56 protein-coding genes, 1 tRNA gene and 1 pseudogene (1 of these 58 running past the window's edge) are annotated in these 54,473 nt (G+C 66.0%); 31 read left to right on the top strand and 27 right to left on the bottom strand.

Annotated features, from left to right (window positions below):
* Positions 1-110, bottom strand: the 5' end (the start) of a protein-coding gene (locus KCN53_RS00285; RefSeq protein WP_088711984.1) for an MBL fold metallo-hydrolase. Its footprint begins 553 nt before the window's first position; 110 of the gene's 663 nt are visible here — the first part of the coding sequence; its start codon is at positions 108-110; its stop codon lies beyond the left edge, outside the window.
* 111 nt (positions 111-221) lie between these two features.
* Between KCN53_RS00285 and pabB the strand changes: the two genes are divergently transcribed.
* The gene (gene pabB, locus KCN53_RS00280; protein ID WP_088711985.1) at positions 222-2,015 is read left to right on the top strand and encodes an aminodeoxychorismate synthase component I; all 1,794 of its coding nucleotides are present in this window, start codon (positions 222-224) and stop codon (positions 2,013-2,015) included.
* Positions 2,016-2,054: 39 nt separating this feature from the next.
* Positions 2,055-3,257 (top strand): pyridoxal phosphate-dependent aminotransferase, encoded by a 1,203-nt coding sequence (locus tag KCN53_RS00275; RefSeq protein ID WP_088711986.1) that lies wholly within the window; start codon positions 2,055-2,057, stop codon positions 3,255-3,257.
* Between the two features lie 40 nt (positions 3,258-3,297).
* Here the strand turns inward: KCN53_RS00275 and KCN53_RS00270 are convergent, their stop codons facing one another.
* The 3 genes from KCN53_RS00270 to KCN53_RS00260 form a co-directional block, all read right to left on the bottom strand.
* A complete protein-coding gene (locus tag KCN53_RS00270; RefSeq protein ID WP_224199255.1) occupies positions 3,298-4,554 on the bottom strand; it encodes a DUF445 domain-containing protein in 1,257 nt (418 codons plus the stop codon).
* A 71-nt stretch (positions 4,555-4,625) separates the two neighbouring features.
* The gene (locus KCN53_RS00265) at positions 4,626-7,793 is read right to left on the bottom strand and encodes an efflux RND transporter permease subunit (RefSeq protein WP_088711988.1); all 3,168 of its coding nucleotides are present in this window, start codon (positions 7,791-7,793) and stop codon (positions 4,626-4,628) included.
* A 3-nt stretch (positions 7,794-7,796) separates the two neighbouring features.
* Positions 7,797-8,990: an efflux RND transporter periplasmic adaptor subunit gene (locus KCN53_RS00260; RefSeq protein ID WP_088711989.1), complete on the bottom strand. Its 1,194-nt coding sequence runs from the start codon at positions 8,988-8,990 to the stop codon at positions 7,797-7,799.
* Positions 8,991-9,240: 250 nt separating this feature from the next.
* Between KCN53_RS00260 and KCN53_RS00255 the strand changes: the two genes are divergently transcribed.
* The 3 genes from KCN53_RS00255 to KCN53_RS00245 all read left to right on the top strand — a co-directional run bounded on the left by KCN53_RS00255 (position 9,241) and on the right by KCN53_RS00245 (position 11,217).
* Positions 9,241-9,498: a GlsB/YeaQ/YmgE family stress response membrane protein gene (locus tag KCN53_RS00255; protein ID WP_088713377.1), complete on the top strand. Its 258-nt coding sequence runs from the start codon at positions 9,241-9,243 to the stop codon at positions 9,496-9,498.
* 97 nt (positions 9,499-9,595) lie between these two features.
* Positions 9,596-10,318 (top strand): SIMPL domain-containing protein, encoded by a 723-nt coding sequence (locus KCN53_RS00250; RefSeq protein WP_088711990.1) that lies wholly within the window; start codon positions 9,596-9,598, stop codon positions 10,316-10,318.
* A gap of 209 nt (positions 10,319-10,527) precedes the next feature.
* On the top strand, positions 10,528-11,217 hold the full coding sequence (locus KCN53_RS00245; protein WP_224199253.1) for a L,D-transpeptidase family protein: 690 nt from the start codon (positions 10,528-10,530) through the stop codon (positions 11,215-11,217).
* Between the two features lie 110 nt (positions 11,218-11,327).
* Here KCN53_RS00245 and KCN53_RS00240 read toward each other — a convergent pair whose 3' ends face one another.
* Positions 11,328-12,209, bottom strand: a complete 882-nt coding sequence (locus KCN53_RS00240; RefSeq protein WP_088711991.1) for a class I SAM-dependent methyltransferase — start codon at positions 12,207-12,209, stop codon at positions 11,328-11,330.
* A 150-nt stretch (positions 12,210-12,359) separates the two neighbouring features.
* Between KCN53_RS00240 and KCN53_RS00235 the strand changes: the two genes are divergently transcribed.
* Positions 12,360-13,364: a zinc-dependent alcohol dehydrogenase family protein gene (locus tag KCN53_RS00235; RefSeq protein ID WP_088711992.1), complete on the top strand. Its 1,005-nt coding sequence runs from the start codon at positions 12,360-12,362 to the stop codon at positions 13,362-13,364.
* A 38-nt stretch (positions 13,365-13,402) separates the two neighbouring features.
* Here the strand turns inward: KCN53_RS00235 and KCN53_RS00230 are convergent, their stop codons facing one another.
* From KCN53_RS00230 to KCN53_RS00215, 4 genes are all read right to left on the bottom strand, one after another.
* Entirely contained in the window at positions 13,403-13,666 is a 264-nt protein-coding gene (locus KCN53_RS00230) for a DksA/TraR family C4-type zinc finger protein (RefSeq protein ID WP_088711993.1), read from the bottom strand.
* Positions 13,667-13,748: 82 nt separating this feature from the next.
* A complete protein-coding gene (locus tag KCN53_RS00225; RefSeq protein WP_088711994.1) occupies positions 13,749-15,266 on the bottom strand; it encodes a CpaF family protein in 1,518 nt (505 codons plus the stop codon).
* Between the two features lie 134 nt (positions 15,267-15,400).
* Entirely contained in the window at positions 15,401-15,835 is a 435-nt protein-coding gene (locus tag KCN53_RS00220; RefSeq protein WP_088711995.1) for an acyl-CoA thioesterase, read from the bottom strand.
* Entirely contained in the window at positions 15,832-17,985 is a 2,154-nt protein-coding gene (locus KCN53_RS00215) for a S9 family peptidase (protein WP_088713379.1), read from the bottom strand. The genes KCN53_RS00220 and KCN53_RS00215 overlap by 4 nt, the downstream gene beginning before the upstream one ends.
* Positions 17,986-18,116: 131 nt before the next feature.
* Here KCN53_RS00215 and KCN53_RS00210 point away from each other — a divergent pair, with 131 nt between their 5' ends.
* Positions 18,117-19,913, top strand: coding sequence for an aminopeptidase P family protein (locus KCN53_RS00210; RefSeq protein ID WP_088713380.1), 1,797 nt, complete (start codon positions 18,117-18,119; stop codon positions 19,911-19,913).
* Positions 19,914-19,936: 23 nt separating this feature from the next.
* On the opposite strand, the gene KCN53_RS00205 is transcribed toward KCN53_RS00210, so the two are convergent.
* On the bottom strand, positions 19,937-20,080 hold the full coding sequence (locus KCN53_RS00205) for a hypothetical protein (protein WP_172406202.1): 144 nt from the start codon (positions 20,078-20,080) through the stop codon (positions 19,937-19,939).
* A 92-nt stretch (positions 20,081-20,172) separates the two neighbouring features.
* Here KCN53_RS00205 and KCN53_RS00200 point away from each other — a divergent pair.
* Positions 20,173-20,247: transfer RNA gene (locus KCN53_RS00200), tRNA-Thr, on the top strand.
* On the opposite strand, the gene KCN53_RS00195 is transcribed toward KCN53_RS00200, so the two are convergent.
* Positions 20,226-21,542, bottom strand: coding sequence for a spinster family MFS transporter (locus KCN53_RS00195; RefSeq protein WP_088711996.1), 1,317 nt, complete (start codon positions 21,540-21,542; stop codon positions 20,226-20,228). The genes KCN53_RS00200 and KCN53_RS00195 overlap by 22 nt on opposite strands.
* Between KCN53_RS00195 and KCN53_RS00190 the strand changes: the two genes are divergently transcribed.
* The gene (locus KCN53_RS00190; RefSeq protein ID WP_143712203.1) at positions 21,541-22,428 is read left to right on the top strand and encodes a hypothetical protein; all 888 of its coding nucleotides are present in this window, start codon (positions 21,541-21,543) and stop codon (positions 22,426-22,428) included. The two genes, KCN53_RS00195 and KCN53_RS00190, sit on opposite strands and share 2 nt — an antisense overlap.
* Here the strand turns inward: KCN53_RS00190 and KCN53_RS00185 are convergent.
* Both KCN53_RS00185 and KCN53_RS00180 read right to left on the bottom strand, forming a co-directional pair.
* On the bottom strand, positions 22,412-23,692 hold the full coding sequence (locus KCN53_RS00185) for a TCR/Tet family MFS transporter (protein ID WP_088711998.1): 1,281 nt from the start codon (positions 23,690-23,692) through the stop codon (positions 22,412-22,414). The genes KCN53_RS00190 and KCN53_RS00185 overlap by 17 nt on opposite strands.
* 42 nt (positions 23,693-23,734) lie before the next feature.
* Positions 23,735-24,634 carry an SDR family oxidoreductase gene (locus tag KCN53_RS00180; protein WP_207790598.1) on the bottom strand — a complete coding sequence of 300 codons (900 nt, stop codon included), beginning with the start codon at positions 24,632-24,634 and terminating at the stop codon, positions 23,735-23,737.
* Positions 24,635-24,677: 43 nt separating this feature from the next.
* On the opposite strand from KCN53_RS00180, the gene KCN53_RS00175 reads away from it, so the two are divergent.
* Positions 24,678-24,932, top strand: a complete 255-nt coding sequence (locus tag KCN53_RS00175) for a sulfurtransferase TusA family protein (protein ID WP_088711999.1) — start codon at positions 24,678-24,680, stop codon at positions 24,930-24,932.
* A 79-nt stretch (positions 24,933-25,011) separates the two neighbouring features.
* Positions 25,012-25,410, top strand: a complete 399-nt coding sequence (locus KCN53_RS00170; protein WP_224199251.1) for an Hpt domain-containing protein — start codon at positions 25,012-25,014, stop codon at positions 25,408-25,410.
* 51 nt (positions 25,411-25,461) lie between these two features.
* On the opposite strand, the gene bfr is transcribed toward KCN53_RS00170, so the two are convergent.
* The 4 genes from bfr to purL all read right to left on the bottom strand — a co-directional run bounded on the left by bfr (position 25,462) and on the right by purL (position 29,259).
* Entirely contained in the window at positions 25,462-25,950 is a 489-nt protein-coding gene (gene bfr, locus KCN53_RS00165; protein ID WP_088712001.1) for a bacterioferritin, read from the bottom strand.
* 135 nt (positions 25,951-26,085) lie between these two features.
* A complete protein-coding gene (locus tag KCN53_RS00160; protein ID WP_088712002.1) occupies positions 26,086-26,256 on the bottom strand; it encodes a (2Fe-2S)-binding protein in 171 nt (56 codons plus the stop codon).
* A 77-nt stretch (positions 26,257-26,333) separates the two neighbouring features.
* Positions 26,334-27,005, bottom strand: coding sequence for a nitroreductase family protein (locus KCN53_RS00155; RefSeq protein ID WP_088712003.1), 672 nt, complete (start codon positions 27,003-27,005; stop codon positions 26,334-26,336).
* Positions 27,006-27,045: 40 nt separating this feature from the next.
* Entirely contained in the window at positions 27,046-29,259 is a 2,214-nt protein-coding gene (purL, locus tag KCN53_RS00150; RefSeq protein ID WP_088712004.1) for a phosphoribosylformylglycinamidine synthase subunit PurL, read from the bottom strand.
* A 230-nt stretch (positions 29,260-29,489) separates the two neighbouring features.
* Between purL and KCN53_RS00145 the strand changes: the two genes are divergently transcribed.
* The 4 genes from KCN53_RS00145 (at position 29,490) to KCN53_RS00130 (ending at position 34,052) form a co-directional block, all read left to right on the top strand.
* Positions 29,490-30,197 (top strand): PEP-CTERM sorting domain-containing protein, encoded by a 708-nt coding sequence (locus tag KCN53_RS00145; protein WP_088712005.1) that lies wholly within the window; start codon positions 29,490-29,492, stop codon positions 30,195-30,197.
* A gap of 45 nt (positions 30,198-30,242) precedes the next feature.
* Positions 30,243-30,971, top strand: a complete 729-nt coding sequence (locus KCN53_RS00140) for a queuosine precursor transporter (protein ID WP_088712006.1) — start codon at positions 30,243-30,245, stop codon at positions 30,969-30,971.
* Between the two features lie 188 nt (positions 30,972-31,159).
* Positions 31,160-31,750, top strand: coding sequence for an HD domain-containing protein (locus tag KCN53_RS00135; protein WP_088712007.1), 591 nt, complete (start codon positions 31,160-31,162; stop codon positions 31,748-31,750).
* Positions 31,751-31,799: 49 nt separating this feature from the next.
* Positions 31,800-34,052, top strand: coding sequence for a xanthine dehydrogenase family protein molybdopterin-binding subunit (locus tag KCN53_RS00130; RefSeq protein ID WP_143712204.1), 2,253 nt, complete (start codon positions 31,800-31,802; stop codon positions 34,050-34,052).
* An 82-nt stretch (positions 34,053-34,134) separates the two neighbouring features.
* Here the strand turns inward: KCN53_RS00130 and KCN53_RS00125 are convergent, their stop codons facing one another.
* From KCN53_RS00125 to hflK, 4 genes are all read right to left on the bottom strand, one after another.
* A complete protein-coding gene (locus tag KCN53_RS00125; protein WP_088712009.1) occupies positions 34,135-35,709 on the bottom strand; it encodes a Do family serine endopeptidase in 1,575 nt (524 codons plus the stop codon).
* Between the two features lie 62 nt (positions 35,710-35,771).
* Positions 35,772-35,960: a DUF2065 domain-containing protein gene (locus KCN53_RS00120; protein ID WP_088712010.1), complete on the bottom strand. Its 189-nt coding sequence runs from the start codon at positions 35,958-35,960 to the stop codon at positions 35,772-35,774.
* Between the two features lie 12 nt (positions 35,961-35,972).
* Positions 35,973-36,812 (bottom strand): protease modulator HflC, encoded by an 840-nt coding sequence (gene hflC, locus KCN53_RS00115; RefSeq protein ID WP_088712011.1) that lies wholly within the window; start codon positions 36,810-36,812, stop codon positions 35,973-35,975.
* Positions 36,809-37,876, bottom strand: a complete 1,068-nt coding sequence (hflK, locus tag KCN53_RS00110; RefSeq protein ID WP_088712012.1) for an FtsH protease activity modulator HflK — start codon at positions 37,874-37,876, stop codon at positions 36,809-36,811. The genes hflC and hflK overlap by 4 nt, the downstream gene beginning before the upstream one ends.
* Before the next feature lie 196 nt (positions 37,877-38,072).
* Between hflK and KCN53_RS00105 the strand changes: the two genes are divergently transcribed.
* On the top strand, positions 38,073-39,044 hold the full coding sequence (locus tag KCN53_RS00105; protein ID WP_224199249.1) for an Mrp/NBP35 family ATP-binding protein: 972 nt from the start codon (positions 38,073-38,075) through the stop codon (positions 39,042-39,044).
* Positions 39,045-39,048: 4 nt separating this feature from the next.
* On the top strand, positions 39,049-39,474 hold the full coding sequence (locus KCN53_RS00100; protein WP_088712013.1) for a CoA-binding protein: 426 nt from the start codon (positions 39,049-39,051) through the stop codon (positions 39,472-39,474).
* A 21-nt stretch (positions 39,475-39,495) separates the two neighbouring features.
* Here KCN53_RS00100 and KCN53_RS00095 read toward each other — a convergent pair whose 3' ends face one another.
* Genes KCN53_RS00095 through ubiA form a run of 3 tightly spaced genes read right to left on the bottom strand, consistent with a single transcriptional unit; the run spans position 39,496 to position 42,644 of the window.
* Entirely contained in the window at positions 39,496-40,311 is an 816-nt protein-coding gene (locus tag KCN53_RS00095) for an inositol monophosphatase family protein (RefSeq protein ID WP_088712014.1), read from the bottom strand.
* Positions 40,298-41,647 (bottom strand): TldD/PmbA family protein, encoded by a 1,350-nt coding sequence (locus KCN53_RS00090; protein WP_088712015.1) that lies wholly within the window; start codon positions 41,645-41,647, stop codon positions 40,298-40,300. Before KCN53_RS00090 ends, KCN53_RS00095 begins: the two co-directional genes overlap by 14 nt.
* 34 nt (positions 41,648-41,681) lie before the next feature.
* A complete protein-coding gene (gene ubiA / locus KCN53_RS00085; protein ID WP_088712016.1) occupies positions 41,682-42,644 on the bottom strand; it encodes a 4-hydroxybenzoate octaprenyltransferase in 963 nt (320 codons plus the stop codon).
* 29 nt (positions 42,645-42,673) lie between these two features.
* Between ubiA and KCN53_RS00080 the strand changes: the two genes are divergently transcribed.
* Both KCN53_RS00080 and KCN53_RS00075 read left to right on the top strand, forming a co-directional pair.
* Complete coding sequence (locus KCN53_RS00080) at positions 42,674-43,435, top strand: 16S rRNA (uracil(1498)-N(3))-methyltransferase (protein ID WP_088712017.1); 762 nt, start codon at positions 42,674-42,676, stop codon at positions 43,433-43,435.
* Between the two features lie 32 nt (positions 43,436-43,467).
* Complete coding sequence (locus tag KCN53_RS00075) at positions 43,468-44,838, top strand: glutamate--cysteine ligase (RefSeq protein WP_088712018.1); 1,371 nt, start codon at positions 43,468-43,470, stop codon at positions 44,836-44,838.
* A gap of 28 nt (positions 44,839-44,866) precedes the next feature.
* Here the strand turns inward: KCN53_RS00075 and KCN53_RS00070 are convergent, their stop codons facing one another.
* The gene (locus KCN53_RS00070; RefSeq protein ID WP_088712019.1) at positions 44,867-45,430 is read right to left on the bottom strand and encodes a helix-turn-helix domain-containing protein; all 564 of its coding nucleotides are present in this window, start codon (positions 45,428-45,430) and stop codon (positions 44,867-44,869) included.
* A gap of 108 nt (positions 45,431-45,538) precedes the next feature.
* Between KCN53_RS00070 and KCN53_RS00065 the strand changes: the two genes are divergently transcribed.
* The 3 genes from KCN53_RS00065 to KCN53_RS00055 all read left to right on the top strand — a co-directional run bounded on the left by KCN53_RS00065 (position 45,539) and on the right by KCN53_RS00055 (position 48,290).
* Complete coding sequence (locus tag KCN53_RS00065; RefSeq protein WP_224199247.1) at positions 45,539-46,225, top strand: DUF6456 domain-containing protein; 687 nt, start codon at positions 45,539-45,541, stop codon at positions 46,223-46,225.
* A 135-nt stretch (positions 46,226-46,360) separates the two neighbouring features.
* Positions 46,361-46,966 (top strand): hypothetical protein, encoded by a 606-nt coding sequence (locus KCN53_RS00060; protein ID WP_088712020.1) that lies wholly within the window; start codon positions 46,361-46,363, stop codon positions 46,964-46,966.
* Positions 46,950-48,290: a DNA-packaging protein gene (locus KCN53_RS00055; RefSeq protein ID WP_088712021.1), complete on the top strand. Its 1,341-nt coding sequence runs from the start codon at positions 46,950-46,952 to the stop codon at positions 48,288-48,290. Before KCN53_RS00060 ends, KCN53_RS00055 begins: the two co-directional genes overlap by 17 nt.
* A 6-nt stretch (positions 48,291-48,296) precedes the next feature.
* On the opposite strand, the gene KCN53_RS00050 is transcribed toward KCN53_RS00055, so the two are convergent.
* Positions 48,297-48,956, bottom strand: a complete 660-nt coding sequence (locus KCN53_RS00050; protein ID WP_088712022.1) for a PEP-CTERM sorting domain-containing protein — start codon at positions 48,954-48,956, stop codon at positions 48,297-48,299.
* Positions 48,957-49,108: 152 nt separating this feature from the next.
* Positions 49,109-49,711, bottom strand: coding sequence for a PEP-CTERM sorting domain-containing protein (locus tag KCN53_RS00045; RefSeq protein WP_207790599.1), 603 nt, complete (start codon positions 49,709-49,711; stop codon positions 49,109-49,111).
* A gap of 129 nt (positions 49,712-49,840) precedes the next feature.
* Here KCN53_RS00045 and KCN53_RS16105 point away from each other — a divergent pair, with 129 nt between their 5' ends.
* From KCN53_RS16105 to KCN53_RS00005, 9 genes and pseudogenes are all read left to right on the top strand, one after another.
* On the top strand, positions 49,841-50,227 hold the full coding sequence (locus tag KCN53_RS16105) for a phage portal protein (RefSeq protein ID WP_317988398.1): 387 nt from the start codon (positions 49,841-49,843) through the stop codon (positions 50,225-50,227).
* A 17-nt stretch (positions 50,228-50,244) separates the two neighbouring features.
* A complete protein-coding gene (locus KCN53_RS16100) occupies positions 50,245-50,607 on the top strand; it encodes a phage portal protein (protein WP_317988397.1) in 363 nt (120 codons plus the stop codon).
* The gene (locus KCN53_RS00035) at positions 50,604-50,915 is read left to right on the top strand and encodes a DUF6127 family protein (RefSeq protein WP_172406203.1); all 312 of its coding nucleotides are present in this window, start codon (positions 50,604-50,606) and stop codon (positions 50,913-50,915) included. The genes KCN53_RS16100 and KCN53_RS00035 overlap by 4 nt, the downstream gene beginning before the upstream one ends.
* A gap of 44 nt (positions 50,916-50,959) precedes the next feature.
* Positions 50,960-51,403, top strand: a complete 444-nt coding sequence (locus KCN53_RS00030; protein ID WP_088712024.1) for an HK97 family phage prohead protease — start codon at positions 50,960-50,962, stop codon at positions 51,401-51,403.
* Positions 51,400-51,759, top strand: a complete 360-nt coding sequence (locus tag KCN53_RS00025) for a DUF2460 domain-containing protein (RefSeq protein ID WP_088712025.1) — start codon at positions 51,400-51,402, stop codon at positions 51,757-51,759. Before KCN53_RS00030 ends, KCN53_RS00025 begins: the two co-directional genes overlap by 4 nt.
* Positions 51,760-51,876 (top strand): annotated as a pseudogene (locus KCN53_RS16215) (hypothetical protein); the annotation flags it as partial. It lies immediately after the preceding gene.
* A gap of 29 nt (positions 51,877-51,905) precedes the next feature.
* Entirely contained in the window at positions 51,906-53,075 is a 1,170-nt protein-coding gene (locus KCN53_RS00015) for a GTA baseplate fiber-binding domain-containing protein (protein ID WP_224199472.1), read from the top strand.
* Positions 53,076-53,094: 19 nt separating this feature from the next.
* Positions 53,095-53,586 (top strand): DUF2793 domain-containing protein, encoded by a 492-nt coding sequence (locus KCN53_RS00010; protein ID WP_224199410.1) that lies wholly within the window; start codon positions 53,095-53,097, stop codon positions 53,584-53,586.
* A gap of 131 nt (positions 53,587-53,717) precedes the next feature.
* The coding region (locus KCN53_RS00005) for an outer membrane protein (protein ID WP_224199245.1) at positions 53,718-54,473 on the top strand (756 nt) is incomplete at its 3' end.

The raw sequence follows: 54,473 nt of genomic DNA, 5'->3' as shown, positions 1-54,473 counted from the left end.
ACCAGCGCGCCCTTCATCGTCTTCGTGCACCAGAACAGCGTGCAATTCTGCTGCAGCGGCGTGACGGGGACGATGCAGGCGGCGAGCGGAGCGGTTTCGGGCTGTGTCATGGTCTTTGAGATGGTCTCTCGGTGCCGCGCGGTCAATTGGCACCGGGCGGGAGATGCTTCGGGGAGGGGCGCTTCTGGCCGTGACGTAGGGCGCGGGGTAAGCCGCCCCCGATGACATTCGATCCCGCCCGCCCCTTCCTGTTTTTCGACGACGCCCGTCTGTCGGCGGCGCGGCGACCGGGGCTGCTGTTCTCATCTCCGCAGCGCTGGATCGAAGCCAGGAGCGCCGACGCGGTTCCCGGCGCGCTCGAGGAGGTCGAGGCGGCGGTGGCAGGCGGATGGTGGGCCGCCGGGTATCTGGCCTATGAGGCCGCTGCGGCCTTCGAACCGCGTATGAGGGGCGAGACCGGCGCGGCGAGAAAGGCAGGGGTTGCGCCTCTTCTTCGTTTCGGTCTGTTCCGCCAGCCGCTGGAAACGGACTGGGAAAGGCTTTCCGCGTCTTGGCTTACCGGGCGCCGCGCCGGTGTGAGCGCTCTGTCGCAGGACCTGGACAGGAGCCGCTACCTCTCCGCGATCGGCCGGATCCTCGACTATATCCACGCGGGCGACATCTATCAGGCGAACTTCACCTACGCGGTCCAGGGCAGGCTCCAGGGTCATCCCATGGCGCTCTATGATCGGCTGAGACGCGTCCAGCGGATGGGCGAAGGGGCGCTGCTGCACGAGCCTGCCGGAGACTGGATTCTCTCCGCATCGCCGGAGCTGTTCTTTGCGCTTACCGAGGGGCGCCTCCTCGCCCGGCCGATGAAGGGAACGGCGCGCAGGGCGGCGGTAACGGATGAAGACCTGGCGGTTCGGCGCGAACTGATGGACGATCCGAAGAACCGCGCCGAAAACCTCATGATCACCGACCTCATTCGAAATGACCTGTCGCGCATCGCGAAGCCGGGTTCGGTCGAGGTCCGCGACCCCTTCTCTATCGAGACCTATCCGACGGTTCACCAGATGGTTACCGGCGTTGAGGCTGAGCTGCGCGGGGACGCGTCCGCCGTCGACGTTTTGCGCGCGATGTTTCCCTGCGGTTCGATCACCGGGGCCCCCAAGGTAAGGGCGGGCCAGATCATCGCCGAGACCGAAGCTGCCCGGCGCGGCATCTATACCGGCAGCATCGGGTGGATATCTCCCCAGGGGCATGCCCGCTTCAACGTCGCCATACGGACTGTGGAAGTTGCGGGTTCTGGCCTGCGCCTCGGCGTCGGCGGGGGCATCGTCGCCGATTCCGATCCGGAAGCCGAGTGGCAGGAAACGCGAACCAAGGCCGCCTTCCTCAGTGCGTCCGGGCGGCCCTTCCATCTGATCGAGACGATGCGCTGCGAGGAGGGGGAGGTGGCGCACCTCGATCTGCATCTCGACAGGCTTGCTTCGTCGGCAGCGTATTTCGGCTTTCCCCGGCCTGACTTTGAAGAGCTGACCGAACGCCTGCGAGGTCTCTGCCGTGCGGGGGAGGCCGCAAAGATCCGCCTGCTCTACGGCAGCGCCGGATCGGTCTCTGTGTCCTCCTCTCACTGCCCTGCGCCGAAGGATGAGCTCACCGCGGCGATCGTCCCGCTGCCGGTATCCGCCGATGACGTGCGCCTGTTTCACAAGACGAGCGACCGCGCCTTCTACGACGACGCTCGGCGCGCCGCGGGTACCGACGAGGTGATCTTCATCCGTCCGGACGGTCTGCTGACGGAGGGCAGCTTCACCAACCTTTTCGTTGCACGCGGCGAAAGCTATGCGACGCCGCCGTCGCGCCGGGGCCTTCTACCGGGCATTCTGCGTGCCGCGATGCTGCGCGAGCACAGGGCGCAGGAGGCCGACCTGACCGCCGCCGATCTGGAAGAGGGGCGGGTCTATCTCGGCAATGCGCTAAGGGGACTGCTCCCGGTACGGCTTGTTGCACTGCCGCAGGGCGAGTTCTAAGGCCGGTCTCCGCACGGATACCAGAAGGACCAACGACCCATGGCGCGACTGTCGCAGGCGATCGGACGCATCGCTCCCTCCCCCACGGTGGCAGTGACAACGCGGGCGAACGAGCTGAAAGCCGAGGGCCGCGACGTGCTGGGCCTGGGCGCCGGAGAGCCCGACTTTCCCGTGCCCGAACATGCCCGCGAAGCCGCCATTCAGGCCATTCGCGACGGCAAGTCCAAATATACCGCGCCCGACGGAACGCCCGAGCTGAAGGATGCCGTGCGCGAGAAGTTCGCGCGTGACAACGGACTGGAATTCACCCGCGACGAAATTTCCGTGAATGTTGGCGGCAAGCACACGATCTTCAACGCGCTGATGGCGACGCTCGATGCCGGCGACGAGGTCATCATCCCCGCGCCCTACTGGGTCAGCTATCCCGACATCGTCAGCTTTGCGGGTGCCACGCCCGTGATCGTGTCGGGCGGCGCGGACCAGGGCTTCAAGATCACGCCCGAGCAGCTCGAGGAGGCGATCGGGCCGCAGACCAAGTGGTTCATCTTCAACTCGCCGTCCAACCCCACCGGAGCCGCCTATACGAAGGTGGAGATCGAGGGACTGATCGAGGTGCTGCGCCGCCATCCGCACGTCTGGATCATGGCGGACGATATCTACGAGCATATCGTCTACGAGGATTTCGCCTTTCATACGGTCGCCGAGCTTGCGCCCGACCTTCGCGAGCGCACCCTGACGATCAACGGCGCGTCGAAGGCCTATTCGATGACCGGCTGGCGCATCGGCTTTGCCGGCGGGCCGAAGCCGCTGATCGCCGCGATGCGCAAGCTGCAGTCGCAGTCCACCACAAACCCCTGCGCCATCGCGCAGGAGGCGGCACGCGCAGCGCTGACGGGGCCGCAGGACTTTCTGAAGGAGCGCGCTGCGGTCTTTCAGAAGCGCCGCGACCTCGTCCTGTCGATGCTGGGCCAGGCCGACGGCCTCACACTCGTGAAGCCGCAGGGCGCCTTCTACGTCTACCCGGACTGCGGCGGCATGATCGGCAAGCGAACGCCCGGCGGGTCCGTTCTGAACTCGGACGAGGACGTCGCCACCTACCTGCTCGAAGCGGAGGGCTGCGCGGTCGTTCACGGCGCCGCCTTCGGTCTCAGCCCCGCCTTCCGCGTCTCCTACGCGGTTTCGACGGAGGTGCTTGAGGACGCGTGCACGCGTATCCAGCGGGCCTGCGCCGCGCTCGACTGAACCGCCTCTCGGCCGCGGCGCGCGCTTGGCAGCGCCTCGCTCAGAGAATGACGATCAGGCTGTGCAGGCAGACGCCGACCAGCCCGCCCACCAGCGTGCCATTGACGCGAATGAACTGAAGGTCGCGGCCGACCGCGCGCTCCAGCCGGTCCGATACCGTCGCGGTATCCCAGCGCTTGACGGTATCGCTGACGACGCTGACGATTTCCTCGCCATAGTCGGCGACCATGCCGACGACGGCGCGGCGCACGTAGCGGTTGATCGAGCGGCGCAGCTCGTCGTCCTCCTGCAGCGTCTCGCCGAAGGTGCGCAGCCCTTCGCCAACCTTGCCCGAAAAGGCCTCGGCGCCGCCGTCCGAAAGCGCGGCCTTCATCGCTTCCTTGAGGTTGCCCCAGACCCCGCCGAGGAAGCGGCCGAGTTCGGGGTTGTCCAGCATGTCGTTCTTCCAGCTTTCGACGCGGTCGCGCGTCTCGGGAAGATATTGCAGGTCGAAGGCCACATCCTTCAGCGCGATCATGATCTTGATGCGCAGCGGATGCTCGGGATCATAGGCCATGTCGTTGAGAAGGCGGCGCAGGCCGTCGATGATGGCGTTCGCGACGCGGTCGTCGATGCCCGCCAGCCGCAGGACCCACTGGGTGCGCTCCTGGACCAGACCGCGGATCAGATACTCGTTCTCGTCGAGGATGCGGGCGCCCCAGATCACCGCGCGGTCGAAAATCGGCTGTAGCCGGTCCTCATCGAGCGAGCGGTCGAGGATGCGCCCGGCAAGGGGCGCGACTTCCAGTCGGCGCAGGTTGCTGTTCAGGCCCGAGCGAACGAGGTCGGAAATCGCGTCATTGTCGGCGGCGTCGAGCAGCTGCCCGGCCAGACGGCCGAACCCCCGGCCTCTTGCGGCCCGGGGCGGCGACGACATCCACGATGCCACGGCGCCGGCGATATCGACGCCCGCCAGGCGCCGGGCCACGATCTGCGGCGTCAGGAAGTTCTGCTGCAGGAAGGTCGCCATCGCTTCGGCGAGGCGGTCCTTCTTCTTGGGGATGATGGCGGTGTGTGGGATCGGCAGGTGCAGCGGGTGGCGGAACAGCGCCACCACCGCGAACCAGTCGGCGAGGCCGCCGACCAGCGCCGCCTCTGCAAAGGCCTCCACGAAGCCGACCCACATCTGGTCGCGCGGCAGGGCGGCGTGGCTCAGAATGAAGACCGCAGCCATCGCGACCAGCAGGCCCGTGGCGACGAGGCGCATGCCCTTCGCGGGGTGCGGTTCGAACAAATGGGCGGCAGGGGGCCGGTTCATTGGCACGGACTTGTGAACCCCCGCCGCCGAAAACACAAACGCTTAGACGGTAACCGGCGGCAGGAGATGAGCTATTCCGCCGGTCCGGGCTGCGCTGCGCCCGGGCCGCGCAGGCCATCCTCGTCCTTGGTCGGGGAGTTGGTCACCCCGCCGAACATCCGCCGAATGCCGCGCTCGATATCGTCGGAGAAGCTGAAGCTGGCCGGAACGATCAGCAGGGTCAGCACCGTCGACAGGATCAGGCCGCCGATCACCACGATGCCCATCGGCGCGCGCCAGGCGCCGTCCCCCGACAGCGAGAGGGCGGTCGGCAGCATGCCGGCGGCCATGGCGATGGTGGTCATGACGATGGGCTGCGCGCGCTTACGGCCCGCATCGATGATGGCAGCGCGCCGCGGAACGCCCGCCTGCATCTCCTCCAGCGCGAAATCGATCAGGAGGATCGAGTTCTTCGCAACAATGCCCAGCAGCATCAGCAGGCCGATCAGGACCGGGAAGGAAATCGGGTGCCCGGTCATGTGCAGCGCGATGGCACCGCCGAGGGGGGCGAGGAGGAGCGACCCCATGTTCACGAAGGGCGGCATGATCCGCTTGTAGAGCAGGATCAGGACGGCAAAGACGAGAAGGATGCCGGACACGACGGCGATCGCGAACTGCGTCGTCAGCTCTTCCTCGACCTTCGACATGCCGAACTGCACGCGCGTCACGCCGGGCGGAAGTTCCTGCATCGTCGGCAGCTGGAACTGGGCGGCGCGGTTGCCTTCACCGGCCACGATGCCGGGCGCCAGGTCCGAGGTGATGACGATACGGTCCTGCTGGTTGAACCGCCGCAGCTGTGACGGGCCCGAACCGAAGCCGATATCGGCCACGGCCTTCAGCGGCACGGACCCGCCGGTAGCGGTGGGAACGGGAAGGTTTTCCAACGTGGCGATACTGGTGCGGGCCGACTGCGGCAGCACGACGCGAATGGGGATCTGCCGGTCGGACAGCGAGAATTTCGCGACATTCTGGTCGATGTCGCCGAGCGTGGCGATCCGGATGGTCTGCGAGAGAGTAGCCGTGGTCACGCCGAGATCGGCGGCGAGCGCGAAATTCGGGCGAATGACGACTTCCGGTCTCTGCAGGTCGCCGTCGATCCGCGGAGCGACGAACATCTCCGGGCGCTGGCGCATGTCTTCCACGACCGATTCCGCGGTTTGCTGCAGCAGTTCGGGGTCCGAACCGGCCAGCATGACGTTCACGGGACGCGATCCGCCGCCGAAGCCGTTATTGGTGTCGAAGGCGACGCGGGCGTTGGGGATGCGTGCAAGGGCGGGGCCGAGTTCGCGGGTGAATTCGAAACTGCTGCGTTCGCGATCCTCGGCCAGGCTGGCCCGGACGCTGCCGCTGCCGACGCTTACCGAGGAATAGACGCTGCTCGTTTCCGGCTGGTCGCGCAGCAACTGCGCGACGGTCTCGACCACGTCTCCGGTCTGCGCGAGCGTCGCACCGGGCGGCATCTCGACTTCGATCCTGACGGTATCGTCGTCGACTTCCGGATTGAGCGTGAAGTCCAGGCTGGCGAAGGCGAAAATGGTGGCGAGGAAGGCAAAGGCGCCGACGCCGATCACCCACAGCCTGTGGTCGAGGAGCGGGGCGGTCAGCTTTCTCCAGAAGCCGCCCCTCGCGGACCGTGCAACGGCCCGGTCGCGGTCCAGCGTCCAGCGCAGCAGCCGCTCATATGCGTTGATGACCGGACCCTCGGCGTGCGGGCGGTCGCCATGGGGGCGGAGGAAATATGCCGCCATCAGCGGTGTCACCATACGCGCCACTGCCAGGGAGAACAGAACCGCGGCAACGACCGTAAGTCCGAACGGTTTGAAGAACTGGCCCGGAATGCCGCTCATCAGCGCGACGGGAAAGAAGACCGCGACGATGGAGAAGGTGGTGGCGACGACCGCCAGGCCGATCTCGTCGGCGGCATCCATCGAGGCCTGATAGGGACTTTTGCCCATGCGCATGTGACGCACGATATTCTCGATCTCGACGATGGCATCGTCGACGAGAACGCCCGCCACCAGCGCCAGCGCGAGCAGCGTCAGGTTGTTCAGCGTGAAACCCATCAGGTCCATGAACCAGAAGGTCGGGATCGCAGAGAGCGGGATGGCGGTCGCCGCGATCAGCATGGCGCGCCAGTCACGCAGGAAGAACCAGACGACGATGACCGCCAGCAGCGCGCCCTCGATCAGCGCCATGATCGAAGCACCATATTGTTCGACCGTATAGGTATAGGTCGTGAAGATGGGCTCGAACTCCAGGCCGGGGACCTCTTCCTCGATCTGGTCGAGTTCGTCCATCGCCGCTTCCCACACGGACACGTCGCTGGCGCCCTTCGCCCGGATCAGGCTGATGGAGAGGGCCTGGACCCCGTCGACGGTGGAATAGCTGCGCTGCTCGGCATAGCCGTCGCGAATGTCGGCCACCTGCGACAGCGCGATGGTGCGTCCGCCGCCAAGGTTCAGCTGGGTATTCTGCAGGTCGTAGATCGTCTCGGCATTTCCGAGCACGCGAACCGACTGTTCGCTGCCGGCGATTTCCGTACGTCCGCCCGCGGCGTTCAAGTTGAGCTGGCGAAGCTGCTGGTTCACCTGCGCGGCGGTAATCCCCTGCGCCTGCAGGCGCGCCGGGTCGAGCTCCACCCGAACTTCGCGGTCGACGCCGCCATTGCGGCTGACTGAGGCCATGCCGGGGATGGAGAGCAGCCGCTTCGAAACCGTGTCGTCGACGAACCAGGACAATTCCTCCAGCGACATGTCGCTGGCCTGGACCGACAGATACCCGATCCAACCGCCTTCGGTCACGCGGGTGATCCGCGGTTCGAGGATGCCTTCGGGCAGCTCGCTGCGAATGTTCGCCACGGCATCGCGCACATCGTTCACGGCCCGGTCGATGGGCGTGCCGATCATGAACTGGACGTTGGTGCGCGAGCTGCCTTCCGAGATGACGGAAGCGATCTCGTCGACGCCGTCCACGCTGCGTATTGCCGCCTCGACGCGCTGCGTGACCTGGGTCTTCAATTCCGAGGGCGCCGCGCCGGGCTGCGTCACGGTGATCGTTGCGGCCGGAAAGGAAATATCGGGCTGCTGGTTCACGTCGAGCCGCGTGAAGCTGACAATGCCGCCGAGCGTCAGGGCGATGAACAGAACGATCGGAACGACCGGGTTCTGGATCGACCAGGACGAGATGTTGCGAAGCGACATCGTCTACTCCCGTGCGCCGGTCTCGAGCGCGACCGGCTCGATCCTGTCGCCCTCGTTCAGGAAGGCACCGGCACTTTCGACCACGCGGTCCCCGTCTTCCAGCCCGCTGAGGATGACCACGCCGCGGTCGGACACGTCGCCGATCGTAACGGCCCGGCGCGCCACCCTGTTCTCCGCATCAAGGACATAGACGAAGCTCTCGTCGACATTCCCCAGCACCGCGGACTCCGGAAGCATGGGCCGATTGGCGGTGCCGGTCTCGACAATGGCGGTCGCGAAGGCGCCCGGGCGGACTTTGCCGTCCTCCTGAATGCCGACGCGCGCGGTGCCCTGGCGAGACGCGGACTCGATGATGGGATCCACCAGCGTGACTGTCCCGCGCAGCACCTCGTCGCTGCCGACGACGCGGATTTCGGCGCCCTGACCGACGTCGAGGGCCTGCAGGTCCTGCTCGGCGACCTGTGCGCGCAGTTCCATCTGCCCGTCCTGTGCGATGCGGAAGACTGCCGGCGTACCCGAGCTGACGACCTGTCCCGGCTCCACATTCCGTTCCAGGATCAGGCCGGATTCGGGGGCGCGGATGTCGAGCTGTTCCAGCCGGGCCTGCGCCTCGCGAAGCTGCGCGGCGGCCACGTTCACCTGCGCCGCAGCGCCGTCGCGCGTCGCCGTGCGACGTTCGATGTCGGCCTGCGAAATGAAGCCGCGATCCACCAGCGCTTCGGCGCGCTCAAGTTCGGACTCCGCGAGCTTCAGATCGGCGCGGGCACGCTCGACCGCGGCGCCAAGCTGCGCCACCTGCTGCACCTGCACCGACTTGTCGATGCGTGCGAGCACCTGCCCGCGGCGGACATAATCGCCTTCCACCACCGTCACGGCGACGACCTGGCCGCCCTGGCCCTGCACGCCGACAGGCAGGTCGCGCACAGGGGCGACACTTCCGGTGACGCGGACATTGGCCGTCACCGGCCGCGAAGCGACATCGACCACGGTAACCCGGGGCGCCGTATCGGCCGTATCGGCCGGCGCTTCGGCAGCGGGCTCGCCGGACGGGAGCAGGAAGAAAAGGGCAGCGGCCAGCGCGACCAGAACCAGAACGGCGATCACGATCAGCCGCCGCCGCCGGCCATGCTGCCGCGGTTCGGGCGCGTCGACGGGCCCCGCCGGCTGCTGGCCGCTCATCCGTTCATGCATGTTCATCTTCCGAATTCCTGCGAAGCGCCGCTCGTCAAAGCGGGTAGATGATGTGTGTTAGTGTAATAACTCACCCACCGCAAGTCTAATCGCGCTCACCGAGGCGGCAGGACCGGACGTCAGGTAGGATGGCCGCGCGGCCATTTGAAGCGTCACGATGAAGATATGGTGAAATCGGGGTGATGGCGGGCTGCGGCGAAACTTCGTGCCGCGTTCAGGGTTCTATCTGCAGGATAATCAAAAAAGGGAGATGGTCATGGGTTGGCTAGCTTGGATCGTTGTCGGCCTGATCGCCGGCATTCTTGCGAAATGGATCATGCCCGGGCGGGACCCTGGCGGCTTTATCGTGACCATTCTGATCGGCATCGCCGGCGGCATTGTGGGCGGCTGGATCGGCGCGTCCATCTTCGGTGTCGGCATGGCCGACTTTGGTCTGCAGAGCATCATCGTCGCCACCCTCGGTGCGATCCTGCTGCTCTTTCTGTACCGGCTGATCCGCGGCCGGCGCGTCTAGTTCACCTCGGGTACAGCGCCGCTGGCGTTGTGTGAATGAAGGGGGCGGGGCACTCGCGTGTCCCGCCCTTCTTGTTTGGTCCGAACAGGAGGAAATCATGCTGAAATCCGTATTCGCCGCCACGGCGGCCACCCTAGCTCTTGCCGCGCAGCCGGCGGCGGCGCAGGACATCGACATTCCCATTACGCAGGGCGCGACGCTTCTGACGATCAATGCGCAGGGCGAGGTACGGGCCGTACCGGATATCGCGACCGTGTCCGCGGGCGTCATTACCCGTTCCGCGACGGCGGAGGCCGCGCTTGCCGACAACCGCGCGCGTATGAACCGCGTCATCGAGGCGCTGCGCGATGCGGGGATCGAGCGCCGGGACATCCAGACCCAGCAGCTGCACCTCAATCCGCAATATCGCTACGAGGAAAACCGCACCCCCACGATCGACGGGTACCAGGCGCAGAACCAGGTGTCCGTGAAGATCCGCGATCTCGACGACACGGGGCCGGTGCTCGATGCGCTCGTCGCGGTCGGGGCGAACCAGTTCAACGGGCCGAGCTTCGGCATCGACGATCCGAGCGCCGCCCAGGACGAAGCTCGCCGCGACGCCATGCGCAAGGCGCGCGAGCGCGCCGACCTTTATGCTGCGGCGGCCGGCCTGTCGGTCGCCCGCATCGTTTCGATCAGCGAGGGTGGCACCTCAATGCCTACGCCCCGGCCGGTCAGGACGATGGCGAGGGTGGAGAGCGCCGATGTGGCGCCGACGCCGGTAGAGAGCGGCGAACTCAACCTGTCTGCCAGCGTCACCGTCCTTTACGAACTGCGGTAGGGCGTCCGGGGAGGGGCGGACGCCTCTCCCCTTCCGTCTTTCACCTGACCGCACCGCGTCGTCGATGAACGGAGTAAATTTCGCGGCCAGGCGGAACAGTTTTATCTTGACATCATTGAATAGGCATCAACTCAGCAAGGTGAAACGGAAAGGACCGGTCCGCGCGGGGGCGCCGAAGCTGAACAGGAACTTCAGTTGGGAGCCTATCGATGACGAGTATCAGACGCAGCGGCGGTATCTTTCGCAATCTTACCAGGGGAACGTCCATCGCAGCGGCGATGGTCATGGCCGCGGGCGGTCTTGCGATCGCCCCGGCGCAGGCGGACGATGCGACCGCGCCCTATATGGCCGCCGATGACGGCGCGCCGTCGCTGTTCGATGTCGAGCTGAAGCCCGGCGAATTCATCTGGGAGCCCGAACTGGCCGCCGACGGCGAGGTTCACGCCTATGTCGATCTCGGACGCCAGCTCGTTCACGTCTATCGCGGCGACACGCGCATCGGCATGTCGACGATTTCGTCAGGGATGCCCGGTCACGAGACCCCGACGGGAACGTTCGAGATCCTGCAGAAGCGCGTCGAGCATTATTCCAATCTCTATAACAACGCCCCCATGCCCTACATGCAGCGGCTGACCTGGGACGGCATTGCCTTTCACGTCGGCAAGCTTCCCGGAGAGCCGGCCAGCCACGGGTGCATCCGCCTTCCGCGTGAGTTCGCGATGGCCTTCTTCGACACGACCTCGATGGGCGGAGTCGTCGAGATTGCCGGTCTGGCCGGGGTCGAAGATCCGCAGCTCGCCGCTGGCGACTTTCGCGAAGCGCCGCTGACGCCCGAGGCGCAGACCGCCGAACTCAATCGTGCCGCCGCCAACGGCGAACTCGACATCGACGAGCTGTAATCGAGGAAGCCCCCCACGGGGCAGAACGCAGTCCGTGCAGGCTTGACCTCAATCCGACGGACCCGGGAGACAGGAGCGGCAGCCGCCACGGCTGCCGCTCCTGAACTGAGTCAGGCAGGTTTGCGGAACTTCAGCGTCATCCGGTCGGACTCGCCGATGGCAAGATATTCCTCACGGTTCTCGTCGCCATTGCGCAGCGTCGGCGGCAGCGTCCAGACACCATCCTCATAGTCGGCCGTGTCGTTCGGATTGGCGTTGATCTCGCTTTCGTCGGCCAGTTCGAACCCGGCCTCCTCCGCCGCCGCGACGATGGTCGAGCGCTTCATGTAGCCGCTCTCGTCCATGTCGGCGTCGTCGCGGTCTTCGGGCAGGCGATGCTCGACGATGCCCAGAACGCCGCCGGGCTTAAGGGCGCGAAAGGCTTCGGACATCACCGCGCCCAGCTGGTCGCCCATGTAGAAATTATGCGCGTTGCGAAAGGTCAGCACCATGTCCGCCGCGCCGCCTGCGAGGGCCTCGCCGTCGCTGCCGAAGGTCGAGCTTACCGTTTCGACCGTGGCGGTGCCGGCTGCTTCCGACAGGCGTTCGCCGGTTGCGACCGCGCGGTCCCAGTAATTGCCGGTACCTTCGCCCGGAACGACCGCGATCAGGCGTCCGTCCGGCCCGACAGCCTGCGCCAGAATCTCCGTGTACCAGCCGCCGCCCGGCGATAGCTCGACGACGGTCATGCCAGGGGCAAGGCCGAAGAAATCGAGCGTTTCCTGCGGGTGGCGATACTGATCCCGCGCCCTGTTGTCCTCCGAGCGCACGTCGCTCGCCAGGATTGTTTCATAGTCCGGTCCGACCGCCGGCATGTCCGTACCGTCGATGCCGACCATGTCGGCCGTGCCCGCCTCGGCATCCGCCGCCGCGACGTCGGCGTCGTCGGTTTCGGGTGCGCAGGACGCCAGCGCGATCATCGACACTGCGGCTGCTGCTACGAGTTTCTTCATGAATTCCTCCCTCGTCTGCCTCGTTTGAGGCGTCGCGAGCGTCTTACGCGTTCGGAGAAGAGAAGGCGAGGGCGGCGAAGGCCCACCCATTTTTGACGGGCCACGTACGCGCCCGTCACCGCTAGGCCCAATTCCGAAGGAGAGGCGAATATGAAGGTCATCGAAGTCAAGAACCCCGGCGGGCTCGACAATCTGAAGCTGGTCGACCGAGACAAACCCGAGGCCGGGCCGGGAGAGCTGCTCGTCCGCGTCCGCGCCTCCTCGCTGAACTATCACGACTATATCGTCGCGGTTGGCGGCATTCCGACGCCCGACGACCGCGTGCCGATGTCCGACGGCGCCGGCGACGTCGAAGCCGTCGGAGAGGGCGTGACGGGCTGGTCTGTCGGCGACAAGGCGCTGTCGCTGTTCTTCCCGAACTGGAACAGCGGGCCGCCCGAGATGACCGGTTTCCAGAGTGTTCCGGGCGACGGCGCCGACGGCTTCGCGGCGGAATATGTCGCCATGCCCGCCAGGGCGTTCACGCGCATGCCGGAGGGGTATGACTACGGCGAGGCGGCAACGCTTGTCTGTGCCGGTCTGACGGCATGGCGGGCGATCGTCGAGCAGGCCAATGTGAAGGCGGGACAGACGGTGCTGGTGCAGGGCACGGGCGGCGTCTCGATCTTCGCGCTGCAATTCGCAAAGGCGCTCGGCGCCCGCGTCATCGCCACCTCCTCGTCCGACGAGAAGCTTGAGAAGGTCCGCGGCCTCGGCGCCGACATGGTGATCAATTACAAGGAAACCCCGAAATGGGGCGAGAAGGCGCTTGAGCTTACCGGCGGACGCGGCGTGGACGCCGTCGTCGAGATCGGCGGGGCTGGAACGCTCCCGCAGTCGATCAAGGCCTGCCGCATCGGCGGTCACATTTCCATGATCGGCGTTCTCGCCGGCTTTACCGGAGAGGTGCCGACGGCGGAATTCTTCAGCAAGAACCTGCGCATGGACGGCATCACCGTCGGGTCACGCGCCATGCAGGAGGACATGATCCGCGCCGTTGAGGCGAACGGGATCGAACCGGTCATCGACAAGGTTTTCCCGCTTGCCGAACTTGCCGACGCCTTCCGTCATCAGGAGGCTCAGAAGCACTTCGGCAAGATCGTCGTTTCGGTCTGAGGATGTCGGGGGAGAGGCGAGCCCTCTTCCCCGCTACGCTATCGCAGCTGGCTGTCCTTCGACCCGCGCCGGTTGAAGGCGGCGTGGCGAACGCTCGTGTCGCGTTCCGACTGGCAGGCGATGCAGGTGCGCACGCCGGGCACGGCCTCGCGCCGCCGTTCGGGGATCGGCTCGTCGCACTCCTCGCAGTGCGTCAGGCTTTCGCCCTTCGGCAAGCGCGAGCGGGCACCCGTCACCGCGTCGTTCACCGTATCGTCGATCTGATCCTGAACCGCGCCGTCGCGCGACCATCCTCCGGCCATGTCGTTGAAATCCTTTCCGCCGATAGAGGTGGGAAGCGCGGCGAAGGAATCAATAAGCCGGGCGGGTTCGCCCCCTTCGGCTCTACAGGCAGGCTTCCAGCAGCGGCTTTTCGAACCCGAAGCCTTTCGCCTTTTCCAGCGCATGCGGGCGCAGCCCCATCGACCGGTATTCGCCGAGGATCTTGCCGTCCTCGGTCTCGTCCAGATATTCGAATTTGAAGATTTCCTGGGTGACGATGACGTCGCCCTCCATCCCGCACACTTCGGTGATCGACGTACAGCGGCGCGAGCCGTCACGCAGTCGCTTCACCTGGACGATCAGGTCGACCGAATCGGCGATCTGGCGGGTGATCGCCTCCTTGGGGATCTTGATGTCCCCCATCATCACCATGTTCTCCATACGCGCCAGGCACTCGCGCGGGCTGTTCGAGTGCAGCGTACACATGGACCCGTCATGGCCCGTATTCATCGCCGCCAGCAGGTCGAAACACTCCTGACCGCGAATCTCGCCCAGGATCACGCGGTCGGGGCGCATACGCAGCGAGTTGATGATCAGGTCGCGAATGGTGATGGCGCCCTTGCCTTCCAGGTTCGGCGGGCGGGTTTCCAGCGGCAGCACGTGCGGCTGCTGCAGCCGCAGCTCGGCGGCGTCTTCGATCGTGATCGTGCGCTCGCCCGGGTCGATCATCTTCGACAGCGCGTTCAGCATGGTCGTCTTGCCCGAGCCCGTGCCGCCGGAAATGACGATGTTGAAGCGGCTGGCCGCCATGATTTTCAGCGCGGTGCACATCTTGGAGTTCATCGCCCCCCAGTCGCGCAGCATGTCGAGCGTGATGGGCTTTTCGGAGAATTTCCGGATCGAGATCGCCGTGCCCTTCAGGCTGAGGGGGGGGACGATCACGTTGACGCGGCTGCCATCCTCCAGGCGGGCGTCGGCAAGCGGCGTGGTCTGGTCGACGCGGCGGCCGACGCGGTTAACGATGCGCTGCGCGATCTGGTAGAGATGTTCTTCGTCGCGGAAGCGGATGGGGGCGAGTTGCAGCTTGCCCTTCTTCTCGATGTAGGTCTGGTTCGGACCGTTCACCATGATGTCGGAGACGTCTGGGTCCGCCAGCAGGTCCTCGAGCGGGCCAAGACCCAGCAACTCGTCGACCAGCACCTTTTCCAGCAATACCTGTTCGCGGCGGTTCAGGTTGATCTTCAGTTCGGCGAGCACTTCCCCGATGATCGGCCCGAATTCCTCGGACAGCTCCTCTCTGTTCAGCGCCGCGGCCGCCTCCGGGTCGATGCGCTCCAGCAGGCGCGGCATGACCTGTTCCTTGATCTTGAAGATCGCGGATTCGTCGTCGGTTTCCTTCGAACCGGCCGACTCGTCGGGCGCGCGGCCGCGTTCGTCCAGGCGGGTCAGCGCGTCGTTGGTCGTGTCGCCGGGAAGTTCTGTGAGCGGTTCGGGCGATGTCGGCCCCGGGCTCGGCGGCGGGGTGGTCGCTGGCTGCTCCACCTCGGTGACGGCCGGCTCAGGTGTGGTCTGCGTCCGGGCAGCCCCGAACTGCGCCCGCCGCGGGGCGAGCCCTCCACCTTTTCGACCGAATGAACTCATAGCGACCCCGTACAGAACTTGCGCACCGCGCCTCGTTCTCGCGGCCCGCATCGTCTCAACACATAGGGAAACGTCGTAACCAATTGCTTAACGCTATGCCCGGCCTGGCCGTCACATCAGGCGGCGCCGCTGCGTCAGAGAAAGGGGCGGACCATCTCCTCGCGGATCCGCAGCGGGCGGCGCAGGTCGCGGTCGAGCAGGGCCCACCAGGTGCGCGCAGCCACGCGCAGTCCCCCGTCCGGGCCGTGGATTTCGACGAAGCGGTCGAAGCGGGCGCCCTTTGGCTCCCCGACCCATGTGCTCAGCGTCACCGTTTCGCCGGCAATCGTAGGCTGGTGATAGTCGATCTCGTGGCGCGTCACGACCCAGATGTAGCGCTCCTGCGCCTCGGGCGGCGCGACGGCATACCAGTGAGACGTGGCGACATCCTGGATCCAGCCGACATAGACCGCATTGTTGACGTGGCCGAGCTCATCGATGTGGTCGGGCGCGGCTGTGACGTCGAGGGAGAAGCGCGGCCGTTCGGCCGGCGCCTCTCCCGTCGGCGCCTTTCCCGTCGGTGCCGTCAACGGCCCGCGGCGGCCGTCTCGCTGTCCGCCGCCGGATTGCCGTTCTGGGTCAGGAAAAACGCGACTTCTTCGGCGCGCTCATAAAGCGAGTCGAAGCGGCCGGACTTGCCGCCATGACCGGCGCCCATGTTGGTCTTCAGCAGCAGCACATTGTCGTCGGTCTTCACGTCACGCAGCTTGGCGACCCACTTTGCCGGTTCCCAATAGGTGACACGCGGATCATTCAGGCCCGCCGTGACAAGGAGCGGCGGATAGTCCTGCGCCGTGACCTGGTCGTAGGGCGAGTAGCTGAGCATATACTGGAACGCCTCGGCATCCTCGATGGGATTGCCCCATTCCTGCCATTCGCCCGGCGTCAGCGGCAGCGAGGGGTCGAGCATGGTGTTGAGGACATCGACGAACGGCACATGCGCGGCCACGGCGCCGAACAGTTCGGGGGCCTGGTTGACGACCGCGCCCATCAGTTCGCCGCCCGCAGACCCGCCCGAGGCGACGATCTTGCCGGGCGCCGTATAGCCCGCCGAGGCGAGACCCTTCGCGACGTCGACGAAATCGTTGAAGGTGTTCGTGCGCTTGGCGAGCTTGCCGTCGAGATACCATTGATAGCCGAGGTCGTCGCCGCCGCGGATATGTGCGATGGCGAAGGCATAGCCGCGATCGATCAGCGACAGGCGACTGGCCGAAAAGCCCGGCGGCACGGCATAGCCATAGGCGCCGTAGGCATAGAGGTGCAGCGGCCGGCTGCCATCCTTCGGGAACCCCTCCTTGTAGACGATGGAAACCGGGACCACGGTTCCGTCGCGCGCGGGTACCCCGATGCGCTCGGTGACATAGTTCTCCTTGGTGTAGCCCGACGGGATCTCGGCCACCTTCAGCGTCTCGAGCTCGGCAGTCGCCGGATCATAGTCGAACACCGTATCGGGGGTGATCATCGATTCGTAGTTCAACCGCAGCTTCTCGGCGCGGAATTCCGGGTTGTTGCCGAGGGAAGCCGTGTAGCTCGCTTCGGGAAAGCGGACATAGCTCGCCATGCCCGTCGCCGGATCGATCAGCCGGACCTGGTCCAGGCCGCCGATCCGCTCCTCGATCGCAATCAGGTTCTCGAAGGTCGTCACCCCGCGCAGGTAATTCTCGTCGCTGCCCGGGATCAGTTCCTGCCAGCTGGAGGGGTTGTCGACCGAGGCGGTGACGATGCGGAAGTTCGGGTGCTCGTCGTTCACGCGGATGAACAGCTGGCCGCTGCGCACGTCGAGGTCATATTCGCGGCCCGTTTCGCGCGCCGACACGAGGATGGGCTCCGCCGTGAAGTCCTCCGTGGGGAGCAGGCGGACTTCGCTGGTCGTGTTCGTGCCGGTGGAGAGGATCGCATAGGCGCGGTCCTGCGACCGGCCGATGCCCACGCCGAATTCCTCGTCCTCTTCGCGGTAGACCTCCCGGTCGTCCGCCTGGTCGGTGCCGAGGACGTGGTGGTACACGACCTTCGAGCGCCAGTTTTCGTCGGCATCTGTGTAGAGGAAGCTGTCGGAGTCCGCGGCCCAGACGAGGCCGTAGCGCCAGTTCTCGATGGTGTCGGGCAGCAGTTCGCCGGTCCGCAGGTCCTTCACCTTCAGCGTGTAGCGTTCCGAGCCGTTCGTATCGACGGCATAGGCCAGAAGGTTGCCGTCCGGACTGACGCTCAGCCCGCCGACGCGGAAATATTCCTTGTCCGCAGCCAGTTCTGGCTCGTCGAGAATGGCTTCCGCGGTGCGGTCGCCCGCCACCGGGCGGCGGTACCATGTGCGGTACTGGTCGCCCTCTTCGAACGCCCACCAATATTCGAAGTCGCCGTCCTTCTGCGGAACCGAGGCGTCGTCTTCCTTGATACGGGCCTTCATTTCCTCGAACAGCGTGTCGATCAGCTCCTGATGGGGCTCCATCACCGCTTCGAAATAGGCGTTCTCCGCCTTCAGATAGTCGAGAACATCCTCGTCATCGACGATCGGATAGGACTGGTCGCGCAGCCAGGCATAGGGATCCTCAACCGTGACCCCGTGCATGGTGAATTCGTGCGGGCGCTCTTCGGCGTCCGGCGGCGTCGGTTGACCTGTCATAGTCTCCGTCTGGGCAAGGGAGGGGGCAGCGAGGGTGGCCGCGGCAACGGCGGCGATCATGGCGAGCTTCGTCATGAACGAAAGGACTGCCAAATCTTTCCGTCACTGAAAAGGGGCGATTCCGCAGCGCACCATATACCGATCGGCATGCCGTCCTTGCCGCAGGCGGGGGCGATGCAGATATGGAGCGCATGTCTACTTATGCAGATCGCCTCTCCGCCCTTCGCGCTGAACTCGGCCGCCGCAAGCTGGACGGGTTCATCATCCCCCTCACCGACGAACATATGTCCGAATATGTGGGCGACTATGCCCAGCGCCTGGCCTGGCTGACGGGCTTTGGCGGCTCGGCCGGAAATGCCGCCGTCCTCATGGAGGATGCGGCGATGTTCACCGACGGCCGCTACAAGGTGCAGGTGCGCCAGCAGGTGGACGGATCGCTCTACTCCTATGAGGACGTTCCGCGCGTGAAGGTCGGCGACTGGCTGGCCGGCAAGGCGAAGGAGGGCGCGCGCATCGGCTATGATGCGTGGCTGCATACGCCGAACTTCGTGCGCGCGGCGGAAAAGGCGCTCGCGAAGAAGAAGGTGTCGCTGGTTCCGGTCGAGGAAAATCCCGTTGACGCCGTCTGGGCGGATCAGCCCGACCCCTCGCCGGCGCCGATCTACATTCACGAAGAGGGGCTCGCCGGGCGCTCCTCGCGCGACAAGCGCGCTGAGATTGCCTCATGGGTGCAGGAGAAGGGTGCCGATGCGGTCGTGATCGCCGCGCTCGATTCGATCGCCTGGCTGTTCAACATTCGCGGCAAGGACGTGGTGCATACGCCCGTCGCGCTCAGCTTCGCGGTCGTCGCCGGCGACGGCTCTGCACGCCTGTTCATCGACCCCGACAAGGTCCCCGCGGATGTCGAGGCGGCGCTGGGCAGCGACGTGTCGGTCGAGCCGCGCACCTCGTTCGGTGCCGCGCTGAAGGATTATGGCGGCCGGACGGTCGTCGCCGATCCCGACACCTGCGTCGCCGCGATCTTTCAGCTGCTCGACGAGGGCGGCGCGACGGTCATTCGGGACCGCGATCCCGTCGCCCTGCCGAAGGCCGTCAAGAACGAGGCGGAGCTGTCCGGCTCACGGTCGGCGCACCTGCGCGACGGGGCCGCGATCAGCCGCTTCCTGAAGTGGCTGGACGAAGAAGCGCCGAAGGGCGAGCTCGACGAACTCGGCGCCGCCGCCAGACTCGCGGAGATTCGCGGCGAGTCCAACATCCTGCGCGACACCAGTTTCGAGACCATTTCGGCGGCGGGTCCGAATGCGGCGCTGCCGCACTACCGCGTCGACGAAGCATCGAACCGCAAGCTGGAGCCGAACGGCATCTTCCTGTGCGATTCGGGTGGCCAGTATGACGACGGTACGACCGACATCACCCGGACGATCATCGTCGGCGATCCGACTGCCGAGATGAAGGACCGCTTCACCCGCGTCCTGAAAGGGCACATCGCGCTTGCCACAGCCGTCTTCCCGGAGGGAACGTCGGGCGGCCAGCTCGACGCCTTTGCGCGCCAGTATCTGTGGCAGGCGGGCCTCGATTACGGCCACGGCACCGGTCATGGGGTGGGCAGCTTCCTCGGCGTCCACGAGGGGCCGCAGCGAATCTCGGCCGCCAACTATCCCGGCTCCGGCGCGAGCGAACCGCTGCAGGCGGGCATGATTCTCTCCAACGAGCCCGGCTATTACAAGGAGGGGGCCTACGGCATCCGCATCGAGAATCTGGTGATCGTCGAAGAGCGCGAGATCGACGGGGCGGAAGGGAAATTCTTCGGCTTCGAGACGATCACGCTCGCCCCGATCGATCTCGACCTGGTCGAGCCCTCGCTTCTCACCGAGGCCGAGCGCACGTGGCTCAACGACTATCATGCCGAGGTACGCGCGAAGATCGGGCCGCAGATGAAGGACGATGAAGAGCGCAGCTGGCTCGAGGCCGCGACACGGGCAATCTGACCGCGGAACGGCGACGGACGGCCCTAGCGGTCCGCCTCGTCCGTTCTGGCGGGCGCATCGCTGGCCGGGGCCTCGCCAGCGCGCTGCGCCGCCTTGCGCCGCCTCAGATTTTCGCGCAGCGCCTTGGCCAGTCGTTCCTGCCGTTCGTCGTCTTTCGTTTTCGTCATGGCATGCCTTTTCTTGACATCGGGGGGTGTCTCCCCATAGCAGGCGCCGTCCACGCCGGGCGAGTGTCGCCCCGCGGCCTTCGGATCTTCGTGCTGCTGTAGCTCAGTGGTAGAGCGCACCCTTGGTAAGGGTGAGGCCGAGAGTTCAATCCTCTCCAGCAGCACCATCCTTCTTCAGCCAGATCGCCGCGCGCCAGTAATGGAAGCAGGCCCACGGGGTCGCGAGCGCTAGCGTGAACAGCGACCAGCGCAGCGACTCGGCATCGTTCATGGCGAAAGCGGCCTGGTATTCCACAGAGATTACACCGACCAGCGTGGGGCCGATCCCCAGACCGATCAGGTTGATGATGAACAGGCTGATCGCCGCCCAGACCGAGCGCATGCGCAAGGGCGCGAGGCTCTGGATCAGCGCGAAGGTCGGGCCGAGATAACAGGTCTGCAGGAGGAGGGCGACGAAGTAGGCGGCCACAGCCAGGTAGACGTCGGTCAGGTAATAGAACAGCAGCAGGAAGGGGAAGGCGCCCAGCTTCAGGATGGCGATCATGTTCGACTGCGCGTACAGGCCGAACCGCGTCGCCAGGTAGTCGGCCAGCTTGCCGCCCCCGACGGTTCCGACGACGCCGGCAACGGCAACGACGGGCGCGTAGGAAATCGCTACGTCCAGCTCGTTCAGGCCGAAGTTGCGGATCAGATAGGCGGGCGACCACAGCGTCAGGCCATAGCCGATCAGAGAGGTGATCGTGACACCGGCGACGAGGTGCACGGCGGCCCTGTTCTTCATCAGCGCGCGCGCACCGTCGAGGATCGACGGCGTATCGTCGCTGGCCGCCATTACCGCGTCGCTCATGCCGCGCGGCGGTTCGACGGCGAACAGGCGTACGAGGATCGCGAGAACTATGCCGGGCAGGCCGACGACCAGAAAGGCGGTCCGCCAGTCGAAATAGTGCGTGATGCTGCCGCCGAAGAAGGTTCCAGCGAATGCGCCGAGGGTGATCCCGAGCGAGTAGATCGCCAGGGCGCCTGCGCGCTCGTTTGCCGGATAGAGGTCGGCGATCATCGAGTGCGAGGGCGGCGAGGAACCGGCCTCGCCGATGCCGACGCCGATTCGGGCGAGCAGGAGCTGGGTGAAGTTCTGCGCCAGGCCGCACAGCGCGGTCATCCCGCTCCAGAGTGCGAGCGCGATCGAAATGATGTTTTTTCGGCTTTTCCGGTCGGCCAGCGAAGCGATGGGAATGCCCAGCGTTGCGTAGAACAGCGCGAAGGCGATGCCGGAGAGATATCCCAGCTGCGCATCGTCGAGCTGCAGGTCGGCCTTGATGGCTTCGAGCAGGATCGAGAGGATCTGCCGGTCCATGTACGAGAAGAAGTAAGTCGCCGTCAGCAGAAGCAGCGTAATCTTCCGTGCGCGGTGGGAAACCGGTCCCTCTGCATCACGACCCGCGGCGGCAGTGCTCGTCGCCATGATCCTACCCCAATACTCGTTCTTTTCTCCGGCTTTGGGCCGCTTGTCCTCCGATGTCCAGCAATTGCCTTTCGCAGCCGCGCGGCTACAGTTCGCCGCCATGCTGACCAAGCCTCTCGCTGCTATCCTTCCGTCGCTTCTTGGCGCTGCGCTATGTGCAGGCGCGGCGACGGCGCAGATCCCCCAGGCCGTTGTGGACGAGGAGGAAGCCGAGCAGGCACTGAGCGGCGAGGGCGAGTTGGAGGAAGAGGGCGCGACCTCGAGCGAGCGGCTGTTCCATGCCCTGCGCGATGGCGAATCCGGCGAGGGGGTCGACGCTCTTCTGCAGGGGGCGATGACAGAGGTTGATGCGCGCTGCCAGTTCATAGAACGCTACCAGGTCTTCAACCGGGCGAGCAGCTTCATCTCGATGAAGGTCAAATGCTATGAACGGCCGGTCTATATCCTGACCGTCGGACCGCTCGGGCTTGGCGCGCTGTCCGGCGGCGACGGGTCGATCGACCGCATTCGCGCTGGCGAGGGCGAAATCCGGGTATTGCAGGGCGAAGCGCCGCCGCCCGCGCGGCCGGTCGGATCGTCCTCGCTGCGCAGGCAGTTTCCGATGCGGGCAGCCGCCGCCGTCTTCGGCGCGCTGATCCTGACCGGCATTTTGCTGATATGGCTTTGGGGCCGGCGGCAGAAGGCGGTGGCGCAGTGGCGCGGTCTGAAGACCGAGGACAAGGATCGGCTACTTGGCGAGAGCACGGAGCTTGAGCCGGACCTGTTCAAACATCCCGATGGGGTCTGGATCGCGCGCGGCAGTCGCGGGAAGCGGCGCTTTTTCCAGCGTAAGGCGTTCGCCAGGCTGTACCGCGACTACGGTCTCAAGGTCATGCAGATCCGCTAGGGGCGCCGACGCTGCGGAACAGGGCCGTGCCGCGAAGGAACAGGGCGAGGGCGCAAAGGGCGATGAGCGCAGCCAGGCCGAATGGTGCCCCCGGCAGGTAGAGCGCCGCGCCGGTTGCCGTGAAGGCAAAGAATATCTGCGTATAAAGCGGCGGCCCGATCACCGAGGCCAGGCTGGACAGGCTGGCGACGGCGCCCTGAAGTTCGCCCTGGCTCGTCTCATCGATGGCCTGGCTCATCAGACCCGTGATCGACGGCTGTGTCAGGCCCTGCAGCGAGCCGATGGGTACGGCGACCAGCAGCCAGATCGGGTCGCGAACGAACAGGTAGATCAGCGCCCCCGTTACCATGCCTAGTATCCCGATGGACGCCGCCTTCACTTCGCCCACCCTGGGCACCACGACCCGAATAAGGCCGCCCTGCACAATGGCGCTGGTCAGGCCCACATAGGCGAGCGTCGCGCCCACGAAGAGCTCTTCCGACCAACCGAAGGGGATGCGCCCGGCGAACGCCTCCAGCACGAAGAAGGCCCAGATGATCGGGTAAATGAGGTGCGCCAGCATCCAGATCAGCAGCGCGGCAGCGTACCAAAGCACGATCCGGTTCTGCCGGCCGAGTTCGCGAAGGGCTGAAATGGCGTTCGACCTGGTGAGCGAGAACGGACGCCGGTTCTCCCGGGGCAGACTCTCCTTCAGGACCAGAAAGCCGAAGGTGAGGTTGAGGAGCGCGAAGGCGCTGGCGGCGAAGAAGGGCAGGCGGATATCGACATCGCCGAGAAGGCCACCGGCGGCAGGTCCGATGATGAAGCCCAGCCCGAACGCCACGCCGATCAGTCCGAAATTCTGGGCGCGCTTCTCTGGTGGGGAGATGTCCGCGAGATAGGCATAGGCCACCGAAAAGCTGGCGCCTGTGATGCCGGCGATGGTGCGGCCCACGAACAGCCACAGCAGGGTCGGTGCCAGGCCCATGATGGCATAGTTGACCGCATAGGCGGCCAGGGTGACGAGCAGCACCGGCCGCCTGCCGAAGCGGTCCGACAGATTGCCCATGACCGGCCCGAAGACGAACTGCATGGCGGCGTAGACAAAGGCGAGCCAGCCGGCGTCCACCGCCGCTCCGGCCACGCTGTCGCCGGTCAGTTCCACGATCAGGGCCGGCAGCACCGGCATGATGATGCCGAAGCCGATCATGTCCACGAGCACGACCGCGATCACGAAGATCAGGGATCCGCGCAGCGGCGGTGGTACGGCAGGGGAGTCTGACACGGTAGGAGCCTTTGCGGCCCGAAACGCGCGGAGGCAATCCGGTCAGGTCGTTCGCTTCGCCCGGTCTGCTTCGTTGGTCTTTCTGATCGACTCGTTGACGAGGTCCCAATCCTCCGATGTCAGCTGCGACATGGCGGAGAAATTGCCGCCGCCGGCAAGCCACTGGCCGCCGTCGATGGCGATGACTTCGCCGTTCACATATTCTGAGCCCGGCGCCATCAGGTAGCAGGCAAGGTTCTGCAGTTCGCGGTGTTCGCCCCAGCGGCCCATCGGGTTGCCGCGCGCGCCCATGTCACCTGAGCCGAGTTTCTTGGCGAGCGGTTCGGGCATCAGCCGCTTCTCCATCCCCTCCGACTTGAAGGGGCCGGGCGCGATGGCGTTCGCGCGGATACCCTTCGGGCCCCATTCCGACGCAAGGCTCTGCGTCATCACCGCAACCCCGGCCTTCGACATGGCGGACGGAACGGTGAACGGCCCCCCATTCCAGACCCAGCTGGCGACGATCGAGAGGATCGATCCCTTGTTCCCTGCCTCGATCCAGCGTTTTCCCGCCGCGACCGTCACGTTGAAGGTCCCGTGCGCGACGATCGAGGCGATGGCATTGAAGGCGTTCGCCGACAGGCGCTCGGTGGGTGAGACGAAATTGCCGGCGGCATTGTTGACGACTCCGGTCAGCGGGCCGCCAGCAAAGGCCTCTTCCATCGCATCTTCGATGGCACCGGCATTGCGGATATCGACGGCGGCGACGTCGCAGCGCGCGCCGGTTTTTTCCATCAGTTCGTCCGCGGTCTCCTGCAGCACGCCGCCGCGTCGGCCCCAGATCACGCAGTCGGCGCCCAGCTCCATGAAGGCTTCCGTCATCGCCTTGCCGAGACCCGTGCCGCCGCCGGTCACGAGGATGCGTTCGCCCTTCATCAGGTCGTCGCGGAACATCGTCTTCATATTTCTACTCCCCGGTTTGTGCAGCGATGCTAGGGAAGCGGCGATGAGCCGTGCAGCTAGCAAAACCGGCGAAAGCGTCACTGTGGACGCGCGCGGCCTGCGCTGCCCCATGCCCGTGCTCAGGCTGGCCAGAATCCTGCGCGAGCACCCGCAGACGGGGCGCGTCCACCTTCTTGCGGACGACCCGGCCGCGGCGCGGGATGTTCCTGCCTTCGCCGAGGAGATGGACCTCGATTGCAAAGCCGTCGGCGCGGGGGAGTGGCAGATCGCCAGGCGCGTCGATCAGGCGCGGACCTAAACGCTTTCTTTACGACGCGCGCATAGGACTGACGCGACTTGGAACAAGAGCCGGCATCGACCAGGGGACCGTTCGCGACGTGACCGTGAACCTCGAAACTTTCGAACAGATCAGGACGCTTCTCGGTCCCCGGCTGATCACGACGCTCGGCTATTTCCGGGAGGACGGCGAGGCGGGCGTCGCGGAGATCGAGCATGCCCAGCGTACGGGTGAGCCCGCCGACATGGTGCGTCCGGCGCATACCCTGAAGACCGAAGCGCGCCAGCTCGGCGCCGACGATCTGGGCGAGCTCTGCTACCGCATCGAAACGGGCGCGCGGCGCTGCGTTGAACTGCAGGAAAGCCCCGACGAGCTTCTGGTCCATGTCGCGCGCCTGCGCCCGCTATTTCAGGAAACGCTCGCCATCTTCGACCGCGAGACCAATCCGCTGCAGACCCGCCGGCCGAAGCCGGCCCAGTTCGGACGTGCCGGCGTCTGAGGCCGGCGCCCGCCCCGCGGGGCCAGCTTTCCGGCCCTCATTTTCCCGCCGCTAGTTTTCCCCGTCGGGGCCCGGCGTGGAATGCAGCTGGATGTAGTTCTGGATGCCCATGCGTTCGACCTGCTCGAGCTGCTGCTCGATATAGTCGATATGCTCTTCCTCGCTGCTGAGGATTTTCGTGAACAGGTCGCGCGAGACGTAGTCGTGCGTATCCTCGCAGTCCTTGATCGCGCCCTTCAGCTGCTCGACGGCTTCCAGTTCCAGTTCCAGGTCGGCGCGCAGCACCTCTTCGACCGTTTCGCCGATCCGCAGGCGCCCGAGCGCCTGGAAGTTGGGCAGCCCTTCGAGGAACAGGATGCGCTCCGACAGCCAGTCGGCATGCTTCATCTCGTCGATCGATTCGTGCCGCTCGAAATCCGCGAGATGGTAGACGCCCCAATTGTGGAGCATGCGGTAGTGCAGCCAATACTGGTTCACCGCCGTCAGTTCGTTTTTCAGCGCCTCGTTCAGCAGCGCGATGACCTTGGGATTGCCCTTCATGACAGGCGACTCCTTTCCTTTCGTCCGCCATGCAGCGCGACGGGAGTTCCGGTCAAGTCCTTTTAATTATTGAGAATAATTCCAAGTCTCGTTCTCGCGAACGAGCTGCGCATAGCTAGTTGGAATTGCGGGCGATTACGCGCAGGTGCGCTCGGCGCGGATCAGATCCCGGGCGAAGGGAAGGCACTGTCCGCACTGCGGACGGCAGCCGAGCGCGGCATAAGCGCTCTTGGCGCAGGCGGCGCCGGATCGGGCGGCGGTGCGAACATCGCGTTCGCGAAGCGCGTTACAACTGCAGACAACCACGCGAGTCTCCCCAAGGTCGACTCATGAGGTAGCGCAATTGAGACCTGTTTGCAATATCAATCCTGCTTGCGATCCGGTCACAGCCAGGTCGAGAATTGCTCCAGCGTCTTCTTCCTCAGCGCATGCTCGCGCACGGTCGCATCGTCTGCCGGATGTCCGCAGGCGATGATCATCAGCGGCTTTTCTCTGTCCGGCCGCCCGCAAATCTCGTTCAGGAACTTCATCGGCGAGGGGGTGTGGGTCAGCGTCGCGATGCCCGCCTGCGTCAGTGCGGCGAGCAGCAGTCCGCAGGCGATGCCGACCGATTCGGTGACATAATAATTCTGCAGGTCGTCACCCGGTGCGGGGCCGCCGCGCCGCTGCGCGAAGACGACCACCAGATAGGGCGCATCGGTCAGATGCTCCTTCACCGCATCGGTGCCGAGCGGGGCCAGCGCTTCCAGCCATTCGTCGCTCGCTTTCCCGGCGTAGAATTCGCGCTCCTCGGCTTCGGCGCCCTCGCGGATACGCGCCTTGATCTTGGGCGTCTCGACCACGACGAAGTGCCACGGCTGGTGGTTCGCCCCCGATGGCGCGGTGCCGGCGGCGCGCAGCGCATCCTCCAGAACTTCCCGCGGGAATCCCTCGGCCGAAAAGCTGCGGCATGTCCGCCGCCTGCGCATGACTTCAAGGAAATGCCGCGCGCGCGTGACGCGCTCTTCGTCGCGAAGGTCCGGCCAGACCGGGAAGGGCATGGTGCGCCCGGTCATTTCGGCCGCCGGTCCGCTGCCTCGGCAGGCGCGCCGGGCATCACCGCTCCATCAGGGCGGGCAGCCAGTTCTCATGCGCGGCATAGAGCGCGTCGAGGCTGACCTTTTCGCCGCCGATCGTGATCGCCGCGTCGGCCGTCCCGCCGACGGTCCCCAGCCGGAACACGGGCACGCCCGCGGCCTTTGCCATATCCTCGAACTTCGCCGGGTCGGCGGTTGTCACGGCGTAGCGCGCCTGGTCCTCGCCGAACCAGGCCGCCTGGTCGCTGGGGTCGAAGCGATCGTCGACGAAGGTCGGCGCGTCGAGCGCGGCGCCGCGGCCACCGGCAAGCGCCATCTCGGCAATGGCGACCAGCGCGCCGCCATCGGCGCAGTCATGTGCGGCCGTCACCGTGCCCTCCAGGATCACGCCGCGGACGAAATCGCCGTTGCGGGCCTCGACCTTCAGGTCGACGGGCGGCGGCGGGCCGTCTTCGCGGCCGTCGATATAGCGCAGCCACAGCGACTGGCCGAGGTGGCCGCGCGTGTCGCCGATCAGGTAGAGCGTCTCGCCTTCGGCCTTCAGCGCGATGTCGGTACGCGCGTCATAGTCGGTCAGCAGCCCGACGGCGCCGATTGCCGGCGTCGGCAGGATGCCGACACCGTTCGTCTCGTTGTAAAGCGAGACATTGCCCGAGACGATCGGCATGTCGAGCGCGCTGCAGGCCTCTGCCATGCCCTCGATACAGCCGACGAACTGGCCCATGATTTCGGGGCGTTCGGGATTGCCGAAATTCATGCAGTCGGTGGTCGCAAGCGGCGTCGCGCCGACGGCGGTGATGTTGCGATACGCCTCGGCGATGGCCTGGCGTCCGCCCGCGACCGGATCGGCGAAGCAGTAGCGCGGCGTACAGTCGGTGGTGATCGCCAGCGCCTTCTTGGTGCCGTGAACGCGGACCACGGCGGCGTCCCCACCCGGCCTGCCGATCGTATCGGCGCCGACCATGTGGTCATACTGCTCCCAGATCCAGCGCCGCGAGGCGAGGTCCGGCGACCCGACGAGGGTGAGCAGGTCCTGCGCCACCTTCGTTTTCGGGCTGACCGGCGTCAGCGGCTCGCGCTTGGCGGTGGGCACATGCGGCCGGTCGTACAGCGGGGCATTGTCGCCGAGCGGGCCGAGCGGGATGTCCGCCACCGTCTCGCCATCGAACGTCAGGACCAGGTTCTTCGTATCGGTGACGCGCCCGATGACGGCGAAATCCAGTTCCCACTTCCTGAAGATCGCCTCCGCCTCGGCTTCGCGACCCGGCTTCAGCACCATCAGCATGCGTTCCTGGCTTTCGGACAGCATCATCTCATAGGGCGTCATGCGCTCTTCGCGGCACGGTACCTTCGACAGGTCCAGCTCGATGCCGACCCCGCCCTTGTCCGCCATCTCTACGGACGAGGAGGTCAGGCCCGCCGCGCCCATGTCCTGAATCGCGACGATCGCATCGGAAGCCATCAGTTCCAGGCACGCTTCGATCAGCAGCTTCTCGGTGAACGGGTCGCCCACCTGGACCGTCGGGCGCTTTTCCTCCGAATCCTCGGTAAACTCGGCGCTCGCCATCGTCGCTCCGTGGATGCCGTCGCGTCCGGTCTTGGACCCGACATAGACGACCGGATTGCCGATCCCGGCGGCGGCCGAATAGAAGATCTTGTCCGTCCGGGCATGGCCCACCGTCATGGCGTTGACGAGAATATTTCCGTTATAGCCCGGGTGGAAATTGGTTTCCCCGCCCACGGTGGGCACGCCGACGCAATTGCCGTAGCCGCCGATCCCCGCGACAACGCCCTTTACCAGATGGCGCGTCTTCGGATGGTCGGGCGCGCCGAAGCGCAGCGCATTCATGTTGGCGATCGGGCGTGCCCCCATGGTGAAGACGTCGCGCAGGATGCCGCCGACGCCCGTTGCCGCGCCTTGATAGGGCTCGATAAAGCTCGGGTGGTTGTGCGATTCCATCTTGAAGATCGCGGCATCGCCGTCGCCGATATCGATCACGCCCGCATTCTCGCCCGGCCCCTGAATGACCTGCTTTCCGCTCGTCGGCAGTTTCTTCAGGTGGAGGCGCGAGGACTTGTAGGAGCAGTGCTCTGACCACATGACCGAAAAGATGCCGAGTTCGGTCAGGTTGGGCTCCCGGCCCAGAGCGGTCAGGATGACCCCATATTCGTCGGGGCTCAGGCCGTGTTCGGCGACAAGTTCGGGCGTGATGGCAGTGGTGGATTCGCTCATGCCAGCGCACCTAGCGACCCGGCGTGATCCCTTCCAGTCAAACACGGCACGCGTTCCGGAACGACCCCCGGAGTGTCGGCAGGATTTACAGCTTTCTCATTCCCCGCGTCGGGTGAACATGATATCCTCCCTACGGGAAGAGAAAATCCGGCAGTGGCATATTTCTTGCTTGGGTTTCGAAGGAAATTATGCGCTTCTCTAGGGGGAGAAGCCACGACGGGGGATCAGTGATGAAGTATGCAGTCTCCGCCCTTGCGCTAGCCGCCGCAGTGTCGGCCGCACCGGCGTCCGCGCTTGTCCTCTATACCGAATTCGGCGAGCTGCCGGGCGCGACATTCGGTGGCAGCGGTATTTCGAACGACAAGGTGGCGATCACGCGGGAAACCATCGGCGGTGAAGACGTCACCCTCGGACTTACGGTGACGCCGCGGGGACCCGGTTCCAGCGTCTTCGTTGATGACCCGGGTGTCTTCCAGGTTGGCAAGGGCACGGCGGTTGGCGGCGCGTCCAATACTCTCGGCACACTTTGGCAGCTTGGCCTCTATGTCGACATCGGCACGCTTGACCTCAATGTCTACGACGTGATCCTCAGCTATGACGTCGATCCGGACTTCAACAATCCGGGTTTCCTGACGCTGGATGACTTCATCGTCGGCGGTGTGTTTGAGGACACCCAGCACCTGCTTCTCGAATCGCTTTACAGCTTCGACAATTTTCCGACGGTAATCCCGCCCTTCGCGACCGACCCGTTCGATCCCGATGGCATCGCCGACTTCGATCCCTGGGCCACCGGGACCTACGACTTCGTGCTGTCTGTCGAGGGCGCTCAGTCGGCTGCCGTCGCCGTAGAAGCGAACGTCGTGCCTGCGCCGGCCGCCTTCGGTCTGCTCGGGCTCGGCCTCCTTGGCCTGGGTGCCGTACGGCGTCGCCGCCGCTGAGCGTTCCGGCTTTCCCCACCGGGCCTGGCCGCTAGGCTGCTGCCCATGACGGGGACGATAAAGGTCGGCGCAGCCGCACTTCATGCGCGGCAGCTGCGTTTTTACGACGTCGCGATGGCGGCCTTCGTCGCCATTTTGCTGCTGTCGAACCTGATCGGCGCTGCAAAGATTTCGGCGCTCGACCTGCCGCTGTTCGGCACCGTCGTCTTCGGTGCCGGCATCCTCTTCTTTCCGCTCAGCTATGTGCTCGGCGATGTCCTTACTGAGGTTTACGGCTACGCCCGCGCGCGCCGCGTGATCTGGATCGGCTTTGCCGCGCTTCTCTTCATGGCGCTGATGTCCTGGGTTGTCGTGGCCCTGCCGCCTGCAGACGGCTGGGCGGGGCAGGCCGCATATAACGAAGTCTTCGGCATCACATGGCGCATCGTGCTGGCGTCGATCACCGCATTCTGGGCCGGCGAACTGGCGAATGCCTTCGTCCTGGCGCGCATGAAGCTGCTGACCGGAGGCAAGCATTTGTGGACCCGGACCATCGGCTCGACCGTGGTGGGACAGGGCGTCGATACGCTGATTTTCTACCCAGTCGCCTTCTGGGGCATCTGGACGCCTGAACTCGTGTTCGCCGTCATGCTCACCAACTATCTCATGAAGGTGGGGTGGGAAGCGCTGCTGACGCCCGTGACCTACCTCGTCGTTGGCCGGCTGAAGCGCGCCGAGGGCGTCGATGTCTATGACGAGGGTACGAACTTCACCCCCTTCCGCACCGGGGTGTGATGCGCCGGAATTAGCGCTCGCAATGTAGGAGTTTCCTTGCGACCCTTGCGGCGTAGGAAAAACCAGGCTCGCGCGCACATATGCGGGCGCACGCGCGCTGAGGTGTGACCTACTGTGACCTACAGTTTCGCCAGTGCCGTACGGATATGTTACGATGGCGGCCAAATACGCTTCTTGGGAGAGAGTCCATGGCCACGCAGCCTGCCGCAAATGACACCGCGCCGCGCGCGGAATTCCGGTCGATGTTCGAGGGGACCGAAGACGATTGGAAGATCATCGGGTCGGAACATGCGAAGCACCAGCAGGAGCGCCAGCCCGACGTCATCATGGAGCAGCTTGCGCGGCTCGGGGACATGCAGGTCGGCTTTCGCGCGGACCAGCTGACCCACTCGCTGATGTGCGGAACGCTGGCGCGCCGCGCCGGCGCCAGCGATCAGGAGGTGGTAGCGGCGCTCTGCCATGACCTGGGGAAGGCGATGTCGATCCCCAATCACGGCGCGATCGCGGCGGAAATCCTTCGCCCCTATGTCGACGACTATGTCTATCACACGATCAAGTGGCACCAGCATTTCCAGGGGAAATACTACTACAACCACATGGGTCTCCCCACCGACATGCGCGACCAGTTCAAGGACGAGGATTGGTATGAGTTCGCCTGCAAGCTCGTCGATGAGTGGGACGCGCCGGCGTTCGACGACGAGTTCGACTGCGACGAGCTGGAAAGTTTCCGCCCGGAGGTGACGCGCGTCTTCTCGCGGCCGAAGAAGATGGTCGGCTAGCGCGGAAGGCTCTTCCGAAGGCGGGGCGCTGGGGATAGGTCTGCGGACCGTGGACGCAGGACCTATCAAGAGCGAAAAGCCGCCCCGGCGGGGTCTTACCCGCCGTAATCTTCTCATTGGCATGGGCGGGGCGGCCGGGCTTGCCATCGGCTATGCGGTGTGGCCGCGCGAGCGGTCGATCCCGATCCCGGTTCGCGATGACGAGACGGCGATCAACGCCTTTTTGAAATTCGCGCCTGACGGCAGCATCACCGTCGCCGTCCCGCAGGCCGAAATGGGGCAGGGCGTTTATACCGCTCTGCCGCAGCTCTTGGCGCATGAGCTGGGCGCGGACTGGCAGCGCATCGGGGTGGAGCCGGCAACGCTCGCCCCGGAATATGCGAACCGCGCCTTCGTCGAAAATGTCGGCGAGGGCATGCCCTCCCTGCTGGGCGGGATCGCCCGCTGGGCGGCGGTGACCGTTGTCGAGCGGTTCGAGCTGCAGGCAACCGGCGGGTCGACCTCCGTCATGGCCTTCTGGCAGCCGCTGCGCGTCGCCGGAGCGGCGGCCCGGGAAATGCTGCTGCGCGCCGCGGGCCGCCGCCTCGGCGTCAGTCCGGACAGTCTCGATACGGACAATGGCTTCGTAGCAGCAAAGGACGGGACGCGTATCGCCTTTGCCGACCTTCTGGATGCGGTGGATCCAAACGACCTGCCGGAGGAGCCGAGGCTTCGCGACGGTCCGGGGCTTCTCGGGAAGGCGGTGCCGCGCCTCGACATTCCGTCGAAGGTGAACGGCAGCGCGCAGTTCGGTGCCGATGTCCGCCTTCCCGGGATGGTCTACGCCGCCGTGAGAGGCGCGCCGATCGGGGCGGGCGCGCGCCGCCGCTTCGGTCCTGCCGCAGCCCGCGAAATGCCCGGTGTCCTAGACATCGTGCCTGGCGAGGGCTGGTATGCGGTCGTCGCGGAGACCTGGTGGCAGGCGCGCCAGGCGCTCGACGCTGTCGACATCGAATATGACAGCGGGTCGCTCGCCAACAGCGAGGAGATCGATGCGGCACTTGCAGATGCGTTGGAGGATCCCGATGCCGGCACCGCCTTTACCGACCGCGGCGACGTCGAGACGGCCGTCGGCGGGGGGCTGTCCGCAGACTATGGCGCGCCCTTCCTTGCCCATGCCTGCCTAGAGCCGATGACGGCAACCGTGCGCATAGATGGCGACCGAGCCGAAGTCTGGGCGCCGACTCAGTCGCAGACGCTGACGGCGTGGAAGGCGGCCGACGCGCTCGACATGCCGATGCGCCGGGTGCGCGTGTACCCCACCATGCTGGGCGGCGGCTTCGGCCGCAAGGCGGAGGTGGATGCCGTTGTGCAGGCGGCGTCGATAGCGCGGGAGGTGGGCCGGCCGGTGCAGCTGATCTGGCACCGTGAACAGGATATGGTGCACGACAAATTTCGTCCCCCGGTACGCGCCAGACTGCGCGGCGCAGTGGGGCCCGACAAGCGCCTCAAGGCCATGGACATCAAGCTGGCCGCGCCGAATCTCGGGGCAAGCATGGCCGCCCGCATGGCGCCCGGCATCCTGAGCGGTATGGCGGGAGCGGGCGGTGATAGTGCCTCGATGGTCGCCGGTCTCAGCGAGCTTCCCTACGACATCCCCGCGCTCCGGGTCAGGCATGCCGATGTCGAGACGCCGGTAGAGCTCGGCTATTGGCGATCCGTCGAATATAGCTACGCCCCCTTTCTCACCGAGAGCTTCATCGACGAACTGGCGGCGCAGGCCGGGGTCGATCCGCTCGAATTCCGCTTGCGGCATCTCGATGCCGACAGCCGCGCGGCCAAGGTCATCATGCTCGCCGCAGCGCAGGGCACGCTTCTAGGAGCCGCGGACGAGGGGGTGGGGCGCGGCCTCGCATATTGCCGCAGTTTCGGGACCCATGTGGCCCAGGTGGCGGAAGTGGAGATGATCGGCGGCGGCCAGTTCGAGGTCCGGCGCGTCACCTGCGTGGTCGACTGCGGTCAGGTCGTGAACCCCGACATCGTCAAAGCGCAGATGGAGGGCGGCATCATCTTCGGTCTGTCCGCGGCGCTTTACGGCGATATCAGCTTTGCCGCCGGCGAGACAGAGCAGCAGAATTTCGACCTCTACCGCCTCGTCTCGCTCTATGACGCGCCCGAAATCGATGTGCACATCGTCGATTCGGAAGAGGCCCCGGGCGGTGTCGGCGAGCCGGGCGTGCCCCCCATCGCCCCGGCTGTGGCGAATGCCGTCTTCCGGGCCTCCGGCACCCGTCTCCGCTCAATGCCGTTCATGGGGTTCTGACCGTTCTCGGGGGGTGCAGATACGCGAAGGGCCACCCTGTCGATCGACGGGGCGGCCCTCAACTACGTCGGTTCTTCGGGACTCAGTCCTCTTCGGGGGCCGACATTTCCACGCCGATATAGACCGGCTGCGCGTCGGTCGGGCGCTTCACGTAGAGCGCGACGGCATCGCGGCCGGCTTCCCGAGCCCGTTCGACGATGGCTGCGGCCTCCGCCGGGGTCCGGGTCGCCTGGCGGTTGATTTCGACGATGACGGAGCCGCGGCCGATGCCCTTGCTCGCCGCATCGCTGTTTGCAGACGCCTCCGCGACGACAACGCCCTGGATATCGTCATCAAGGCGAAGCTGGCGGCGAATCTGCGGGGTCAGCTCGGTCAGCGTGATGCCGAGTGTCGGCGCCCGCGCTTCGTTGTCGTCGTCCGAGCGGTTGTTGAGGTCCCGGCTTTCACCGCGAGCCGCGGCGGCCAGCTCTTCCTGAGTAGGCCGTTCGGCAAGCGTTGCGTTCAGCCGGACCCGCTCGCCGTTCCGGAGAAGTTCGACCGGAACGGTGCGGCCGATGCCGCTGCCCGCAACGATGGTCGAAAGGTTGTTGTCGTCGGTCACCGCCTGCCCGTCGACGGAGAGGATGATATCGCCGCGCTGAATGCCGGCTTCGTCGGCAGGGCCGCCCGGTTCGACATTGGCGACGATCTCGCCGACATCTTCATCGAGGCCGAAGCTTGCCGCCAGGGCATCGTCGACATTCTGGATGGAGACGCCGAGATAGCCGCGGCGCACCCTGCCGATTGTACGAAGCTGTTCGATAACCGGTTTCGCCTGGCTGGCAGGTACCGCAAAGCCAATGCCCACATTTCCGCCGGTCGGAGAGAAGATCGCGGTGTTGATGCCGATCACATTCCCCTGAAGGTCGAACATCGGACCGCCGGAATTGCCGCGATTGATGCTGGCATCGGTCTGGATGTAGCGGTCATAGGGGTTCGGGCTGATGTTGCGGTGAAGTGCGGAAACGATGCCCGCCGTGACCGAGCCGCCAAGGCCGAAGGGGTTGCCAATGGCGACGACCCAGTCGCCGACACGGACACTCTCGGAGTTGCCGAAGCGGACATAGGGCAGGCCCTCGGCCTGAACCTTCAGAAGAGCCAGGTCGGTCAGCGGATCGCGGCCGATGATCTCCGCTTCATATTCGCGCTCGTCGGTCAGCGTGACCGTAACGCTGTCGACCGGATCGGTGCCGTTCTGGTTCGTGACGACATGGTTGTTCGTCACGATATAGCCGTCGGGCGAGATGACGAAGCCTGAGCCGAGCGACGTGGCCTCCCGCGTTTCCGGCTCGTCGCCGCCGTCATCGTCCTGGGTGGGCGGGTCGCCGCGGAACCGGCGGAAGAGCTCGTCGAGCGGACTGCCCCGGCCGAAGGGCATGCGCTGAATCTCGACCTGCTGGCTGGTGGAGATGTTGACGACGGCAGGCTGCAGGCGTTCTGCCAGATCGGCGAAGCTCATCGGCGCACCGGAAGGCGGCATCGCCTGGGTGACGGCCTGTTCGGTATTCTGCGGAGCCTCTTCCTGCGCCACGCCCGGCACCTGCAAGGCAAAGGTGGCCGCGCCGCCGAACAGGATACCGGCGGTCGCATAGGAGAGCGCTTTTCTGGCGTTCGTCATAAGGTCGTTCAGTCCTTCGCTACTCGATAATTCTCATGCGCATGGAAGACGGCGAGAAGCTGTCATGCGGACGCAAGCGCCGCAAGCGTGATCGCGGCGCCAATGCCGAATGCGACGGCGCCGGCGATCCTGACCTCTCGCTCTCCCATAGAGAACAGAGCCGTTGCCGCGCGGCGCATCGCGTCCGGGAAGAGCGCGTAAGCGGCACCTTCCAGGGCGAGAGCCAGACCGATGGCAACGACCAGGTTCATGGGAGGTACGGGCTACTGCCCGACATTCCCCTGAAACTGCTCAAGGAACTCGTTTTCGGGTGAGAGCACGACATTGGCGCCGCCGTCCTGGAACGCGGTCCGGTACGCCTCCATAGCGCGGTAGAATTCGTAGAAGCCCTCATCCTGACCGAAGCTTTCGGCATAGATCCGCGCCGCCTCGGCGTCCGCTTCGGCGCGGATGACCCGTGCCTGACGATCGCCCTCGGCGCGGATGCGGCGAGCCTCCTGCTCACGCGCGGTGCGCATGCGCTCGAACGCCGATTCCAGCGGCTGTCCCGTCGGAAGATCCGCTCGCTTGATGCGCACGTCGATCAGTTCGGCGCCATATCGCTGCGCCGCACGATTGACGGCTTCCTGAATGGTATTCATCAGGTCACCGCGTTCGGGCGAGAGCAGGGCCGCAAAATTCTGCCGCCCGAGCTCGTTACGCAGGCGCGACGTGAGAATCTGCGAGAGCTGATCGGCGGCACGTTCCTCTGTTCCGACCGACTGGTACATGCGCAGCGGTTCCGTGATGCGGAAACGAGCAAAAGCGTCGACGACCACGCGAAGCTGGTCGGTCGAGAGAACCGTCTGCTGCTCCATGTCGAGGTCGAGGACCCGCTTGTCGATATAAACCACCTCCTCAAGGAATGGGATCTTCAAGTGCACGCCGGCACTCGTCCGCCCGAAGGGTTCATCGGCATCGTAGGCGTTGATGATCCGGTTCGGCTCACCCAGCCGGAGAACGATGGCCTGCTGCGTCTCCGACACCGTGAAGGCCGAGGTTGCCGCGACGACCAGAAGGGCGAACAGGATCGCGAGGAGGAGAATGGGGTTCTTGAGGCTCACTGGTTGCCTCCCTGCTGCTGGGCGCGCTGGCGGTTCACCTGATCGAGTGGGAGATAGGGCACCACGCCGTCCGCCTCGAGAATGGTCTTGTCCTGCTGACGCAGCACCTGCTCCATGGTTTCGAAATACATCCGTTTGCGGGTCACTTCGGGGGCAAGCCGGTACTGCTGGTACACGGCGTCGAACGCCGCAGCCTGACCGCGGGCCTGCGCGATCAGTTGCTGGTTATAAGCCCGCGCCTGGTTGATATATTGCTCGGCGTTCTGTTGCGCTGCCGAAACATCCTTAAAGGCTTCGTCAACCGCGGCCGGCGGGTCCGCCTGCCGGATATCGACGCCGACGACATCGACGCCGGTGCCATATTCGTTGAGCATCGCCTGCGTGCGCTGTTCGACTTCGGATGCCACCTGTTCGCGCTGCGGACCGATGGCGGCGTCGAGGTCGACCGACGCGACGACCGAACGCATCGCGGATTCGGCGACCTCGCGGATGGTCTGCTCGGGATCGCGGAACTGGAAGAGGAAATTCTCAGGATCGTCGATCTTCCAGCGCACCGTATAGGCAATGTCGATAATGTTCTGGTCGCTGGTGAGCATGAGGTTCTGCGAGGACGCGGTTGGCGAGCCGATCTCGATCTCGTTGACCTGCTCGACGCGCGGCTTCGTCACGGTGACGATGGGCGACGGCCACTTGATGTGCGTGCCGGGCTGCGTGGTCTTGTAATATTGGCCGAACATCTGCTCGACGCCCTGCTCGTCGGCCTCGACCCGGTAGATGGAGGTCGCCACAACCCAGATGACGATGATCGCGACGATGATCCACGTCCAGGGAAGCGAGCGGCCGGAAAGAGCCGGGCCGCGGCGTCCGCCGCCCCCGCCGCCATTGCCGCCGCCCATGCCGGAGCGTAGCCGCTCCTGGCTGCGGCGAATGAAATCATCGAAGTCGGTACTGCCGCGCGAAGGCTTCTGCTTGCCCCCCTCCGGCTTCTGACCCCAGGGGTTGCGCGGCTTGTCTCCGCCATCGCCGGAGCCCCACGGCCCCCCCTCATTATTCTGCCAAGGCATTGCGCCTCCCCGCTCAACATCTCGAAAACGTGAAAAACATATACGAACGCAGGCGCCGCTTTCCTATAGGCGGGCCCGAATTGCCGCAGGAGAAAGCAACATCACCGAGGAAGACCTTCGCCGCGCCCTCGCCTCCATTGCCGATCCGGCCGGAGGGGGAAGCATCGTCGAGACCGGCCGTGCAAGCGGGATCGTCGTGCGCAGCGGAACGGGCGGCTTCGTTCTCGACATAGGGGGGCTGAGCGCCGAGGACGCCGCCGCGCTGAAACGCGCCGCCGAACAGGCCGCACCCGGCGCCCGCATGATCACCACCGCCGAAGCGGCGGGCGGCGCGCACGGCCAGACGGGGCAGGCTCCGACCCAGTCGGCCGCCGGAGGCGGCGCCCGGCGCCAGCCGCACGAGCAGCCGGCGCCCGACCTTGCCCATCTGGGTAAGATCGTCGCGGTAGCATCGGGCAAGGGCGGGGTCGGGAAGTCGACGGTTGCCGCGAACCTTGCCGTCGCCCTCGCCGCGGAGGGGCTGCGGGTCGGGCTGCTGGATGCCGACATTTACGGGCCCTCCATCCCGACGCTGCTGGGCTGCCCCGGCAGGGCAAGCGGCGAGCAGGGGCGCATCGAACCGGTCGAGGCGCACGGCCTGAAGACGCTGTCGATCGCGCATCTCACCAAACCCGGAAAGGCCATGATCTGGCGCGGCCCGATGGCGGCAGCCGCGATGATGCAGATGCTGGCCGACGGCGACTGGGGCGAGCTGGAGGTCATGCTGATCGACATGCCGCCGGGAACGGGTGACATTCAGCTGACCCTGGCGCAGAAAGTTAAGCCCGCGGGCGCCGTCATCGTCTCGACGCCGCAGGACCTGGCGCTGATCGACGCCGAAAAGGCGATCGCCATGTTCGACAAGGTGAACGTGCCGATCCTGGGCGTCATCGAGAATATGTCGACCTTCGTCTGTCCCGAATGCGGCACGCGCAGCGACATTTTCGGCCATGGCGGGGCGGAGGAAACTTCGCGTGCCCGGTCCGTTCCCTTCCTGGGCGCCGTCCCTCTGACCATGGAGCTGCGGCGCGCCTCCGACAGCGGCCGCCCGGCCGTCCTGTCGGACGATGAGGCCGGGGCCGCCCTGCGCGCGGCGGCGCTGGCCCTGAAGACCGAATTGGAGAGCTGACGCCATGCCGCTGACGACCGACGCCGAGATCAAGAGCCTGCTGGAACGGACCGAGACGATCGCCATGATCGGCGCATCCGACCGCCCGGACCGGGATTCGAACAAGGTGATGCTGTACCTGCAGCAGCAGGGCTACCGCGTCTTTCCGGTGAACCCGACCATCGCGGGGGAGCAGATTTACGGCGAGCATGTCTGGGCGACGCTGGGAGAGATCGGCGTCCCCATCGACATGGTCGACGTCTTTCGCAATTCCGAAGCGGCAGAGGAAGCGGTCGAAGCGGCCATTGCCGCCGGAGCGAAGTCGGTCTGGATGCAGCTGGGCGTCGTCAACGCTGCCGCTGCGGCAAAGGCGGAAGAGGCGGGGCTGGCGGTCGTCATGGACCGTTGCCCGAAAATCGAGATTCCGCGCCTGGGCGTGGCGAAGCGCTGAGGCGGGTCCGAGTGGCTGGCCTCAGGCGCTGCCGGGATTGGCGGCGCGCCAGTTGTCGAGCGTGCGCGAGACTGTGTCGACAAGGTCGGCATGCAGCGCCGGGTTCGCCGAGGCGATAAGATTGCGCTCGACCGGGTCGGCCTTGTTGTAGCGCGGCGTTCGTCCGGTCTCGTCGCTGATGAGGCCGCCCGCCTCCTGCAGGATCAGGCTGGCGGCGGCCGTATCCCATTCCCGGCTAGGGCGCCCGTCGAACGTCGCGTCCGCCTCGCCCGCCGCGACGCGGGCGATCCTGAGCGCGATGGAGTTGGGGCGGTAGACCGTCCCGAGCGACGGACCCGCCCAGTGGCGCGAGCGCGGAACGTCACGGTCGACGCACAGCCGCGCGCTGCCCAGCCGCGCCGCGCCGTTGGTCCGGATCGCCCGCCCGTTGAGCGTCGCCCCGCCGCCGCGCGCCGCGCTGTAGAGCCGCCCGAGATCGGGCGCAAAAATAACGCCCTGAGTCACGGTTCCCGCCTCCACCACGGCTATGGCGATGGCCCACCCCTCGCGCCCGCGGATCAGGTCGCGCGTGCCGTCGATGGGGTCGACCACGAAAATCCGGTCGCAGCCAAGGCGGCTGTCCTCGTCCGCCGTCTCTTCGGAAAGCCAGCCATAGGCAGGGCGCGCGCCCCTGAGAAAGTCGGTCAGGAAGCGGTCGATGGCGAGGTCGATCTGCGTGACCGGATGTCCCGGTTCCTTTTCCCACGCATCGACGCCGTCGCGAATGGCGGCGAGGGCCTGCTTGCCGGCGCGCCGGGCCGCTTCCTCGAGAAGGGCGAGATCGTCAGCCGCCGGCAACGGTCATCCCGTCGATGCGCAGCGTGGGCGCGTTGGTCGAATGGCGAAATTCGAGATCCGACGCCGCGGTCAGGGCCGCGAACATCCGCTTCAGATTGCCTGCCACGGTAATTTCGGACACGGGCGAGGTGAGTTCCCCATTCTCGATGAGAAAGCCGGAGGCGCCGCGGCTGTAGTCGCCGGTAACGCCGTTGACGCCCTGGCCGATGAGTTCGGTGACGAGGACGCCGTTGCCGGTTTCCCGGATGAGGTCGTCGCGCGAGAGTGCACCTGGCTCCAGATGGATATTGGACCCCGAAATGCCGGGCGAGCCCGACGCGCCGCGGCTGGCATAGCCATTGGGCGCAAGGCCAAGTTGCTCTGCACTGGCGAGATTGAGCAGCCAGCCAGCGAGCCGCCCCTCGGCGACGAGCTTTCGCGGGCCAACGGGCAGTCCTTCGCCGTCGAACAGGCGGCTACGCAGCCCGCGGCGGCGGTGCGGGTCGTCGACGATGGAGATCTGCGGCGGAAAGAGCGATTCCTCTGGATCGGACAGGAAGCTGGTGCCACGGGCGATCGCCGGGCCCGACATCGCGCCGAGCAAATGACCGAGAAGCGTGTTCGACACGCGCGGATCGAACAGGACCGGCATGGTACCGCTTTTCAGCTTGCCGGGGCCGAGGCGCGCAGCGGTCCGGTCGCCGGCGCGGCGCCCGATGGTTTCGGCAGATTCGAGATCCTCTGAATGGCGGGCATAGGCTTGCGCATAGTCGCGCTCCATGCCCGACCCCGATCCGGCGATGGCGATGGCGGAGGCGTAGACGGCGTGGCGCGAGCCCGTGCGCACACCCGCAAAGCCGTTCGACGTGGCGAGAGCGTAAAGCGCGCGGCCCGACTGGCTGCCGCTGCCGCCCGACTTCGACACGCCGTCCACGGCAAGCGCTGCCGCCTCGCAGGCGAGCGCGGCCTGTTCGAGAGCGGCGAGGTCGGGGTCGTGCCCGTCGTCGAGGTCGAGATCGATGTCGCTGGGGGCTGCAAGTTCGTCCGGCCGGGCCAGGCGCGCATAGGGATCGTCGGTCGAGGCGCGCGCCATGGCGACCGCCCGCTCCGCTGCGGCGGTGACGGCGTCGGCTGTCATGTCCTGAATGACGACGGTCGCCGTGCGGACACCGGTAAAGACGCGGAGGCCGAGCTCGGCATCTTCCGATCGGGTGATGTCCTCGACCTCTCCGTTCAGGGCAGAGATGCTGGTGGTTTCGTCCATCGCGAACACGGCGTCGGCGGCGTCGGCGCCGGCGCGCTTTGCGGAGTCGAGAGCGGATTGGAGCGCATCGAGTGCGGATTTCGGATCGAGCATGCTTCGCGGCCTCTAGGCAGTGCCGCGCGCTCGGTCAAAGCAGAGTGACGAGAAGTCCGGCGGCAAAGAGAAGTCCGGCAGCAGCATTGGAGCGGAAGATCGACAAGGCCGTGCGGCCTGCATCGCCGTCCGCATCGCCGATGGCGCGCAGCCGCCAGGCCTGCCAGCCGAGATGAAGCGCGAAGGGGAGGGCCGCCCAGGCCCTGTCTGCCTGTATCCAGCCGGCGGCGAGCGCCGCCAGTGCGGCGGAGGCGAGATAGAAGAGCACAACGCCGGTGCGCACATGAGTACCGAGGCGCCGGGCCGAGGACCGGATGCCGGCGAGGGCGTCATCCTCAAGATCCTGCACGGCGTAGATGGTGTCGTAGCCGAGCGTCCAGAAGAAGCCGGCTGCATAAAGGACGACCGCCTGGACCGGCAGCCCTTCTGCAATGGCGGCGGCGCCCACCAGCGCACCCCAGTTGAAGGTGAGGCCGAGCCACGCCTGCGGCCACCATGTGATCCGCTTCATGAACGGATAGGCGGCGACCAAAACGACCGATGCCAGAGCCACGAGCTGCGCCGGCAGGGGCAAGAAGACGAGGACGGCAAGGCCGATCAGGCAGAGAAATATCGTGAAGGTGAAGGCGGCGCCTACGGAAATGCGCCCGCTCGCCACCGGTCGGTCGCGCGTGCGGGCGACACGCGCATCGAGTTCCCGGTCGACAATGTCGTTCCAGGCGCAGCCCGCGCTGCGCATCACAAAGGCCCCGACGAGGAAGGCGAGCGCGAACCAGGCGGCGCGCTCACCGTTTCCCGGAATAAGGAACAGGCCCCAGGCACAGGGCCAGTAGAGGAGCCATGTGCCGATCGGGCGGTCGGCGCGGGCCAGACGTGCATAGGGCTGCGCGCCGGCGGGAAGCATGTCGACCCATGACCGCGCCACCGCGTCGGGCGTCCGGTCCGCCGCCCGAACGCCGGGGTCGCTGATTTCTTCGCTTCGGTCGGCGGCTGTCATTTGGACCGTTTAGGGGTAGGAGGCGTGGCATGAAACCATCCCAAAGCGTCGCACATAAAAGTTCGGGACGAACGCCCCGGCTGTTCGTGGACCGGGAGATTGCAGCGGGCCGCGCGGTCGAGCTGGGAGCCGACGCCGCGCGTTACCTGATCTCCGTCCTGCGCCTGTCGCAGGGAGACGATGTGCTGATTTTCGACGACTGCACGGGTGAATGGAAGGCGACCATCGCGGAAGCGGGAAAGCGCGCGGTGGTGCTGGTACCCGAAGAAACGACGCGCCCGCGCGAGGTGCCTGCGGACATCGAACTGGCGGCCGCACCGATCAAGCGGCAGCGCTTCGAATGGATGGCGGAGAAGGCGTGCGAACTGGGCGCTGCGCGGTTCACGCCGGTCGTGACGCAGAGGACCGACGTGCGCGGGGTCAAGGCCGACCGGCTGCGCATGCACATGATCGAAGCCGCCGAACAGTGCGAACGGACCGCGCTGCCCGCGCTGGGCGAGGAGCTGAAGCTGGGCGCGTTCCTGGACGAGTTTCCCGCCGGCCGCGCACTGATCTTCTGCGACGAGGAAGGGGGAGCGCCGGTGGCCGGAGCCCTGCCGCCCGCCCCGGCAACCATCCTGATCGGCCCCGAAGGCGGCTTCACGCCCGAAGAGCGCGAACGGATCGCGGGACATGCCGGGGCGGTGCGCGTCTCGCTGGGGCCCCGCATCCTGCGCGCGGACACGGCGGCGGTCGCCGCGCTGTCCCTGTGGCAAGCCCTGTGCGGCGACGCGCAAGAAAAAGCTGCATGACTTCCCCGCGCCGGGAAGGCTAAGCGGCGGCCATGTCGACACGCGAGGATAGCGAGGCGGCCGCTCCGCCCATCGAGAGCCGCGCCGATCTGCTGGCCGTTTTCGAAAAAGGCTGCAAGCCGAAGACCGCCTGGCGCATCGGAACCGAGCATGAGAAATTCGTCTATCGCTGCGACGACCATGCCGCCCCGCCCTATGAGGGCGAGCGCGGGATCGGCGCGCTGCTGGAGGGACTGACGCGGTTCGGCTGGACGGCGATCCCGGAACGGGGAAAAACGATCGCGCTGAAGGGCGATGACGGTAATGTCAGCCTGGAGCCGGCGGGGCAGTTCGAGCTGTCCGGTGCACCGCTCGAAACGCTGCACCAGACCTGCAGCGAGGCGCAGCGGCACCTGGCACAGGTGCGCGAGGTCGGTGACGAGCTGGGCCTGGGCTTCCTCGGCGTCGGCATGTGGCCCGACAAGACCCGCGAAGAGCTGCCGATCATGCCCAAGGCACGCTACGGCATCATGCGGAATTACATGCCGAAGGTCGGCTCGCTCGGCCTGGACATGATGCTGCGGACGGCGACGATCCAGACCAATCTGGACTATGCCTCCGAAGCCGACATGGTGAAGAAGTTCCGCGTGTCGCTGGCGCTGCAGCCGCTGGCGACGGCGCTGTTCGCGAGTTCGCCCTTCACCGAGGGCAAGCCGAACGGTTACCTGTCCTATCGCAGCCATATCTGGACCGACACCGACCCGGACCGGACGGGCATGCTGCCCTTCGTCTTCGAGGACGGTTTCGGCTTCGAGCGCTGGGCCGACTACATGCTGGACGTGCCGATGTATTTCGCGGTGCGCGGCGGCGAGTATCTCGACCTTGCCGGCCAATCGTTCCGCCGCTTCCTGGGCGGCGAGCTCGAGGCGCTGCCGGGAGAGCGGCCGACGGTCGAGGACTGGACCGATCACCTGTCGACCTCCTTTCCCGAGGTACGGCTGAAGAGCTTCCTGGAGATGCGCGGCGCGGATGGCGGCCCGTGGAGCCGCATCTGCGCGCTGCCCGCGCTGTGGGTGGGCCTGCTGTACGACGATACCGCCCTCGCGGCGGCGTGGGACCTGGTGAAGGACTGGTCGCTCGATGACATGGCGAGCCTGCGCGCCGAGGTGCCGAAGCTGGCGCTGAAGGCGGGCGTGCCGGGCGGCACCCTGCATGGGTTGGCGAAGGAGGTGCTGAGGATCGCCGAAGCCGGCCTGTCGGCGCGCGCGCGGCTGAACACGGCGGGCGACAATGAGGCGGGCTTCCTGGCGCCGCTGTTCGAAATCGTCGAAAGCGGCAAGACGCCGGCCGAGCGCATGCTGGACGCCTATCACGGACGTTGGAACGGCGACGTGACCAAGGTCTACGAGGAAGAAAGCTTCTAAAGCGCGGGCCTCAGAGCCCGGAGACAGTTCAGAGCGCGCGGATCAGCGTGCGCACGACGGCGATCCAGGGCACGTCGGTCAGGACGACCTGGCGTGCGCCGTGCTGTGGCGGCAGGATCGACAGCCGCTGGCCGAACATGTCGACGAGACGACCGAAGGCGAAGCGGCCGGCCGGGCGCGGCGCGAGGATGTCGCGATTGGCGGCGCTCATAAATTTTTCCGGCGGCAGCCGCTCGAGCCACAGCTCGTCGCGCGGGCGATATTCGCCGTGAGGATAGTCGACGAGGAGGCCCATCATGGTGCCGTGCGGATGAGGCGCGGCGAAGGTGCGCGGCTTCGCCAGCGGTTCGGCGCCCGCGGCCGTCAGCCGCGCGGCGACATCGAGTTCGGTCCGGTCCTCGAGCTGAACGAGATCCCCCGGCAGAACATCAAGTGCCGCGGCGATGCGGTTCAACCAATCGACGCTGACCGTGCGCGTGCCGGTTTCAAGCCTACCGATCGTCTGCGGCGTCGTCGGTGGTTCGCAGCGCTCGGCGACGTCCGCGAGGGTCAGGCCCTTGCCCTTCCGGATTTCGCGAATACGCGTGATCATTCCAAGCTCCTAACCTTTGTGGTTAAAAACTTTCCTACACCGAACCGCGTCTGGCAAGGTTTTTCGTATCGATCGACTCGGTGTGCGAATGGCGGACGGGAGAGCTGGATGACGAAAATCGGTGCAGCAGGAACGCGGGCGCTGGAAGACCTGGCGCGCGGGCGGCGCATGGTGTGCGACGGCCGAGGCTGGAGGATCGGCGCGCGCAGATATGCCGACAAGGTGCGGGCCGACCTGCACCGCGCGGACCTGATCGAGGCCGCTGGCGAGGCCTATCGGATCAGCGGCCCAGGCATGGCCTTCGTGCAGAGGCGGGCCTCGCCCGAGCTGCCGAACCGCCTGCCCGGGCGCACGGCCGACCAGGCGCGTACCAGAGCGGCGGCGGTGCAGGGTGCGAAGCTGGTGAACCGGGCCGAAAACCCGCTTGGCTGGCTGCACGCGCGCGGCAAGATCACCGGTCGCCAGTTCGAGGCGGGCGAGAAGTTGAGGGGCGACTTTCTGAAAGCCGGAGACGGGCCACGCATCAGCATGAGCTGGGACGCCGCGCCGCCGGAGCGCGGTAAGCGAGCCGCGCCCGATGGGCTGCTGCCCGGCGAGAGAGTGAGCGCGGCGAAACGGAGATCGGACGGAGCGCTGAACGCTGCGGGCCCGGGCCTGTCCGACATGTTGCGGCGGACCGTCTGCCATGGCGAGGGGATGGAGACGGCTGAGAAGGCCTTGGGATGGCCCGCACGGTCTGGCCGGGTCGTGCTGGGACTGGCGCTGGACCGCGTGGCGGATTTCTATCGCCTGTGAAAACCAGAATGGTAAAAAACGGTTGACGAGCGAACCGCTATTTGCTACAAGATATGCACAGTCGGAAATACCGGCTGGCGAGAGCGGGAAACAACGGGCGTCCTTCGGGGCGCCCGTTTTCGTTTGGGGGGCGCGATGGGGCAGGGTGACTATGCCGGGCGCGAGATCGTGACGCTGGACGGTGGTACCGGTGCGGGGAAGCTGACCCAGAAGCGAGCGCGGCGAAAGGATGGGTTCGGCAAGGCGAAGCAGGAGGCGTTCCTGCAGAAACTTTCGGAAACCGCGAATGTCCGGCTGGCATCCCATGAGGTCGATATCAATCCCTCCAGCGCCTACCGCCTGCGACGCCGCGATGCCGCGTTCAGCGATCAATGGGACGCCGCACTGAAAGAGGGGGTGCGGACGCTGGAAATGGAGTTGCTGCGGCGGTCGATCGAAGGCGATAGCGAGCCGGTCTACTATGGCGGCAAGCAGGTAGGCGAGCGAACCAGCTATCCCGACCGCGTGGCGCTGTACCTGATCGGGCGTCACGGCGGCGCATCGGAACGCGATGGCGCACCGCCCGCGGACAAGACCTCGCTTGAATATCTTCGCCATCGCCGGGACAAGGCCGCAGCGCTGCGCATTCGGCTGGCGGCGGAAATCGAAGCCGTGGAAGCGGCCGGCGAGGACCATTGCGCGGCGGCGCAGGAGGCTACGGTCTCGCCGACAAGAGGCGCGGCGGATGACGGCACGGGGTGATGCCAGCCTGCTGGCCCGCATCGCCCAACTGCCGGAACCCTACCGGCGTACGCTGCTGGAGCGTCTGGACGACGACGACATCGACATGCTGGCAACGGACTGGGAATTCCGTGCGCGGGCGGGCCAGACCTGGCCTGAACTCGTATCCGGCAAACGAGGTTCTACCTGGCTGATGCTGGCTGGTCGTGGTTATGGCAAGACGCGCGCAGGTGCCGAATGGGTTCGTACAATCGCAGAAACCGTTCCCGGTGCGCGCATTGCATTGATCGGCGCGACACTGGATGAAGCGAGGCGTGTTCTCGTGGAAGGGACCTCGGGTCTGCTGAATATCGGAGAGGAGTCGCTACGCCCGCGCTATTATCCGGCACGGCGCCTGTTGAAGTGGCCGGCCACCGGCGCGTGTGCGATCCTGTATTCCGGCGAAAGCCCCGACGGACTGCGCGGCCCGGAACATCACGCCGCCTGGGGTGACGAGCTTGCCAAGTGGCTACACCCGGACGACACGCTTGCCAATCTGCGCATGGGGCTGCGGCTGGGAAGGCACCCCCGCCTACTGCTGACCACGACGCCGCGCCCGATCCGGGCCATCAAGGAGTTGCTTTCCGATCCGGATGTGACCGTATCCCGCGGCGCCACCGGCGAAAATACGGCGCTGCCCTCCTCGTTCCGGCATGCAATGGCCCGGCGCTACGGCGGGACCCGTCTGGGGCGCCAGGAACTGGACGGGGAGTTGATCGAGGATCTGGAGGGGGCGCTGTGGAGCCGCCCGAAACTCGAGAGCCTGCGGATAAGCGCTGCGCCTGAGGACCTGAAAAGGGTCGTCGTAGCCGTCGATCCGCCAGCGGGGGGAACCGGCGCCGGCGCGGCTGAATGCGGTATCGTCGTTGCCGGCATCGACGATGCCGAATGCGCCTATGTCCTGGCAGACCGGTCTGTGGCCGGTCCGCCGCATGTGTGGGCGGCCCAGGTCGCCGCAGCCTATGACGCCTATGACGCGGACCGGGTGGTGGCGGAAATCAATCAGGGCGGGGACATGGTGGAAGCGACGCTGCGCGCCGCCGAGGCCGGGCTGCCGGTCCTGCGGGTGCGCGCGACCAGGGGAAAAGTAGCGCGGGCCGAGCCGGTGGCCGCCCTTTATGAGCGGGACCGGGTGCGTCATGTGGGCCCTCTTCCCGAGCTGGAAGACCAGCTATGCGGGCTGATCCTGGGGGGCGGTTACGAGGGGCCGGGGAGAAGCCCCGACCGGGCCGATGCCCTCGTTTGGGCGCTGACCGAACTGATGCTGGGGCCCGCCAAGGGCAGACCCCAGATCAGGAGCGTCTAGGCAGGTCTAGCGGGTGCATGCGGTCCGGCGGCGAAGCCCGAGCGCGAGAGCGCCGAGGCCCAGAAGCCCGAGCGCACCCGGCGCGGGAACCTGCTGCGGTGCTAGCGATACCTGAAGTGCATAGGGAGACTGCGGATCGCCGCCCTGGATGTTGAAGGGCGCATCAGAATAGTTCTTCACTTCGATATAATAGAGCCCCGACGTGGTGAAATCGTAGGTCAAGAAGCTGTCGAGGCTGGAAGCCGAACCGAGGGCGCCGTCGGAAATGTCGGAGTCGTCTGCGCTGGCGAGCAAGTTGCCCAAGCCGTCGTAGAGGTTGAGCCAGGAGTCGAAATAGCTGGTCGGAGCCATGGGTGGCCCGTCCTCTGAACCCTCGGACTCAATGGCCGCGTAATCGACGTCGAAAATGCCGCGACGAGGTGAGCTTACAAAGAAACTGAAGATATCGACGCCGCCATCTTCCGCGCTGGCGGTGATGGAAACGTAGGGAATGGTGGTGGAGTCCGCGATATCCTCGTTGAAGGCGAGCGAGAATTCAGCGTCGATAGACTCGGCCGTGAGGAAGCTGTCATTCCCTCCGCCGGTGATTTCAGCCTCTACATAAATTCCTGCTGCAGCAGGAAAAGACAGGAAGAACGGAACGGCAACCAGAACTTTCTTGAACATCGACGTTACCCCTATGGCGATGAGCCATAAGAGCAAGAAACGGGCCAGTCAGGTAAGCGATTGAAAACGCTGATGCTGCACAGGCTCGGGCAGACATCTGTGTAAATGGGAGCGACACTCCCCCTTTGGGTAGGGAGTGCCGCAACCCAAGCTTATCCCCGGCGACGGCGGAACCCGAGCGCGAGAGCGCCGAGGCCCAGAAGCCCGAGCGCACCCGGCGCGGGAACGGGCGTGGCCTCAACGAACGTGAAGGACAGAGTATCGAAGTTGATACCGTCGGTGCCGCTGTCGTTCGAAGGCTGATACAGCTCGATACTGCGAATTCCGGCCGCCGTTACGGTGAGGGTGCTGAAGCTGAAATCGTCGTTGACGGTGTTGGTGCTGACGAACACATCGAAGTCGATCAGATTATCATCGATATCGAATGCATCGATACGGGCATCGTTCGTGCCGACATCGAGCGCAACGACCGAGACGCTGTCCACGGCAAAGTCGAAATCGATTGTGATGGGCGTATTCTGCTTCGGAAGTCCGAAGGTACCCGCATTGCCGGTAATTGCCATCAGGCCGTCGGCGCCCGGCTGACCGGGACTGGCGTCGAATTCGGCGCCGCTGAAGACGACGCCCTGTCCGGCATAGAACGTACCGACGTCCTGGCCCTCGGTCCCGCCCTCAAAGTCGATGTCCACCGTGACCGCTGCGGCAGGCGCGGCCACGCAAAGTGCAAAAGCAGAAAAGATAATTCGTTCAAGCATTTCTAGCCCCCGGCTGTTTCTCCAGTCCGAGCAAGAACCATGCCGATAGCGTAAGTTACGGAAAAAAATAGACATATAGGTAGCGAGAGCGGTCAGTTGTAAACTGACCCGACACCGCAAGGAGGCTGCATGTTCAACTGGTTAAGCCGGAAATCTGCGCCACCGGCGACCGCGTCCCGACCGCGCTTTCCAGCCATGCTGCTGGGCATGGAGGATGCGGATCCGCCGCGCGGATATCATGCCCAGGCGAAGGCGGCCCTCGAACACAGCCCCGTCGCGAGCCGGTCGATCCGGCTGGTCGCCGAAGCGGCGGGCACGGTGCCCCTGACCATCGGGGGTCCCCCAGAGGTGCGTACGCTGCTGACCCGGCCGAACATCCGCATGGCCGGCAGCGCCTTTCTGGAAAAGATCGCCGCGCATCTGGTCCTAAACGGCAATGCCTATATCGAGGCGGTGACAGACGGGCGCGGCATGGCGACGGGGCCGGGCGCCCCCTGCTGCTGGAAGGTGGCCTGAGCTGGCAGCCCCTGTCGATGACGCCGGCAGACATGGACTTTGCCGAGGGACAGAAGCTTGCGGCGCGGGAGATCGCGCTCGCCTTTGGCGTGCCCCCGATGCTGCTGGGCCTGCCCGGCGACAACACCTACGCCAACTATGCCGAAGCCAACCGCGCCCTGTGGCGGCTGACGGTCCTGCCGCTGGTCACGCGAATGCTCGACGAACTGCGTAGCTGGCTGCGCTTCTGGTGGCCGGATGCGGAGTTGTCGGTCGATCTGGACAAGGTGCCCGCGCTGGCGGACGACCGGGCGGCGCTGTGGGACCGGGTGGCGGCGGCGGACTTCCTAGCGCCAGACGAAAAGCGGCGGCTGCTGGGCCTGGCGGAGGCGGACGCGTGACCAACGACATGATCCTGGCCGGGCTGATCGCACATGCGAACGCCAAGGGCTGCGATGTCGCAACCTTGCGCGCGCTGGTCGAGGAAGCCTCCGAGGCCGGGGCCGCACGGGCCCTGGACCGGGTCGGCCTGCACGATCACGGCGCGGGCAGGGATGTTGAGGAACTACGCGAGCTTCTGAGTGCGTGGCGGGCAGTGAAGCGGTCCGCCGGCAAGGCTGCGGTCGGCTGGGCCGTGCGCCTGATCCTTATCGGCCTGCTGATCGGGCTGATGTGGACGGTGGGGCTGCGCTCGCTGCTGAACGGCTGAGCCGGACCGGCCCTCGGGCCCCCTGACAAACGACGGAGATCCAGATGGACAGAGCTGCAGCCGCCGGCGGGCGGCTGGCGGGCTATGCCGCCATTTCCGACATACCCGACCGGGGCGGCGACATCGTTCGGCGCGGCGCCTTCGGCGCAGGCGCGGGGGCCGGTATTCCGCTGCTGTGGCAACACGGCGCGGACAGACCGGTGGGCCGCCTGCTGCGCGCCGAGGAGGACCGGCGCGGGCTGCGCATCCTCGCCCAGTTCGCAGCCGGCTCTCGCGGCGCGGCGGAAGCGGCGGCGCTGGTGCGCGGCGGCGCGCTGACGGGGCTGAGTTTCGGCTACCGGACGAGGAAAGCGAGGCGCGACCGCGTGCGCGGCCTGAGGGAGTTGCTGTCGGTGGAGCTGGTGGAAGTGTCGCTGGTGACCTTTCCCATGCAGCCGCTGGCACGCGTGGTGGGACTGTTCGAGGAAGAGGAGCGGGAAAACGCATGACCTATGAAATGAAGACGGACCTGAGCGCCGAGGAAACTGCCGCGTTCGGCAGTTGCACCGACTTCGCGCTTCTGAAGCGATATGGCGAGGGTGAGGATGCGGAAGTACGCCGGATCACGTACCCGGAGGCCGCCAGCGTTTCGGTCGCGGTGGGCGGTGCGGCCGTTGGCGGCTGGACGCTTGAGCCGGGCGGGATCGTTCGCTTCGACCAAGCCCCAGGTGCAGGCGTGGTGACCGCAGGTTTCCTGTTCGATGTGCCCGTCCGCTTTGCCGAAGATCATCTGGCGGCCTCGCTTGGCGGGTTCCGCTCGGGCCAGATCCCGGCCATTCCGCTCGTCGAAGTGCGAAGCGACTGAATGCGGCGACTGCCGGCGGCGCTGCACGAGCGCCTCGCCGCGCCGCTGAGCGGCACCATATTCCTCTGGCGCCTGCTGCGGCAGGACGGCGCGGCCTTCGGCTTCACCAGCCACGACCGGCCGGTGGTAAAGGGGTGGCCCAGGACGTGCTTCGCCGCAGTCACGCTCGCCGGATCGCGGCGTCCTGGCACCTCCCCATCGACCGGCTGGATTTGCTGCCCGGCGACCAAGTCGATGCCGAAGACGGATCGTCCTGGCAGGTGGAGGTCGCCGAGCTGGTCGGCAGTCTGCTGCAGGTCGAATTGAAGCGCAGGGCCGCGCGAGGTGCCGGTCCTGCCTCGGCGGACGGGGGCACCGCGCAGCTTCCCGTAGACCTGCCCCAAGGGGCGACGGACCTGCTCGCCTTCGAGCTGCCGGCCTTATCGCACGAGGATTCAAACGTACCCCTGGTTTATCTCGCGACCGGTGGTGAGAGCGATGGCTGGAGATATGCGCAGCTGTTGATGAGCCGGGATGGCGGAGCGACCTGGCAGCCGGCAGGCGCCAGCAGCCGACGCGCGCAGATCGGCGAGCTCACCGCGCCGCTGCCGAGCGGGGAGGCGAGCCTGTGGGACGAGGGCTCACGTCTCATCGTGGAACTTCTCGACCCGCGTCCGCTGCGTAGGCGCGCCCGAAGCGTCGTTCTGGACGGCGCAAACCTGGCGTTGGTGGGAGACGAACTGCTTCAGTTCCGGACCGTGCGCCAGCTTTCGGAACGCGGCTGGGAACTGAGCGGCCTGCTTCGCGGCAGACGCGGGACAGAAGGCGCAGCGCGGAGGACGAAGGAGGCCGGGGAACGGTTCGTTCTTCTGGAGGGCAATGCCCCTGCCGCTATTTCCCTGGCTCTCGAAGATGTCGGCCGTACGCTTCTGTTCAAGGCGGTCGGTCCCGCGGACGTGGCAGCCGACGTGCAGCCGGTAGGCCTGCAGGTCTCCGGACGGAGACTTCTCCCGCTTAGCCCGGTTCACCTGAGGGCATCGTTGGCCAGCGATCAGTCCGTGCATCTCTCGTGGGTCAGAAGAAGCCGCCGCGGTTACGCGTGGCTCGACCATGTCGAGGCACCTTTGGCCGAGGATTTCGAAGAATATGAGGTTTCTGCGCAGGGCGCGGGGGGGCATCGGACCTGGCGCACCGGTTCGACGACTTTCGTGCTCGCCGGTGAGGCGGCGGCGGCGCTGGCACCAGACGGACACCTTGTCCTGTCCGTACGGCAGCTGAGCTCGTCGGTCGGGCCGGGACCAGGGGCGAAGCTGACGCTGACTCTCGTAAACGACTAAGGAGAAACCATTGGCCGAGATGACCGGGCTGCTGTCCCTGCCGCTCCTGCAAAGCGCACAGGCGCAAAAAGAGGTAACCCATAACGAAGCGATCACGGGCCTGGAGCGATGGACCTTTCCCCGCGTTCAGAGTCGCAGTCTGACCGCCCCTCCGGCGGATCCGCCGGAGGGGGATGCCTGGATCGTGGCCGCGGAGGCCGGGGGCGACTGGGCGGGTCAGGACGGAACGGCGGCCGAATGGCGGCGAGGCGCTTGGACCTTTCTGAACCTGCCTGTCGGCAGCCTGCTCTGGGTCGCCGACGAAGGCCTTTACGTGCACCGCAGCCCCGACGGAAGCTGGACCGGCAACCTGCCGGTCCAGAGCGTCGAGGTCGGCGAAGCGGAGATGCTCGGCGCGGAGCGGCGCAACATCGCCGTCCCGACGGGCGGCGCGACGGTCGATCTGGAGGCGCGCCAGACCTTATCCGACCTGGTCGCCGCCTTGACGGACATGGGTCTGATAAACCCCTGAGCAGCATGCGCATGTGATGCTTTTTTGCAACAAGTGAGAGGTCATCCACGCTTGCTAAGGAAAAAAAGCAGCCTTACACCGTTGAGCGCGTATTCCGATCGGAATGTGTTCAATGATGAAAGGGGAATTTCATGCGTAGTCTGGTCCTTGCGACCGCCCTCGCGGGTACCGCACTGGCGAGTCCGGCTGCTGCGCTCGACGATGCGTGGTACGTCGAGCTCGACTTCGGCACTCTGCTGTCCGAAGATGGAACCTTCGATGTAACCGACGAGACAACTGGCGATGTCGGTTCGATCGAATTCGACTACAATGCAGGCTTCGATGCCGGCGGAATCGTCGGGTACGACTTCGGCCCGTTCCGCAGCGAGTTCGAGCTTGGTTACAAGAAGTTCGATACCGACAGGTTCATTTCGACGACGTCGGGCGCTGCCGATATCACGACGCTCGGAAATTCGACCGTGACGGCGACCGATCCGGACGTTGATGCGTCCATTCTGAGCTTCATGCTCAACGGTCTGATCGACTTCACCGATGACGACGCCACCATTGGCGCGTTCGCCGGCGGTGGTGTCGGTGTGTCGCGCTTCGAATTCGACGAAGGCGTCGTGTCCGTGAACACGTTCCCGTACACCTTCGTAGACGACAGCGACACCGGCTTTGCCTGGCAGCTGCTGGCGGGTCTGCGCTATGCGATGAGCGACAGCGTCGACCTTGGCGTGAAGTACAAGTACTTCAATCAGACCGACCTGAACTTCGTCGGTGAAAACGGCGACACGATGGACGGCCGCTACTCCAGCCATTCGCTGCTCGCGACGCTGGCGTTCAATTTCGGTGCCGAGGCTGCTCCGCCTCCGCCGCCGCCTCCCCCGCCGCCGCCGCCTCCCCCG

It is taken from the genome of Pacificimonas aurantium, from assembly GCF_020092905.1.
GTDB classification, from domain to species: domain Bacteria; phylum Pseudomonadota; class Alphaproteobacteria; order Sphingomonadales; family Sphingomonadaceae; genus Pacificimonas; species Pacificimonas aurantium.
This window is presented reverse-complemented; position numbering and strand designations above follow the sequence as displayed.

What these genes read in the sequence shown, in the direction of transcription:
- pabB (WP_088711985.1), top strand. Translation starts at nt 222, where the DNA reads ATGACATTCGATCCCGCCCGCCCCTTCCTGTTTTTCGACGACGCCCGT.
- KCN53_RS00275 (WP_088711986.1), top strand. Translation starts at nt 2,055, where the DNA reads ATGGCGCGACTGTCGCAGGCGATCGGACGCATCGCTCCCTCCCCCACG.
- KCN53_RS00270 (WP_224199255.1), bottom strand. Translation starts at nt 4,554, where the DNA reads ATGAACCGGCCCCCTGCCGCCCATTTGTTCGAACCGCACCCCGCGAAG.
- KCN53_RS00265 (WP_088711988.1), bottom strand. Translation starts at nt 7,793, where the DNA reads ATGTCGCTTCGCAACATCTCGTCCTGGTCGATCCAGAACCCGGTCGTT.
- KCN53_RS00260 (WP_088711989.1), bottom strand. Translation starts at nt 8,990, where the DNA reads ATGAACATGCATGAACGGATGAGCGGCCAGCAGCCGGCGGGGCCCGTC.
- KCN53_RS00255 (WP_088713377.1), top strand. Translation starts at nt 9,241, where the DNA reads ATGGGTTGGCTAGCTTGGATCGTTGTCGGCCTGATCGCCGGCATTCTT.
- KCN53_RS00250 (WP_088711990.1), top strand. Translation starts at nt 9,596, where the DNA reads ATGCTGAAATCCGTATTCGCCGCCACGGCGGCCACCCTAGCTCTTGCC.
- KCN53_RS00245 (WP_224199253.1), top strand. Translation starts at nt 10,528, where the DNA reads ATGACGAGTATCAGACGCAGCGGCGGTATCTTTCGCAATCTTACCAGG.
- KCN53_RS00240 (WP_088711991.1), bottom strand. Translation starts at nt 12,209, where the DNA reads ATGAAGAAACTCGTAGCAGCAGCCGCAGTGTCGATGATCGCGCTGGCG.
- KCN53_RS00235 (WP_088711992.1), top strand. Translation starts at nt 12,360, where the DNA reads ATGAAGGTCATCGAAGTCAAGAACCCCGGCGGGCTCGACAATCTGAAG.
- KCN53_RS00230 (WP_088711993.1), bottom strand. Translation starts at nt 13,666, where the DNA reads ATGGCCGGAGGATGGTCGCGCGACGGCGCGGTTCAGGATCAGATCGAC.
- KCN53_RS00225 (WP_088711994.1), bottom strand. Translation starts at nt 15,266, where the DNA reads ATGAGTTCATTCGGTCGAAAAGGTGGAGGGCTCGCCCCGCGGCGGGCG.
- KCN53_RS00215 (WP_088713379.1), bottom strand. Translation starts at nt 17,985, where the DNA reads ATGATCGCCGCCGTTGCCGCGGCCACCCTCGCTGCCCCCTCCCTTGCC.
- KCN53_RS00210 (WP_088713380.1), top strand. Translation starts at nt 18,117, where the DNA reads ATGTCTACTTATGCAGATCGCCTCTCCGCCCTTCGCGCTGAACTCGGC.
- KCN53_RS00205 (WP_172406202.1), bottom strand. Translation starts at nt 20,080, where the DNA reads ATGACGAAAACGAAAGACGACGAACGGCAGGAACGACTGGCCAAGGCG.
- KCN53_RS00190 (WP_143712203.1), top strand. Translation starts at nt 21,541, where the DNA reads ATGATCCTACCCCAATACTCGTTCTTTTCTCCGGCTTTGGGCCGCTTG.
- KCN53_RS00195 (WP_088711996.1), bottom strand. Translation starts at nt 21,542, where the DNA reads ATGGCGACGAGCACTGCCGCCGCGGGTCGTGATGCAGAGGGACCGGTT.
- KCN53_RS00180 (WP_207790598.1), bottom strand. Translation starts at nt 24,634, where the DNA reads ATGAAGACGATGTTCCGCGACGACCTGATGAAGGGCGAACGCATCCTC.
- KCN53_RS00175 (WP_088711999.1), top strand. Translation starts at nt 24,678, where the DNA reads ATGAGCCGTGCAGCTAGCAAAACCGGCGAAAGCGTCACTGTGGACGCG.
- bfr (WP_088712001.1), bottom strand. Translation starts at nt 25,950, where the DNA reads ATGAAGGGCAATCCCAAGGTCATCGCGCTGCTGAACGAGGCGCTGAAA.
- KCN53_RS00155 (WP_088712003.1), bottom strand. Translation starts at nt 27,005, where the DNA reads ATGACCGGGCGCACCATGCCCTTCCCGGTCTGGCCGGACCTTCGCGAC.
- purL (WP_088712004.1), bottom strand. Translation starts at nt 29,259, where the DNA reads ATGAGCGAATCCACCACTGCCATCACGCCCGAACTTGTCGCCGAACAC.
- KCN53_RS00145 (WP_088712005.1), top strand. Translation starts at nt 29,490, where the DNA reads ATGAAGTATGCAGTCTCCGCCCTTGCGCTAGCCGCCGCAGTGTCGGCC.
- KCN53_RS00140 (WP_088712006.1), top strand. Translation starts at nt 30,243, where the DNA reads ATGACGGGGACGATAAAGGTCGGCGCAGCCGCACTTCATGCGCGGCAG.
- KCN53_RS00135 (WP_088712007.1), top strand. Translation starts at nt 31,160, where the DNA reads ATGGCCACGCAGCCTGCCGCAAATGACACCGCGCCGCGCGCGGAATTC.
- KCN53_RS00125 (WP_088712009.1), bottom strand. Translation starts at nt 35,709, where the DNA reads ATGACGAACGCCAGAAAAGCGCTCTCCTATGCGACCGCCGGTATCCTG.
- KCN53_RS00120 (WP_088712010.1), bottom strand. Translation starts at nt 35,960, where the DNA reads ATGAACCTGGTCGTTGCCATCGGTCTGGCTCTCGCCCTGGAAGGTGCC.
- hflK (WP_088712012.1), bottom strand. Translation starts at nt 37,876, where the DNA reads ATGCCTTGGCAGAATAATGAGGGGGGGCCGTGGGGCTCCGGCGATGGC.
- KCN53_RS00100 (WP_088712013.1), top strand. Translation starts at nt 39,049, where the DNA reads ATGCCGCTGACGACCGACGCCGAGATCAAGAGCCTGCTGGAACGGACC.
- KCN53_RS00090 (WP_088712015.1), bottom strand. Translation starts at nt 41,647, where the DNA reads ATGCTCGATCCGAAATCCGCACTCGATGCGCTCCAATCCGCTCTCGAC.
- ubiA (WP_088712016.1), bottom strand. Translation starts at nt 42,644, where the DNA reads ATGACAGCCGCCGACCGAAGCGAAGAAATCAGCGACCCCGGCGTTCGG.
- KCN53_RS00080 (WP_088712017.1), top strand. Translation starts at nt 42,674, where the DNA reads ATGAAACCATCCCAAAGCGTCGCACATAAAAGTTCGGGACGAACGCCC.
- KCN53_RS00075 (WP_088712018.1), top strand. Translation starts at nt 43,468, where the DNA reads ATGTCGACACGCGAGGATAGCGAGGCGGCCGCTCCGCCCATCGAGAGC.
- KCN53_RS00070 (WP_088712019.1), bottom strand. Translation starts at nt 45,430, where the DNA reads ATGATCACGCGTATTCGCGAAATCCGGAAGGGCAAGGGCCTGACCCTC.
- KCN53_RS00065 (WP_224199247.1), top strand. Translation starts at nt 45,539, where the DNA reads ATGACGAAAATCGGTGCAGCAGGAACGCGGGCGCTGGAAGACCTGGCG.
- KCN53_RS00060 (WP_088712020.1), top strand. Translation starts at nt 46,361, where the DNA reads ATGGGGCAGGGTGACTATGCCGGGCGCGAGATCGTGACGCTGGACGGT.
- KCN53_RS00055 (WP_088712021.1), top strand. Translation starts at nt 46,950, where the DNA reads ATGACGGCACGGGGTGATGCCAGCCTGCTGGCCCGCATCGCCCAACTG.
- KCN53_RS00050 (WP_088712022.1), bottom strand. Translation starts at nt 48,956, where the DNA reads ATGTTCAAGAAAGTTCTGGTTGCCGTTCCGTTCTTCCTGTCTTTTCCT.
- KCN53_RS00045 (WP_207790599.1), bottom strand. Translation starts at nt 49,711, where the DNA reads ATGCTTGAACGAATTATCTTTTCTGCTTTTGCACTTTGCGTGGCCGCG.
- KCN53_RS16105 (WP_317988398.1), top strand. Translation starts at nt 49,841, where the DNA reads ATGTTCAACTGGTTAAGCCGGAAATCTGCGCCACCGGCGACCGCGTCC.
- KCN53_RS16100 (WP_317988397.1), top strand. Translation starts at nt 50,245, where the DNA reads ATGACGCCGGCAGACATGGACTTTGCCGAGGGACAGAAGCTTGCGGCG.
- KCN53_RS00030 (WP_088712024.1), top strand. Translation starts at nt 50,960, where the DNA reads ATGGACAGAGCTGCAGCCGCCGGCGGGCGGCTGGCGGGCTATGCCGCC.
- KCN53_RS00025 (WP_088712025.1), top strand. Translation starts at nt 51,400, where the DNA reads ATGACCTATGAAATGAAGACGGACCTGAGCGCCGAGGAAACTGCCGCG.
- KCN53_RS00010 (WP_224199410.1), top strand. Translation starts at nt 53,095, where the DNA reads ATGACCGGGCTGCTGTCCCTGCCGCTCCTGCAAAGCGCACAGGCGCAA.